This window comes from Paenibacillus sp. MAHUQ-45, from assembly GCF_058133325.1.
Genome location: NZ_JBYUPV010000022.1, coordinates 1 through 57,671, shown reverse-complemented (window position 1 = coordinate 57,671; position 57,671 = coordinate 1). Strand labels below are relative to the sequence as shown.

Genomic DNA, 57,671 nt, shown 5'->3' with positions numbered 1-57,671 from the left:
CCGGCCGTGGGGATTCTGATCTCGGACAACAGCCGGGCGCTGCTACCGACGATACAATCACGAACACAGCGCATTCCATTCAGTCCTGTTCATCCGGATCTAATGCTGCAGTCGCTCGCTTCTGATGGAGTTCCACTTCCCTTGGCCCGCTGCGCCGTCTCTTTGACCTCGGGGCTTGAGGGTTGCAGGGAACTTTTGGCACAGAATTGGTTTGCAGAAATGAGAAATCTAGTGTTACAATTAGCAAAGGAGTCTTTGGGCAAAGGCAGCTCCGCACTTGCAACTGCGGGGGTGAAGCTGTTCAAGACCGGGCTCGGTGAACATTTGGATACTCTATTCAGCATGTTCCATCTATGGTTCAAAGATATGCTCTACTTCCTGTACCGAAAGCACGAAAGTATCGTTTTCATAGATCAGTTAGACTTTATTTCCAGACATGCCCGTCAGCGGACTACGGAACAGTGGGTAGGTTACATGGAGTTTGCTGCAGAGAGTAAAAGAAAGCTACGCTCCAATGCCAATGCCCAGCTTTGTCTGGAGCAGTTCTTAATCCGTCTGGAAAGCTAAAGGATAATTATGAATATCCTCCATATGTCGCTTCAGCCTGGAAGTATTGGTGTAACCGATGAGGAAGGACAAGCATGCATTACCAGGGAGCGGACTTGCCCTTAGGTTCCTTTTACCGGCAAACAAGGGGGTTAATTTTTGTACAGCGTAGTAGGTGTCCGCTTCAAAAAAGCGGGTAAAATATATTACTTCGATCCGCTGGATTTTCCGATAGAACGGGATCAATGCGTGATTGTTGAGACGGCTCGTGGGGTTGAGTATGGCAAGGTCGTCATTGGCAAAAAAGAGGTGCAGGAGTCTGACGTTGTACTACCTCTGAAGAAAGTCATGCGTATTGCCGGTGAAACCGACGCACGCGTGGTAGAGGAGAATAAAGGTGCGGCAAAGGATGCCTTTACCACCTGTTTAAATAAAATTCGTGATCATGGCCTTAAAATGAAGCTAGTGGATGTCGAATTCACGTTTGACCGCAACAAGATCATCTTCTACTTCACGGCTGAGGGACGTGTCGATTTCCGTGAATTGGTCAAGGATCTGGCTAGTATCTTCCGTACCCGGATCGAGCTTCGGCAGATTGGTGTACGCGATGAGGCCAAAATGCTGGGTGGACTGGGTCCCTGCGGGCGGGTTCTCTGCTGTTCATCCTGGCTAGGCGATTTCGAGCCGGTATCCATTAAGATGGCCAAGGATCAAAACCTTTCGCTCAATCCGACCAAAATTTCCGGATTATGCGGACGGCTCATGTGTTGCTTGAAGTTTGAGCATGATAATTATGAAAGCGTGAAGGAAGAAATGCCGGCAGTTGGTAAATTGGTCATTACCTCTTTAGGGGAAGGCAAGGTTGTAGGCATTAATGCTGGAAACCGCACGATTCATGTACAGCTGTTTGAAGTGGGCAAAGTGAAGGAACTTCCAATGGATGATGTTGTCGTCAAGTAAACCATAAAGGTTACTTTCGGGGTGGAAACTTGGAGAAGAAAAATATATTTGCACACATGCAGGATATGGAAGCGCAGATGGAAACGATGCGCTTAAGTATTGGCGATTGGAAACAGACGGTAAAAGAACTGATGGAAACCAATCAAAGGCTCAGTCTCGAAAATGAACAACTTAGAAAAATATTAAAGAGGGAAGCACCCCTTGATCCTAACGTGGATTCGGCGGAAGCGGAAGCGCTTCTGGCCGCAAGCGAAGGAACGGAGGAGGTTGTCGGGGAAGGTTATGATAACCTGGCTCGTCTATACCATGAGGGCTTTCACATCTGCAATGTTTACTTTGGGCATTTGCGTACAGAGGGTGATTGTCTGTTCTGTCTTTCTTTTCTTAATAAATGATATCCAGCCGTAGGAGATTTACGCCTACGGTTTTTTTGTAATATAGAAGAGACATACGTTATTTTAATTTTTTTATGGTAAGGAGAGCTACAAGATGAATTCGTTCAAAAATGCAGCCATTCCTCTGCTTCCATCGGAGCGGGTGGATGATTTATTGACCCATGATCTGCATATTATACAAAGCGACGAGGTATTCAGCTTCTCGATGGATGCTGTGCTGTTGGCCCGATTCGCAGGTATTCCGCCACGTGGTAGAGTGCTTGACCTCTGTACGGGCAATGGCGTTATTCCTATGCTGCTGACTACACGTACCAATGCTTCTATAGAAGGAATTGAAATTCAGCCCCGTCTTGCTGACATGGCTCGCCGGAGTGTAGCGATGAATGGTCTGGAGGATCGGATTGTCATCCATGAAGGCGATTTGCGTGAGCTGCATACAGTGGCTGGATACGGCGTATATGACGCGATCACCGTTAATCCACCATACATGCCGTTGAACGGGAGCGATCTCAAAATGAATACACACCAGGCGATGGCCCGTCATGAACTGGGCTGTACACTAGAGGAAGTCATTCAGGCTTGTGTCCGGCTTGTCCGTACGGGTGGCAAGGTTAGTATGGTACACAAACCGCAGCGTCTGGCCGATATTATCAGCTTGATGCGCCAGTACCGATTGGAGCCGAAAAGTATCCGTTTTGTACACCCGCGAGCACATCTTGAGGCTAACATGGTATTAATCGAAGCAGCGCGTGACGGCAAGCCCGAGGTGCGTTTGCAGCCGCCGCTGATCGTTTACGATGAGAACAATCAATATTGTCCGGAGATTATGGACATCTATTTTGGAGCCGGAGAGGGTAGATCATGACAATATCTTGCCAAAGCAGTTTTCAAAAAAATAACGATGGAGGACGTCCAGAGGGGAGCGGTTCTCTTTATCTTGTGGCTACACCGATCGGTAACCTGGAGGATATGACTTATCGTGCTGTGCGCACCCTCCAGGAGTGCGACATTATCGCCGCTGAGGATACACGAAATACGCGAAAGCTGCTGAGCCATTTTGAGATTACCCCATCCATGCTGTTCAGCTATCACGAGCATAATAAGGCGGCGAGTGGGCCGGAGCTGATCCGCTATATAATAGAAGGTAAAAATTTGGCGCTTGTCAGTGATGCCGGTCTGCCGGCTATTTCTGACCCGGGTTCTGACCTTGTTGCGCTTGCTATTAGCCATGGTATCCCGGTCATTCCAGTGCCGGGCGCGAACGCTGCGTTATCCGCATTGATCGCTTCCGGTTTGCCGACGACAACCTTCACTTTCGCCGGATTCCTTCCTCGGGAACGTAAAGACATTCGTGCTGTCTTAACTCCTCTGCGTTCTGCTCAGGGAACATTATTGTTCTATGAGTCCCCGCATCGGGTACTTAAGACCTTGGAGCATTTGCAGGAGGCGTTCGGTAACCGTCGTGTTGTTCTGGCTCGCGAGCTGACTAAGCGTTATGAGGAGTTCCTGCGCGGAACGATTGAAGAGTGCGGCGCTTGGCTAGCCGAGCATCCTCCCCTTGGGGAATATGTCATCGTCGTTGAGGGCGAGAGTAAAGAAGAGGCAGCTGCTGCCGATTCCGCTTGGTGGCGTGAGCTAAGCATTGAAGAACACGTAGCCCACTACGAGGCCAACGACATCCCCCGCAAAGAAGCTATGAAAAAAGCCGCTTCCGACCGCGGCGTCGCCAAACGAGATATTTATAACGCGCTGCTGGAGCGGGAATAGAAGGTAATCGTTATATAGAACGCATTTAAAACCCAACGTATTTAAAACACAACGTAACTCCAACGTCCAATAATGTCCTTCGCTGTATCCTTAGGCACAAAAGAACTCTTTGCCCTAAGGAATTCACAGATTCAGGTAACACGTATCCTGAAAGATGGCTATATCATCGCGGGAAAAGAGGATTTCTAACAGAATGAGTTCCCTTTATTTAGAATAATTAAGTTGTAATTTAGAAACTAAAAGTATATTTTCCTGTTATATAAAATTTTCTTTAAGTTCAAACGTGGGATCAGTCGAATATTCCAGTAGGTGTGGGCGTGGGGGGAATGCCGCCCCCTATTTAATCGAGGTTAAAGCGCCTCTATTTGCTGAACGTAAGAATGATCGCTTACGAATAGTTACCCAAGCTATCCAGGACACACGAGACATTCAAGGCTCACCAAGTTGTATCCTTTGCACAAGGGTTTCACCCATCCAAGATGTTAGGTTTTTAAGTTCGCACTAAATAATTCATTTATATGGATTAAAATGTATTAATTGGACAAGGTTGATGATGTTTAATAATGTTGAGGCAATATTGAGAAAACACTTAGCGTTTATTTTGGAAAGTAAGGACCACCGCTAACGCCAGCGATTCCCGCAGGGAGAGCCGCCGCAGTCCGCACGCCGTAGCTCACCGGCCCGCCCTAAAAGGACGACTACCGTCGATGCTAGCGATTCCCGTAGGGAGAGCGATCGATCCCCGTTGTTTGTAGCACGCCCGGATCTAAAAGTAGCTCCGCGTGCCGAAGTAAGGCAATTCCCGGAGGGAGAGCCGCCGCAGTCCGCACGCCGTAGCTCACCGGCCCGCCCTAAAAGGACGACTACCGTCGACGCTAGCGATTCCCGAAGGGAGAGCGATCCATTCCCGTAGATTGTAGCAGTCTCGGTGTTAGACGTCACACTGACACAGACGTAAGGCGATTCCCGCAGGGAGAGCCGCCGCAATCCGCACGATGCAGCTCAACCGCCCGCGCCGCATGACGAGGCCAGAAGGGCCGGGCCTACCACTACCACCTGCTTCCGTCCGCGATTGTCGAACGTTCCGCGGGTGTACCCTTCCAGGTGTCCAGAGGGCTGGCAGCCCTTTGGGGCCCTCCCTGCAGGGAGGGTTTGGGAGGGTGCCCCCACAAAAAAAGTACCCCCCGCATACACGGAGGGCCAAGGAGATATAAAAAGGTTAGAATTAACAATTTGATTTATTCTTATTATATACTATTTGTTTTAGTTTGTCACAGGGGTAGGGATAGTAGAAATGCATTCATGACAAACAATTTTTCCTTTGAAATAAGTTACGTTCTCGGCATTGCCACAGAAGATGCAGGCAGGCTCATATTTTTTAAGCATGATCCGCTCACCGTCCACGTAAATTTCGAGCGCATCCTTTTCACCAATGCCGAGCGTACGGCGTAATTCAATTGGAATAACAACCCGTCCCAGTTCGTCTACTTTTCTTACAATTCCTGTTGATTTCATCATAGCCATCGTTGCCCCTTTCAAATATCAAAAGCGTCATTATTCGACATTGTTCACTGTTTTATGATATCCATAATACCAACGATTCCCAAAACAGTCAACCTTTTTTCTAGCGAATTTTAGGGTAATTTTAAGAAAATGTATAGTGTTGTTAGGTTTCAAGCAAAACTACCCAAAAATTACAAGGATAAATATTGTCGATTAAACAACTCAATATGTGTCATAATTCGACAAAGTGCGACATTATTAACCATTATATACCGTCAAGCTCGAAATGACTAATTAAAATTAGATGAAGGAGTTGATCTCATGAAGCAGCCGCTCACAGAAGAGAAGGTTTTCAAGGATCCGGTTCACAATTACATTCACGTGCAGGATTTAATCATCTGGCGTTTGATTAATACTAAGGAGTTCCAGCGCTTGCGCCGGATTCGCCAGCTAGGTACCTCTTATCTGACCTTTCATGGTGCAGAACACAGCCGATTCTCGCATTCTCTTGGTGTCTATGAAATTACACGTCGGATTATTTCCCAGTTCGAACGAAGCGGATATAAAGGGTGGATTCCGGAGGAACGAATGCTCACGCTGTGTGCGGCTCTGCTGCATGATTTGGGGCATGGGCCGTTCTCTCATTCTATAGAAGAAGCTTTTGAGATGAATCATGAAGACTGGACGTGCCGGATCATTCTAGAGAACACAGAAATTACCGATATTCTGCGAGATGTAGAGGAAGACTTTCCTCAGAAAGTCGCCTCAGTTATTGCTAAAACCTATGAACATGAAATTGTTGTGAATTTGGTGTCCAGCCCGCTAGATGCAGATCGGATGGATTATCTGCTGCGCGATGCTTATTACACTGGTGTGAACTATGGCACGATTGACATTGATCGGATTCTAAGGGTGCTTCGTCCCTATAATGGAAGAGTTGTAGTTAAGGAATCAGGAATGCATGCGATAGAGGATTATTTGATGTCGCGGTATCAAATGTACTGGCAGATATACTTTCATCCAGTAACACGCAGCTCCGAAATTATTTTACGGCAGATTTTCCGCCGGGCTAAAGATCTGTATTTAAAGGGGTATGAGTTTAAATTCATGATCAATCCGCTGGGTGACCTGCTTCAGGGAGAAGTGACAGTAGAACAATATTTACTGCTTGATGAGGCGCTGGTCCAAACGGCCTTCATGCAATGGACGCAGGAAGAGGATGGACTGCTGAGCGACTTGTGCAGCCGGTTTATTCATCGTAAACTGTATAAATATGTGGAGATGGAGAGTCTCGATACGGAGACGATTGACGAAATCCGCCGTAGCTTTGCCGAAGCGGGGCTAAACCCCGAATACGATCTGGAAATTGATTTTCCGACAGATCTTCCATATGACGTTTTCCGTCCGGGAGACAGTTTTGACAGCAACCAAATATTACTGCTTGATCGGCAGGATCGGCTGCGAGAGATCTCGGAGGTTTCTGATATTGTACGTTCCATCAGCGGTATTCACCGTGGAAGATATCACCTGTATTTTCCTCAAGACAGGCTGAATAAGGCGCTTTCAAAACTGCCTGATTCCATTGCTGAAATATTCGCCAAATAATGACTGAATAGTTATCGATAGATATAGAAATCAAGACCGGGAGGACAACAGTACATGTACTTATTCGACACACATACCCATCTGGATGCTCCGCAATTCGACGAGGACCGCGAACAGATGATTGCCCGTGCGGTGGAGGCCGGTGTAAGCAAAATGATCAATATCGGATTCAATCGGGAGACGATTCCAACCACAATGCAGCTCGCGGAAGCGTATGATTATATTTATGCAGCAGTGGGATGGCATCCTGTGGATGCCATCGACATGAAAGAGGGAGACCTGGATTGGATCGCCTCGCTGTGCAGTCACAAGAAGGTAGTCGCCATTGGTGAAATCGGCCTTGATTATTACTGGGATACCTCTCCTAAGGACGTGCAACACGAGGTCTTCCGCAAGCAGATTGGACTGGCCCGTGAGCTGAAAATGCCTATCTGTATTCATAATCGGGATGCCCATGAGGATGTAGTGCGAATTCTCCGCGAGGAGAAGGCTAACGAGGTTGGCGGTGTAATGCATTCCTTCTCGGGTAGCTGGGAAACAGCGAAAATGTGCCTGGATTTGGGGTTCCATTTATCCTTCGGAGGACCGATAACGTTCAAGAATGCAAGGGTTCCCAAAGAGGTGCTGGCGCAGACGCCGCTGGACCGTTTATTGATCGAGACGGACTCCCCATATCTGACACCACACCCCTTCCGTGGGAAGCGAAATGAGAGTGCTCATGTCAAGTTGGTGGCAGAAGCTGCAGCAGAAATTAAAGGGATTACTTGGGAGGAATTGGCTGAAATTACGTATGCGAACGCGCTGGAACGATTTGGCATTGAGTGAAATCGGGAGAAAACACGGTGAAAAATAGAGGATAGCCGATGTATTAAACTTTTTTAACAAAAAAACCACCGAATATTACAATATTTTAACCTTATATTTGCGTAAACGTGGTTGAATCGTCCTTTACAACATGCATCAAAACAGGATATCATCTTTTCAGTGCAGTGAGCTGTTGTTATAGTGACAGTTCACGCTATCATGGATCGTCTCGCTGAGTCTTCTGTATGGAGAACGGGGGAACCAATATTGTTTGCCGCATGCAGAGTACATCAAGTACAGCTCAGATTGCCGCAGACACTAGTTGATTTCTTTACGTGGTCTTTGGGGTGAATTTAAGGGCAACCGCCGTGAGCGGGTGACCCAAGATAGGGCGTCTCTCTTTCGTCCGAACCCGACAGCTAACCCCGTAGGCGAAAGTAAGAGAGGAAACCTCGTGCATAAGCCGCGTATTCTGACATCGGAGAAGCCACGAAAGAGTCCTCATAGAACTCTTTTTAGGCTTCTTTTATTTTGAATAATGCGAATGTACCCTGCATACTGTTATATAACAGATGTGGGGGGAGCACTATGCCGGGCAGGCGATCCATGAGCAGGAGACGCAAAGGTATTGCAAATAGCGTGTCCTGTGACAATCTCGAATAGTTTCGTCCGAATGATTACAGACATCTTGGTATACAGCTGACGACGGGGCTATGTAAGGAGGATGGAGAGAGTGGGCGTATTCCAACCAGAAGTATCCCATGATTCGCAATCATCCAGCAGGTCTTACGCTTTACGGTGGGAACAAGTGAATTTTCGCGTACTTTCACTTGCCGGCGTGTTATCGATTTTGATCACGCTGATCATTCTGCTGTACGTACACGGTCAAAGCAGCAAGCAGATCACTTTAGTAATAGACGGGAAAATTCAGTCTCTGGAAACGCGTGAAGCGATTCTCAGTGATGCACTAGCAAAAGAGCAAATTTCGCTGCAGCCGCATGATCAACTATCTATAGGCCTTAGTGATGAAATAAAAGACGGCGACCGTGTCGTGATTAACCGTGCACAGCCATTCAGCCTTACTGCGGATGGTGCAAAAAAGATTTTTTATACGACCGAGAAAACAATCGGTCAGGCCATCAAGAAGCTGGGTATTGCCCTCGAAGGCCATGATAAGATTTTCCCTTCGCTAGATACCACCATCTCTGCCAATATGGATATCAAGATTGTTCGCATCAACAAACAAACTGTACAGCGGACAACGAACTTGCCATATCGAGTTATTAAGACGGCAGACCCCTCCCTTACCAAGGGAACAGTCAGAGTGGCACAGGCGGGCGCACCAGGCGTCATGATCCAGCACATCGAAAAGATCTATCAAGATGGTGAACTGGCTTCCATGCGTATGGTTGGGAAGGAAGTACAGACGGTGACCAAAGACAAGATTATCGCCGTTGGCACAAAGCCTCTCCCAAAACCTGTTACAGTGGCCCAAACAACAACAACTTCCAAAACAGCTAATTCCAAAGCTGCCAATGCTTCTATTTCAACTAAAACCAGTGCCAAGAGCACCAACACCGTCACTAAATCAGGTGTCAATTTTGAATACAAGAAATTAATTAAGAACATGTCGATGACCGCTTACTCTTCGGAAGAACCCGGTATTGGAACCCGTACCGCCTCCGGCACACGCGTAACGGAAGGACGTACGATTGCAGTGGACCCTAGTGTAATTCCGATCGGTTGGTGGGTGTATATCGAAGGCCTGGGCTTCCGCCGTGCAGAAGATACTGGTGGCGCTATCAAAGGCAATAAGGTGGACGTCTACTACGATTCACTGAGCCATGCCCGTAATTTCGGACGTAAGTCGCGTACAGTGTATGTGATTGGACCTGTAAAACCGGAGCTTAACTAAGTTTGAGCTTTTGCAAAATTGCATTGAATCAGCTATAGTGAGGGTAGCAGTTAAGAATAACTTGTGCTCATGAAATGATCGCAGAGCTACCGCTCATCACTTATACATTCTTTAGCCAAAAAGAAGGGGAGCGAATCCTCTTCTTTTTGTGTTTACGAGAAGGAGTAAACATTATGATTAAGGAAGTGATCGTTGTCGAAGGCAAGAGCGACACGATAGCCATCAAGCGGGCGGTACAGGCTGATACCATCGAGACTGGCGGCTCCGCAGTGGACAAGAAGGTGATTGCCAAAATAGCGCTCGCCATGGAACGGAGGGGCGTCATTATCCTAACCGATCCGGACCACGCGGGAGAGCGTATCCGCAAGATCGTCTCAAGCAAGGTGCCGGGCTGCAAGCATGCCTTCATTCCCGAGAAAGATGCGACCCGTAAAGGCGATATTGGCGTGGAAAATGCTACACCGGAGGCAATCCGCCACGCCCTGGCGCATGTACATACGTCCTTTGAGGGCGCACCAGCCCTGATCGGGCTGGATGACCTGATGGCGGCAGGGATGCTTGTGCATCCCCGGGCCGCAGAGCGGCGGATGGCTCTTGGCAATCTGCTCGGTATTGGGTACTGCAATGGTAAGCAGCTCTTCAAGCGGCTTGCAATGTTTGGCATTACGCGGGAGGAGTTTGCCGGAGCCCTCGCCCAAATTGAACAGGGAGGCATATCTTCATGACTGGCAAAGAGAGCGTTTCAACCCCTAAACGGACAAAGGAAATCATTCAGCGGTACGGGTTCTCATTCAAAAAGAGTCTGGGCCAGAACTTTCTGATTGATCAGAATATTCTCGATAAAATTGTAAATGCCGCTGAATTGGATGACACCGCTGGTGCATTGGAGATCGGTCCTGGAATCGGCGCGTTGACAGAGCGCCTGGCACAAACCGCCGGTGCTGTAACAGCGGTGGAAATCGATAGACGGTTAATCCCGATTCTGAAGGATGTACTGTCTCCGTACCCTAATGTGAAGGTTCGCAATGATGATGTGCTAAAGGTGGATCTGCAGCAGCTGTTCAAGGAGGACTTCGCCTCCGTAGATCGAGTGAGCGTAGTTGCTAACTTGCCTTACTATGTTACGACCCCGATCCTTATGAAGCTGCTGGAAGAGAAGCTGCCGCTCGATAACATCGTTGTCATGATCCAGAAGGAGGTTGCCGAACGGATGGCAGCTTCCCCAGGCGGCAAAGAGTATGGCAGTCTTAGTATTGCCGTGCAGTATTACAGTGAGCCAGAACTGGTCTGCATTGTGCCGCACACCGTATTCATTCCGCAGCCGAATGTTGAGTCGGCAGTAATCCGGCTGAAGGTACGGGAGCGTCCGCCGGTAGAGGTTGCCGATGAGAAGCACTTCTTCGACGTGGTACAGGCCTCCTTTACCCAGCGGCGCAAGACGATCGCCAATAACCTCAAGACCCGTTTCTTCCCAGGAGAGGGGCGTGAGCGTCTAGAGGCGCTGCTGAGCGAAGCGGGAATCGAGCCGACCAGACGCGGAGAGACACTGAGCCTGGAGGAATATGCCCGGCTCAGCGGAGTTCTCTTAGCCGCAGGCGTCGTTTGAGCTAAATAGAAACGGTTGCCATCCTTAATTGGGGGCAGATATTTAAAAACACGCCGGAATATGAACCAACCGCGGCCTTTGCCCATACGATGGGGTAAAGGTGGTGTTTTGATGAATTCAGGAGACTTGGTCGTTCGCAAATCTTATGGCGGTGACGTGACTTTTCGAGTAGAGCGCATCGTACAGACCGGAGCCGTTATCAAGGGGACAGAATTCCGTCTGCTGGCGGATTCCCCACTGGACGACTTGGTACAGGTGCCTCCTACCCGGATCACAGAGCTGGGACAGCGAGCGCAGATAAAGGCAAAAGAATCGTTGACGCAGCTGCACAAGGACCGTCAGGACCAAACACAGCACAGTGGAAACGGTACGGGCGGGCTGTGGAATCAATCCTCTACAGAATCGGCTTATTTTGAAGTGCCAGGCAAAGTGCTGCATTTGGACGGGGATGCATCCTATTTGAATAAAAGCCTTAGCTTGTATGAGCAATTGCGGATTCCTGCCGAGGGCCATCATGTACATGAGTCCTCCATGGCCGATACACTCTACCGGCTACTGCCCCGTGTCCGTCCCGATATTGTGGTGATTACCGGGCATGATGGGGTGCTTAAGCAGCAGCATACTTATGATCTCTATAACCTGAACAGCTACAAAAATTCACAGAATTTCGTGGCCGCAGTTCGGGTGGCCCGGGAGTATGAACGGAATTTCGACTCGCTCACTATCATTGCGGGCGCTTGCCAATCACATTTTGAGGCGCTGCTGGGTGCAGGAGCCAACTTCGCTAGCTCGCCGGGACGGATTCTGATTCACGCGCTGGACCCTGTCTATGTGGCAGCCAAAGCGTCATTCACCTCCGTCCGGGACACGGTTAACCTGAACGACGTGCTGAGCAACACCATTAGCGGCTATCAGGGTGTGGGCGGCATTGAGACACGCGGCAGCTTCCGCGTCGGGATGCCACGCTTGCAGAACCTCTCTGCACTGAAGGTCACCCCTTCGGTGGTTTAACACGTGTCACACGCCTCAGAGGAAGAGAGAGCCGTTTTAGCGGCTATATACGTAACAGAGGAGAGCCGGGCGGAAGCCCGGTTCTTTCTTTTTTAGAAAAAAAGGGTCTGCCGCTCATAATCTGCCGGGAACGGGACACACTCCTCATAAGGACAATTCAGGATAATGCTTATTACCGATAACAAGGCATTGATTACAGCCGATCTTTCCCCCGAAAAAAATCCATTGACATCCCTTTTGGCATAATTTATAATTATTTATTTACTTTGACATCGAATGTAAAATGATGTATAATGGACAAGGAAAGAGGTGGTCGTCAGGCAATGGCTAATAACGCGCTGTTGGAAATCAAACGCAGTCTCGAAGCTCACGTCGGTCATAAGATTACGCTACGTGCAAATGGTGGTCGCCGTAAAACCGTCGAACGCACCGGTGTCCTGGAAGAAACGTACCCTTCTGTTTTTATTGTCAAATTGGATCAGGAGCAACAAACGTTCAAACGTGTCTCCTACAGCTATGCCGATATACTTACCGAATCTGTGGAAATCACAGTATGTGAAGATGACGGGCAGATGCGGATCATGTATATTAAATCTTAATGATTCACGAACAGCCTCCTTTTTGGGGGCTGTTTTTTGTTGGATGAATGATCCCTTCCCCTGGCAAGCATACTAATAAGGCAATTTGCTCATTATCAAATATGCATTAAGGGAGGGACCTTAAGTGAGCCGAAGAAGACGTAGCACGATGTCGGAGGAACTGAAGACCGAGCTGGCCAAGGAACTGGGGTTCTACGATACTGTGGAGCGTGAAGGCTGGGGTGGAATCAGAGCGAAGGATGCCGGAAATATGGTCAAGCGGGCCATTCAGCTCGCTGAGCAGGCTGCACGTAGATCGGATTAAGGCTTAGGGTGTGTGGGACTTCGAGAGACGCTGCCAAGATGGGGCGTCTTTTGTGCTGTCTTCAGAGATCCATTACATTTGAAGAATGGACTTCGATACCAGTTTCTCATATAATATGTTAAGTTGTTTTTAGGGGAAAAGCTGAAGGTGGGTGAACGCCTTGAAAATGTACGAAAAAGCGCCGGCCAAAATCAATTTGATGCTGGACGTATTGCATAAGCGCGCTGACGGTTTTCATGAGGTGGAAATGATAATGACGATGGTGGATCTGGCAGACCGTTTGGAGTTGTCGGAGACGCCGAGGGATTCGATTATAATATCCAGCCAGGCGGGGTATATCCCCCTGGATGAGAAGAATTTGGCCTTTCAGGCCGCAAGGCTGATTAAAGACCGCTATAATGTGCGGAGCGGCGTACATATCCATCTGGATAAAAGAATTCCGGTTGCCGCTGGGCTTGCCGGCGGCAGCAGCGATGCCGCAGCTACGCTGCGCGGCCTCAATAGGCTCTGGCGCCTCGGTATCCCGGCGCAAGAGCTGCAGGAACTCGGCGCTGAGCTTGGCTCTGACGTGCCTTTCTGCGTGACGGGCGGCACGGCCCTTGCGACCGGCCGTGGGGAGAAGCTGACGCCGATTGCCAGTCCCCCGCAGTGCTGGGTGGTGCTGGCGAAGCCGCCGATCAATGTATCGACGGCTGAGGTGTATGGCCGCGTGCGTGCCGGGAATATCGCCGTGCATCCGTCCGCTAGTGAGATGCGTGCGGCCATTGAGGCTGGCGATTTTCACGGTGTATGCAACAGGTTAGGCAACGTCCTGGAGGACGTGACGCTGAAGCTGCACCCGGAAGTGCAGCAGCTTAAGGATGCGATGATCAAGCTCGGGGCTGACGGGGTCTTGATGTCTGGTAGCGGACCTACCGTGTTCGGGCTGGTTTCAAAGCAGTCAAAGGTAGCGCGGATCTATAACGGATTGCGCGGATTTTGTAAGGAAGTATATGCAGTACGGTCGCTGACATAGCAGGCTTCTCTTGTATAAACCCGTACAAAAGTGATATATTTTTCTATAATATTCGGTTTTGGCGAGGAGTATTCTGTGAAGAAACTAAAACGAAGTCAGCGTTTGGTTGACATGACCCAATTTTTGCTGGAGAAGCCGCATGACCTGCTGCCGCTGTCCATTTTTGCGGAGCGTTATGGTGCGGCGAAGTCATCCGTAAGTGAAGATCTGGCTATTATAAAAGAGGTATTTGAAGGTGAAGGTATGGGCGAACTTCAGACCCTGGCCGGTGCGGCAGGCGGAGTGCGCTATATTCCGATGATTCCGAAGGAAATGGCGCTGGACTTTGCCAAGCGTCTGTGCGAACAGCTCGAACATAGCGATCGCATTCTTCCCGGCGGGTATTTGTATATGTCTGATCTGCTTGGGCTTCCTTCCTTGATGGAGCAGGCTGGCAAGATCATTGCCACTGCCTACAGCAATCAGGACATCGATGTAGTTATGACCGTAGAGACCAAGGGGATTCCTCTGGCTTATGCCACAGCTGCGCAGCTGGGATTGCCAGTCGTGATTGTGCGTCGTGACCATCAGGTGACGGAAGGCTCGGCAGTGAGTATTAATTATGTATCCGGCTCGCATAAGAGCATCCACACGATGTCGCTGTCCAGACGGGCCCTGAAGGAGAAATCCAGGGTACTGATCGTGGATGACTTCATGAAAGCAGGGGGAACCATTCGTGGAATGGTGGATCTGCTCGGCGAGTTTAATGCTGAAGTGGCGGGTGTTGGTGTTCTGGTGGAATCTGGCGCAGTAGAATCAGAAGAGCGGCTGCTGCACGAATATGTGTCGCTTGTGAAACTAAGCGAAGTAGACGCCAAGGAGCGGAAAATTTCCGCGCATCCGGGAAATTACTTTTTTTAACGGAAATGTGAATAGAGATACGCGGGTTAGCTGAAATGGCAGGTCCGCGTATTTTTTCAAATACGGAGTAATTTGTCGAAATTATGAGGAATAAACAGTAAAACGCCCGAAACATGTCGAAAACAATGGATGCTCAAAAATAATCTTCTTAAACAGTCATTTTTTGGTATGAAAAAGAAGGATTTCGCATTGCTGTGTGGAATTATACACCAAGTCTCTGATGGAAAAAGGTGGTGAACACACACATGCAAATTACGGATGTCAGACTCCGCCGAGTTAACTCTGAGGGGAGAATGAAAGCAATTGCATCCATTACCATCGACAACGAGTTTGTTGTTCATGACATTCGCGTCATCGACGGGAACAATGGGATGTTCGTTGCTATGCCGAGCAAGCGTACACCGGACGGAGAGTTCCGCGATATCGCACACCCGATCTCTTCGGGCACACGCGAGAAGATTCAATCTGCGGTTCTGGCCGAGTACGATCGCGCCGCTACAGAAGAAGAAGAAGTTATCGAAGAGGGAGCTTAGGATGCGCTTTCTACTCGCTAACAGCTGCCCTTCGGGGCGGTGCCAGGCCATGCCGTTATTTATAATATCAGAAAGTATGAGCATCCCTTTGAAGTGACTTCCTGATATTGCAAAAATGTGCTGCCTTTACTGATGGTTTTTACCGCATCAATTAAGGTCCAGCATGAACGGTCTTTATCATTGGGGTTCGGAGAAAAGGGAACCATGCCTACATGGTTCTCTTTTCTTTTTGCCCGGAATGAGATATATTCAGTAGTGAGTTCAAGAGTAGGAGGTTGGCATTCTTGAAAAGAATGGCAGTAGTACTTGCCGCAGGCCAGGGCAAGCGGATGAAATCTAAATTATACAAGGTGCTGCACCCTGTTTGCGGAAAGCCGATGGTTGGGCACGTGCTTGATACAGTAAAAGCGACCGGATGTCAGCGGAGTATTGTCATCGTTGGACACGGCGCGGAAGCGGTTCAGGCTTATTTGGGCGACAAGGCGGAATATGTGCTGCAGGAACAGCAGCTCGGAACCGGCCATGCCGTGAAACAGGCCAAGGATTTGCTGGGCGGCGAAGAAGGAACGACGATTGTGATCTGCGGGGATACCCCTCTGGTTACGACGGAGACGCTTAACGGGCTGATGGCGCTGCATGAAGAGAACAAGGCGGCAGCAACCGTGCTCAGCGCTGTTATGGATGATCCTACAGGATACGGACGTATTATCCGCGGGGAAGACGGCGGAGTACAAAAGATTGTTGAGCAGAAGGATTGCACTGCGGAGGAAGCTGCTGTACAGGAGATTAATACAGGCACTTATTGTTTTGATAATGCTAAATTGTTTGCTGCTCTGGAGAAAGTCACGAACAGCAACAACCAGCAGGAGTATTATTTGACCGATGTAATCGGCATACTGCGGGCTTCGGGCGAGATTGTACTGGGTTACCAGACAAAGGATGCCGCGGAGTCTATTGGTGTGAATGACCGACTGGCGCTGTCAGAGGCTGAAGCCCATATGCGTAACCGCATTAATCGTTACCATATGCTTAACGGAGTAACCATTATTGATCCTGCCTCAACCTATATTGGAGCAGAGGTAGTCATTGGGTCGGACACTGTTCTGTATCCGGGAACAATTCTGAAGGGCTCAACCGATATTGGAGAGAACTGTGTGATCGGTCCGTCAACGGAAATCGAAGATTCCCGTGTGTTAGACGGAGCTGAGATCAAGCAATCCGTATTGAATCAGGCAGAAGTTGGCGCACGGACCACCGTTGGGCCTTTTGCGTATTTACGTCCCGGTGCTGTACTGGGGCAGGAAGTCAAAGTCGGCGATTTCGTAGAAATCAAGAATGCCACGATCGGCGATGGTTCCAAGGTGTCGCATCTAAGTTACATTGGTGACGCATCTGTAGGCTCGAATGTAAATGTCGGCTGTGGTGCAATCACCGTCAACTATGATGGTTATAATAAAGCCAAGACAGAGATTGGCGATGATGCCTTTATCGGCAGCAACGTGAATCTCATCGCTCCCGTTAACGTGGGCAAAGGGGCCTATGTTGTTGCGGGATCAACCATTACCCGTTCCGTTCCGGATCATGATCTTGCCATTGCTAGAGTGCGGCAAGAGAATAAAGAGGGCTATGCGGTGAAGATCCGTGCCCGTGCGAAAGCAAAGAAAGATAATTCCAGTCCATCGTAATGTCCTGCTGTAATCGCCGGACGGACTAAACATTTTTCGCTCCGGCGCCTTTGGAAAGCTAAATTCCGTCACGGAGGGTTTATATTTTATGACTTATTGTGATTCCAAGTTAAAAATTTTCACCTGTAACTCTAATCCCAAGCTGGCCAGTCAAATTGCGGACTATATCGGCATTCCAATGGGTGAGTCGCACACTACCAGTTTCAGCGATGGCGAGATTCAGGTGAAACTGTCGGAAAGCGTACGGGGCTGCCATGTATATGTAGTGCAGTCGACTTGCGGTCCGGTCAATGACAACCTGATGGAGCTTCTCGTCATGGTAGACGCACTCAAGCGTGCATCCGCGAAGAGCATCAATGTGGTTATTCCTTACTACGGGTATGCGCGTCAGGACCGTAAGGCACGTTCACGCGATCCGATTACGGCCAAGCTGGTAGCGAACCTGATTGAGAAGGCAGGCGCGCACCGTGTCATTACGATGGACCTTCACGCGATGCAGATTCAAGGTTTCTTCGATATTCCGGTGGATCACTTACTCGGCGTACCGATTCTGGCCCAGTATTTCCGCTCCAAGCAAATCGAGAACCCTGTTGTTGTGTCTCCTGACCACGGCGGTGTGGTTCGTGCCAGAAAACTGGCCGATTTCCTGAATGCTCCACTGGCTATTATCGATAAACGCCGTCCAGAGCCGAATGTCAGTGAAGTTATGAACATCATCGGTAACATTGAAGGCAAAACTGCGATCCTGATTGACGATATCATTGATACAGCCGGAACAATTGTGCTGGGTGCCAATGCCCTGATGGAAGGCGGCGTGAAGGAAGTGTATGCCTGCTGTACCCACCCGGTTCTGTCTGGACCTGCGCATGAGCGTCTGGAGAACTCGCCAATCAAGGAGATTATCGTGACGGATACCATTCCAATCCGTAGCGAGAACCCAACTTCGAAGCTGAAGGTGCTGTCCGTTGCTCCACTGATGGGCGAAGCTATCATCCGTGTGCACGAGGAGCTGTCGATCAGCAAGCTGTTCGAGATCGAATAAGGCATACAGGCTAGAAACAACTGTATAATAAATAAAGGGTTACACCTCTCCTATTCGGAAGATGTAACCCTTCTCGGCGTGATGCCGGGGAAATCGTGTGGTCTCTAGTACCCGGGACGGGAGATGAAGGTATAGCGGCTACGGTTGTACAGCGTACCCTGCAGTTCTACAAAGCCTTCATCTACTGCCGTCAGTATACCGATGTCTATGTGCACATTGTCCAGGTAAATCTCGACAGGCACAGCATACTGGATGTGATACTGGAAATGGCGGTGAAGTATCAATTTCTCGCCCTGGCGTAACATAGAATAATCACCTGTCTTCGAAAGTGTAATGTCGGTCCAAGAAGCCCTTATGCTTCCATTGTACCAAAAACAGTAATCACTTGCGCAAAGAGCCGAAGGGAAAGGAACGTTCAGCAATGAAATGGATAGTTGGACTCGGGAACCCCGGTCCGCAATATGCGAAGACTAAGCATAATGTCGGATTCATGGCGCTGGATGAACTGGCAGCCAGACACGGAATTTCCTTCAATCAGAACAAATGCAAATCGGTTATCGGTGAAGGAGTGATCGACGGAGTTAAGACCGTACTGATCAAGCCAATGACCTTCATGAATCTCTCTGGTGAAGCCGTACGCGCATATATGGACTACTACAAAGTTCAGCTTGAAGATATGATCGTAGTCTATGATGACCTGGACACGGAGCTAGGCAAGGTACGGCTGCGTTATCAGGGTAGTGCTGGCGGGCATAATGGAATTAAATCCATCATTCAGCACACGGGAACCCAGAACTTTAACCGGATTCGAATGGGCATCTCACGCCCTGAGCCGGGCTATGCGATAGTGGATTATGTACTGTCCACTTTTGCCAAGAAAGATGGAGACAAGCTGCAGGATACGATTACGAGTACCTGTGATGCGCTCGAGTTTAGTCTTAAGCATACGTTTGAACAGACCATGGCTAAATTCAACGGTTAATATGTTGTAACGGTCTTTGTACCGGGCTAAAGACAGTGTCAGCCGGGCATACTGAAGGTATATACTACCTTCAGGAGGCATATAGATGGCAATAAACTATGTATGCAGGCACTGCAGAACCTTTCTGGGCAGCATTCACAGAAGCGATGCGACAGAAGTGCAGCTTGGCCTACATTCCTTGACCCCTGCGGAGCGCAGAGATATAATAGCGTATGATTCAGAAGGCGAGATTACGGTAAAGGTTACTTGCGATTACTGCAAGCAGGCCTTGGATAACAATCCCGAGCTTAGCCTCCTGGCCAGTCCGCTTCAGTAAGTGGAAGCGCCTGTCTCTATCGTCATCCGCAAGCCTTGGCGTTACAGCTGAGGCTTGTTTTTCGATTCCAATCATAACAGGTGAGGCGGCATCAGCCGCCTTCAGCCTGTTTAGTAAGAGAGGTGCGCCTGTTGTTACAAGGTCTTATAGAAGCTTTTTCCCAAGATCCCGATTTTCAATCTATCACCCGCGGTGTTGCAGCAGGTATGAAGGAACAGCTCATATCCGGCTTGTCCGGATCTGCAAGGCAGATCATGCTGGCAGCGCTGCATGAAGAGACAGCACGTCCGCTGCTGGTGGTGACACATAATATGTTCTCGGCGCAGAAAATGGCTGATGACTTGCAGGAAGCGCTTTCTCCAGATCGCGTACTGCTTTACCCTGCCAATGAACTGGTGGCCGCTGAAGCGGCGGTATCCAGTCCAGAGACGCTAGCTCAGCGGATTGATGTGCTGACACGGTGTGCTCAGGGCTTCCGGGGCATTGTAATCGCCCCTTATTCAGGTGTGCGCCGTCTGCTGCCATCCCCTCATGTTATGGCCGAAGCGCAGGTGACAATCACGCAGGAAGGTACACTTAACCTTGAGGAATTCCTGCTGTCCATGATCGAAATGGGCTATGAGCGGGTGGAACGGGTAGAGAACCGCGGCGAGCTAAGCGTGAGAGGAGGTATTGTGGACTTCTATCCAATGACCTCTGCTCTGGCTTACCGGGTGGAGCTGTTCGACGATGAAGTCGATTCTATCAGAACTTTTGATCCGGGAGATCAACGCTCGATTGACAAGGTGCGGAGTGTGAAGATTACCCCGGCCAAAGAGATCATCGCGGACAAGTCCCGTCAGGAAGCGGCAGCTACTGGAGCGGCTGCTCTACTGGAACGTCAGCTTGAGAAGATGACGGACCGCCAGGCGAAGCTGCGTTTGCGGGAGGAAATGGGCCGTGAGCTGGAAATGCTGCGTCAGGGTACTTATTTTCCGGAAATCTATAAATATATCAGTCTGCTGTATCCTGAACGTTCCCATCTGTATGATTACATGGTGGAGGATACACTGCTTGTATTCGACGAGCCGGCACGGCTTTTGGAAACGGCGAAGCAGTTGGAACGGGACGAATCGGAATGGAATCTTCATCTGATGCAGAACGGTAAGACACTGCCGGATCTACAGCTCTCCGTAGAGACTGATACGGTCATGTATCACCGTCCATTCCAAAGTCTGTTCATGTCGATCTTTCTCCGCCAAGTTCCGCATGTTCAGCCCCAGAACATCCTTGGGTTCATTAGCCGTGGGATGCAGGATTTCCACGGGCAGATGAATGTCCTGAAATCAGAGATGGAACGCTGGCACAAGTCCGGCGTTAAAGTCATCATGCTGGCGAACGGCGAGGAACGTATTGAGCGTGTGCGCAGAGTCCTGTATGACTACGGCATTGAGGAGCCAACCATTGTTCAGGGAAACCTGGGTTCTGGTTTTGAGCTCCCGTCTATTCACCTTGCGGTGATCACCGAAGGCGAGATGTTCTCCCAGAAGCAGCGCAAGGCGCGCAAAGCGTCGAAGGGCATGGACAATGCCGAACGAATCAAGAGCTATACGGAATTGAAAATCGGCGATTATGTCGTTCACCAAAATCACGGGATTGGTAAATACATGGGGATCGGTACGCTGGAAGTCAGCGGAATCCACCGTGATTATATGCATGTTATGTATGCCGGTGGCGACAAGTTGTCTGTGCCGATTGAACAGATTGATCTCATACAGAAATATGTTGGTTCCGAAGACAAGGAGCCAAAAGTATACAAGCTGGGCGGTAATGAGTGGACCCGTGTTACCAATAAAGTGCGTTCTTCGGTACAGGATATCGCCGACGATCTGATCAAGCTGTATGCCGAGCGTCAAAGCGCGATGGGATACGGATTTGAGAAGGATACCCAGGAGCAGCAGGAATTCGAAGAGGTATTCCCGTACGAGGAGACCCGTGACCAGCTGCGGGCTATCGAGGAAATTAAAAAGGACATGGAGCAGAATCGCCCGATGGACCGTTTGCTATGCGGCGATGTCGGATATGGCAAGACGGAGGTAGCTATTCGTGCCGCCTTTAAAGCAGCCATTGAAGGCAAGCAGGTGGCTGTACTGGTGCCGACGACGATTCTTGCCCAACAGCACTACGAGACTTTCCGTGAGCGGTTTGCTAATTACCCTTTGAATATTCAGGTGCTAAGCCGATTCCGCAGCCGCAAGGAGCAGAATGATACGATCAAGGGTGTCAAACAGGGAACTGTAGATGTCGTCATCGGGACACATCGACTGCTTTCACAGGATCTGGTCTTTAAAGATCTGGGTCTATTGATTGTGGATGAGGAGCAGCGTTTCGGCGTGACTCATAAAGAAAAGCTGAAGAAGTTAAAGACGAACGTGGATGTATTGACCCTGACGGCAACACCGATTCCCCGCACACTCCACATGTCGATGCTCGGGGTACGGGATTTGTCAGTCATTGAGACGCCACCGGAGAACCGCTTTCCCGTACAGACGTATGTCGTTGAACATAGCCATACTTTGACTCGTGAGGCAGTGGAGCGAGAGCTGGCACGCGGTGGCCAGGTTTACTATCTTTATAATCGTGTCCAAGGTATTCAGGAAATGGCTGCACAAATCTCCATGCTGGTACCGGAAGCTCGTGTTGGCATCGGCCACGGCCAGATGTCAGAGCAGGAATTGGAGAAGACCATTCTGGACTTCCTTGATGGAGAATACGATGTGCTCGTCAGCACAAGTATTATCGAGACCGGGGTAGATATTCCTAATGTTAATACGCTCATTGTACATGATGCTGATAAAATGGGCCTTTCCCAGCTCTATCAGCTAAGGGGACGGGTAGGCCGGTCCAACCGGATCGCTTACGCGTATTTTACGTATCAGCGGGACAAGGTTCTGACCGAAGTGGCCGAGAAGCGGCTACAGTCGATCAAGGAGTTCACAGAGCTTGGCTCCGGGTTCAAAATCGCTATGCGCGACCTCTCCATCCGTGGAGCGGGGAACTTGCTGGGGGCAGAGCAGCACGGTTTTATCGCCTCTGTGGGTTTTGATCTATATTCACAAATGCTGGCCGAGGAGATCCGTAAACGCAAGGTGACTGTACTTGGCGAGGAAGACACTTCGCTGAAGGAAGGCAATACAGTCATTGATTTGTCGATTGACGCCTATCTGCCGTCAGAGTATATTTACGACAGCATCCAAAAAATTGAAATTTACAAAAAGGTAGCAGCTATTTCCGCCTTTGACGATGCTTCCGAGCTTGAAGACGAGCTGCTCGACCGCTTCGGGGAGTTGCCGGAGGCTGTCGTTAACCTCCTGTCTGTAGCCCGGTTGAAGGTCTATGGCAAGATGTACGGCATCGATTCCATGGTTCGGCGAGGAGACGATGTGTCGCTCAATTTCTACGAGGATCGAATCGGGGCTTTCGATACGGCAAAGCTCGCTAAAGTTGGAAATCGTTTCGAAAGACGTGTACAATTTGAAAAGGATGCCAAAGCTGTCATCCGGGTCAAGTCGAAAGGACTCGGGGACAAAGAGCTGCTTGACTTGCTTGAGCAATTCCTGGAGGAAGTCAAACAGGCTTTCAAATCGAAGGGAGAACTTCACAATGTCGTTAAATAACAAAAAAACCTGGAAAGTGCTGCTCGTATCACTCGCAGCGGCTCTTTCCTTCTCTGTACTATCCGCTTGCAGCAGCAAAGGGGGCAATGCTGGCGACAACAGTACGGCAGTTGCTACTTATAAAGGTGGTACAATAACAGAAAAAGCATTTGATTTGGATCAGAAGATCATGAAATTCCTGTCGCCAGAGCAGGCACAGTATTTGCAAATTGATGCCTTCAAGGAGTCCATCCTTAAGCAAGAGGTAGCCTTTGATTATTTGGCTGGTAAAGCTACGGATGAGGCCAAGAAGGAAGCTAAGAAGGAAGCCGATGCTCAAATTGAGGCTATGAAGAAAGGCCTTGGCAAAACGTATAAAGATACTTTGAAACAGCAGGGAATCACGGAAGACGATATCCATGCATATATGTTGCGTGTACTGACTGTGTACAAGGATGAACTGCTCAAAGTCTCGGATGACGATGTGAAGAAGGAATTTGAAGCGACAAAGGGCGACTTTACGGTAGCCAGTTTGCGTCATGTCCTGATTGGCTTTACGGATGCCGACAAGAAGGAACGCAGCAAAGAGGATGCTTTGAAGCTCGCAAAGCAAGTAAAGGCAGAGCTTGATGGCGGAGCCGATTTTGCAGAGGTTGCGAAGAAATACTCCGACGATCCGGGTTCCAAGGAAACGGGTGGCGAGTACAAAGACAAAGAAGTGGGTAGTTATGTAGAATCATTTAAAAAAGCTGCACAGACCCTGCCGCTGAACACGATCAGTGAACCGGTTGAAAGCCAATTCGGATATCACATTATCAAGGTAGAGTCCCGTACAGAGAAGACCTTCGACCAATTGACTGACCAGCAGAAGGACAGCATTAAGGAATCACTGGCTTCCAAGAGCCTGGAGAACTTCATGGAGAAGGAACTCGACGGCATCATTGAGAAGATCAACCTGCCGAAGAGCTCTGCCCCTGCTGATGAAAAAGGCACAGAGCCAAGTGCATCTCCGGAGGCAACAAAGGCCGCTGAATAAGCCGGGACAAGCTCCCTTTAACATTCAATACACACTACAGAAAGCCTCGTTGATTCTGTTTCAAATACCGCCCCTGTGGGCGGTATTTTTTTGTTTTATTCAGGCTATTCACAGCAATCGGCACAGTTTGCCCGAGATTTTTTATACAGGCAATGATATGTATAAGGAACTGGGAAGAGATGAATACTATGGGCAGATATTACGATAAATCACTGGGATTATCCATTCCCATAATGGACAGTAGTTGAACAATACTTCTTAAGAAAGCGGGGCAACATGTGAATGAAAGCTACTGGAATTGTACGACGTATTGACGACCTCGGACGAGTGGTGATTCCAAAAGAAATTAGACGGACGCTTCGTATCCGGGAAGGAGACCCTCTTGAAATTTTCGTTGACCGCGATGGTGAAGTCATCCTCAAGAAATACTCTCCAATCGGCGAGCTTGGCGATTTTGCCAAGGAATATGCCGAGTCACTGTATGAAAGCACGGGTCATATTACAATAATCGCGGACCGAGATACCTTCATTGCGCTTGCTGGCGGTTCCAAGAAAGAGTATTTGGAGAAGCAAGTGGGTCCGCTACTGGAAAAGGTAATGGATGGCCGCAAAACCGTGCTGGAAACGAACGGTGGTAATTACGAGATCGGTAAAGACCACACAGAATTGCTGTCTTCTTATGTAGCATCCCCGATTATTTCCGGAGGCGATCCGATCGGCTGTGTAGTGATGCTCAACAAGGATGATTCGGTGAAAATGTCCCAGATGGAAGTCAAAATGACTGAAACGGCTGCTGCATTTTTGGGCAAGCAGATGGAACAGTAATATCTACGGTACTATGGCTCCTGCTCTCCTTTTGGTATGATGTACAAAGGAAAGCGGGAGTTTTGTCGTTCAGGGCATACATACGTTATAATTAAGCTTGTTTTTGACTGGATGGCAGTCACGTTTCTTTCCAAATTCAGCGTTAGAAGCAGGTAATCTCATGAAATCGACAACACAAGCATCCCGGTTGCTTCAGGGAGCCTTCATTCTTAGTGCAGCGGCGATTATCTCGAAGCTGATTGGCACTTTGCAAAAAATTCCGCTGCAAAATCTGGGCGGTGATGCCGTATTCGGCATCTACAATACGGTTTATCCGCTGTACACCATGCTTATAACCATCGCCATGCTGGGCTTGCCTTCAGCCATATCCAAATTCGTGGCAGAGGCATCCGCCGGAAGACGGGAAGGTGAAGGGCGCAGAATCCTTCTGTTGTCCACGCTGATTACGGGTCTCTTTGGCTTGGTGCTTGGCCTCCTGACTTATGTCGGTGCGCCGCTTATTGCTGTATGGGTGGGCAGTTCCCATGTCATTCCAGCGCTACGTAGCGCATCGTGGGGTCTTGTGTTCGTTCCGGTCATGGCTGCATTACGGGGTTATTTCCAGGGTCTCCACAATATGACCCCCACTGCGGTGTCACAAATTGTGGAGCAGTCGGTCCGCGTAGCGGTAATGATCGTGCTGCTGCTCTATCTGACTTCACACGGGGCGGGAGTGGAGAGTATTGCTGCCGGCGCTCTGCTTGGCTCCGCGGGAGGTGGAGCCGCTGGCTTACTGGTAATGCTGCTGTATTGGCGGAGGCACCGCCGCAGTACCGGGCTTCCCGCCGCGGCAGAAGTAGCGGCTACCGCAGAAGTAACAGGACCCCAGGGTGGGGCTAGGATTCGGCCCGGACAAGCCTCAGGGATCAAGGTCAGCAGTCTGCTGTCCTATGGGGTCCCTGTAATGCTGGGTGCGCTAGCCCTTCCACTGATCGGGCTGGTCGACGTATTCACCGTGCCTCGCCTACTCTCGGAGGGTCTTAGTGAAAGTGCGGCCATGGCGCAGTTTGGGATCTATAACCGCGGCCTGCCGCTTGTGCAGATTGTGACCATGCTTGCCACCTCGCTATCCGTTGTGTTCATTCCCGCACTGGCAGAAGCCAAGTACAACGGCGATCTGAAGCTGGTGGAGACCCGCTGCAGCCTGTCGCTACGCTGGTTCTGGCTCTTGGGTCTGGCTGCAGCGGTGGGGCTTGCAGTATTGGCTGAGCCGATTAACATCGCGCTCTACGGCGATACTGCCGGCAGCAGCACGATGATCTGGCTGGCCTTCACCGCTGCCGGCAGCACAGTCAGCATCATCTCGGCGGCGCTGCTGCAGGGGCTGGGGCATGTGCGCGCCCCAGCCATACATCTCTTGGCCGCCGCGGGGCTCAAGGCGGCCCTCAACCTGCTGCTTGTCCCGCAGCAGGGCATTACCGGCGCGGCCATCGCCAGTGTGGCCGCGCACCTGCTGGCAGCAGCGCTGAACGTGCTGCTGCTGCACCGCCAGGGCTATCTGCGGCTTCGCCTCGCAGATGCCCTGGTGAAGCCCGCGCTGCTGCTCGCGGGCTTGGCTGCCGCCGCTGCGGCTGTCAGCTATGGAGCTGACGCGCTGTTCGCGGCGGCAGGGCTGGCGGGCGGGCGTACCGCCAGCTTGGCCCAAAGCCTGCTCGGCGTGACGGCCGGCTGCGTCGTCTTCGCCGTGGGTGCGATCGTCCTGCGGCTGCTCAGCGAGAGCGAACTGCGCCAGCTTCCGGGCATCGGCCCATCGCTGGCGAAGGGATTTAGAAAGCTACGGCTGTTCCGCTAGCGTATCATAAATGAACCATTCACTGTCTTCTGGCCTCGCGCAGCGAGCCGGAAGAACATTCAAGGATAGAGTGCCCTCTGCCCGTTCTTACGGCTAGAGAGGGCCAACAAGGAGATGAACAGGCATGAGTGCATCATTAACGATTGTCGGACTGGGTTCCGGCAATCCCGACCGGCTGACGCTGGGTATTATCAAGAAGCTGAAGGCAGCTTCCACCGTGTACGTACGCACCAAGGAACACCCGGTGATGTCCGCGCTTGCGGAGCTGGAGATTGAGTGGCAGTCCTTCGACGGATTATACGAGTCACTGTCCTCGTTTCCCGAGGTCTATGAGGCTATCGCTTCCCGTCTGATTCAAGAGGCTTCTGCTGGGGAGCACGGCACAGAAATTGTCTATGCCGTGCCGGGACATCCCATGGTTGCGGAATCGGCGGTTTCTTTACTCCGGCAGCGCTGCCCCGAGTCGGGGATAGAGCTGCAGATTCTGGGTGGCGAGAGCTTCTTAGACGAGGCCTTTGTCCGGCTCGGTTTTGACCCTATCGAAGGGTTCCAGCTGTTGGATGCTTCCGGTATTCGCCGCTCACACCTTCAGCCTGAGCTGCACACCCTGATTGGTCAGGTGTATGATACCTTCACCGCTTCGGAGACCAAGCTGAGCCTGATGGAGCTATATCCGCCTGAATACGAGGTTGTGGTTGGGCATGCGCTGGGTGTGGAGAACGAGGAGCAAATTCTGAAGGTGCCACTCTACGAGTTGGACCGTCTGGACGGGTACGGCAACCTGTCGCTGATTTATGTTCCGGCGAACCGTTCGGAAGACGTGCGTAATCGCACCTTTGCCCGTTTACATGAAATTGTCGATATTCTCCGTAGCCCGGAGGGCTGCCCTTGGGACCAAGAGCAGACTCATGAGTCTCTGCGTAAGAACCTGATCGAAGAAACCTATGAAGTACTGGAAACCATTGATGAAGATGACCCGGACCATATGAAGGAGGAACTGGGCGACCTGCTGCTGCAGATTATGCTGCACGCTCAGATGGAAGAAGAAGTGGGGACGTTCAACGTGTTTGACGTCATTGAGGGACTGAATAACAAGCTGGTGTTCCGTCATCCCCATGTGTTCGGCGACCGTCAGGCTGGCAATGCAGATGAGGCGCTTCAGAACTGGGAAGGTATGAAAGCAGAGGAGAAGCGGCGCAAGGGTGTGAAGCCGGAGGAGCAGTCTGTCCTTGATGGCGTTCCTCGCGATTTGCCAGCCTTGATGAAGGCCTATAAGCTGCAGAAGAAAGCCTCCAAGGTAGGCTTTGACTGGGACAATGCACAAGACTGCCTGGTGAAGGTCCGCGAGGAGGCCGACGAGCTGCAGGAGGCCATTGCTAGTGGAGCCCCTGCGGAGGATCAGATCCTGGAGCTTGGCGATCTGCTCTTTGCGGCCACCAATGTGGCCCGGTTTATCGGTGCCGATCCGGAAGACGCGCTGACTCGCACCAACCGTAAATTTGTCCAGCGGTTCCAATATATCGAACAAAGCCTGCGCAGCAAGGGAAAAAGCGTGCAGGACAGCAGTCTGGATGAGATGGAGGCCCTCTGGCAGGAGGCTAAGGTCCAGGAGCGCAAGTAACGGCGGTCCTGCAGGAAAGGCCTGCAGTAGCTGCTTCACGCTCGGGGATCGATCAAAAGCTCCCTAGCCGTATATATACGCGAAGAAGCGGCTATGCTGTGAATATAGCGGCTATGAATCTTTGATTTGAAGCAGGGATTGCAGTTTATAATGTAATAGTGCTATACTCTGCTAACCCTCTTCTTGCCGGGAAGGAAGAAGCCCGCTTTTCAAAAAAACGGCGAGTCGTGGCAGGATTTTCGGGTGGCATCCAGAATATCATAAAGACGAAATGGCGATTTGCGGCAGATAATGGCAGTAAATCTCGTTTCATTTATTTTTTCGTATCCTAGGAGGAACCTTAAACTATGAACAAGACAGATCTGGTTAACAACATTTCCGAGAAAAACGGATTGGCAAAGAAAGACGTAGAAGCAGTACTGAATGGATTCCTGGGTGAAATCACCGAAGCTCTGGCTAAAGGCGATAAAGTCCAATTGATCGGTTTCGGCACTTTCGAAACCCGCAAACGTTCCGGTCGTACAGGCCGTAACCCGCAAACGGGCACAACCATTGAAATCCCTGAATCGACTGTACCGGCCTTCAAGGCAGGTAACAAGCTTAAAGAAGCTGTCAACTAATGCGTCTCGACAAATTTCTGAAAGTCTCCCGTTTGATTAAGCGCCGTACGGTGGCCAAGGATGTGTCCGAACAAGGTCGGGTGCTGATTAACGGACGGGAATCCAAACCCAGCAGCACAGTAAAGCTCGGCGATGAGATTACAGTGCAGTTCGGTCAGAAGCTGGTAACGGTCAAGGTAGAAAAACTGGTGGAGACGACCCGCAAGGACGAAGCCGCCGGGATGTATACCCTGCTCCGGGAAGAGCCGGTTGCCAAGAGCAACGGGCTGGAGTGGTAAGTGCCGGTAACTTAGCTTATACGGATGCCTGATGAAAGAAAGCGTAACTTTACATTATTGTAGAGTTGCGCTTTTTTTGCGTAGATAAGGTGACTTCAGAGATACTCAGCATGTTTTTTTAAAACAAGCTCCTGTTCTATCTTGAACTTCCCCACCATAGATTAGAGGTAAGAAGGAGGGGTACATGCTATGGTTGAAACAGGAAAAGTCAATAAGCAGCATGATCTGCATATGCACGACCGCAAGCATCTGGAATTGACAGGTGTGCAGAATGTGGAAAGTTTCGACAGCGAGGAGTTTCTGCTGCGTACAGAACTCGGCCATCTCACCATCCGCGGGAGCCATTTACATATCAAAAATCTCAGCCTGGAAAACGGACTCCTGTCGCTGGAAGGCAACGTTCATTCATTGATTTATCTTGATCCCGGTTCGCAGGGCAAAAACAAGGGAATTATCGGCAAGCTCTTTAAATGAACCCCGGGGTCCAATGGGTAACCCTGCTCTACATGATGCTGGCCGGGGCGGCAATGGGACTCGCCTATGACGGCTACCGGGTGCTGTCGTTCAAGTTAAGGTTTCCCAACTGGCTATGCGCCGCTCTGGATTTGCTGTACTGGCTGTGGGCCGCCCTGCTTGTGTTTCGTCTTCTGTATGCAGGTAATCAGGGGCAATTGCGGTTCTATGCGTTCCTTGGTCTATTTCTGGGTGTATGGATCTATTTTTTGATCTTCAGTGTTACGGTGCGGCGTTTTGTGGTAATGTTAATTCAGTTGGTTCATTCTGTGTTCAAATTCCTTTGGAAGCTTGTAACCATCCTGATCGGGATGCCGCTTCTGTGGCTCTGGCGCCTTCTCAAAGGGATACTGACGCTGCTCGGACGTATTGCGCTGTTTATTCTCAAGCTGCTCTTGCGTCTAACGAAGCCGCTTTGGATACTGCCTGTTAGATGGCTTTCTCCCTATTGGGCACGGCTTGTTCATAGCACATGGATGACAACAATTACTACTTGGCTGACCACCCGATGGAAACGCTGACCTTGAAGAGGGGGACGCAGCATGAACAGATTTTCTGCAGAAGAGAAGAATGCGAATAAAGCTTCGGCTGCCGGTGCGAAGCGGAGGAAATTGATCTGGCTGGTCGTTGTAGCGGTTTTTTTCGGCTGGGCGGGTTATATTTTCATTTCTCAACACGCGCTAATCGCGGACAAGAGTGCCGATCTGGCTAAGAAGCAGGAGACCAAGGATAGTATTACCAAAACTCTGAATCAACTGAAATATGATGTATCCAGGCTGAATGATGATGAGTATATCGGCCAATTGGCGCGTAAATGGTATAATATTTACCCTCAGGGGGAGACTCCGATCCGAACAGAGCAATCAGAGAAATAAAGCAGGTCAAAAGGGCTTTTCGCTCTGTTGCCTTGCTCTTCTCTTTACTGTATAATCAAATCACCGCAGACAGGATGACCTTAATATTCGTCTGTATATTTTTAAGGGAGGATCATTTTATTCTATGGCAATTGAAGTGGGCACCAAGTTAGAAGGCAAGGTGACAGGCATCACGCATTTCGGAGCATTTGTGGATCTGTCAGGAGGTGTCACAGGTCTCGTTCACATCTCGGAAATCGCCGATAATTACGTCAAGGATGTTAACGATCATCTGAAGATTAGTGATGTAGTAACAGTCAAGGTGATCAACGTCGACAAGGACGGCAAGATCGGACTTTCCATCAAGCAGGCCGTTGATAAGCCGGCATCGGAAGTACGTCCCCCAAGAGCACCAAGACCTGAACGTCCAAGCGGTGGAGACCGTTTTGGCGGCGGTGGAGGCAACGGTGGTGGAGGCGGTGGATTTAATCGTGAACGGGGAGGGCGTCCATTCAAGCCTGCAGCCGGTAAACCTTCATTCGAGGATAAAATGTCACGCTTCCTGAAAGACAGCGAAGAGCGCATGTCTTCGATTAAGAAGAACACAGAAGGAAAACGTGGAGGCCGTGGAGCCAAGCGCGTATAATCCCAAACTTGAACATCATAAATAACCGCAGGGGCTTTTGGCCCTTTGCGGTTTTTTTGTTTTTTGTGTAGTGTGCGGGCAAGGATTCACGACCCTTAACTTTTTTTGTCGGGGACCGCCAAATCGGCGACAGCATCCTTGCCAATCTCACATTACATTAGGGCAATCGCTGGCGAATGCCTGCCGCCTTTCACTGGTAACAGTCGGACGTTGCGACTAATCAAGCTGAGTAAGTCGCTGTCCCATAAGGAATAAAGGGCTTTTTCCGAGGTTTGTCGGGACAGGCTTTTTTGTCGGAAATTTCTTATCACTTACCTTCCGTTTCTGACAAACTTTCTCAGAACCGCCACTATATAATGAAAACCATAAATTTGGAAACGGGTGGTGTAGAGTAATGAGTAAAAGCAATGTGGTTAATTTGCCGGAGTGGACAAGAACAGGAAACAAGGACAAAGCACAAAAAGAGGACTTGGGATCGCGCCTGAAGACATGGGCTCAGAATCAGCGTACCCTTAAGCTTCTATCTGCGAAGAAATGGATGCTGCTCCTCAGTGTCATGGGATTCCTGCTTGGACGAGCTACCATCCTGAATGAGCTGTCCCCGTTCGCTGCTGCTTATTTTGCCGTCATTATGTTTATACGCAGAGATTCTATGCTTCCCGTGGCCGCAGCGATTATCGCAGGCAGCCTCTTTACGCCTTTCCCTGGGGGTCTGGTAATCACCGCAGAACTGATTATTTTTATGCTGGTCTACAAGGGAATGGAAAGCTTCCAGCGCATTGATCTCTCTTATGCACCGCTTATGGTTTTCGTATCATCTTTTATGGTGGGTCTGTTTCAAATCGTAATTGGCCCTTCATTCACCTGGTATCCAATGATGATGATGACCCTCGACGCAGGGCTCGGATTTGTCCTGACACTGGTATTCGTGCAGGCGCTTCCACTATTGACCTTTCGGCAGAAGAGCCGATCACTGCGCAATGAGGAAATTCTCTGCTTAATTATATTGCTTGCCTCCGTAATGACCGGGCTCGTCGGCTGGTCTATAGGGGGGCTGTCTTTAGAGCATATTCTTTCTCGATATCTAATTCTATTGTTTGCAATGGCTGGCGGTGCCCCGCTAGGGGCCGCTGTCGGGGTAGTTACAGGGCTAATTCTCAGCCTGGCCGATATTGGGGCGATTTATCAGATGAGCCTGCTGGCTTTTTCCGGGATGCTGGCGGGCATGATGCAGGGTGGCCGGAAAGGTGCGGTTTCTATCGGAATGCTACTAGGCTCAAGTATTCTATCCGTTTATTTCACGGGTCCGGGTGATATGATGGCTTCAACATGGGAGACTTGTGTAGCGGTGGTGTTATTTCTTCTGACTCCGCGCAGCATGATTTCGGCAATCGCCAAATATGTGCCGGGAACAGCCGATCATAGTCGATCTCAGCATGAGTATGCCCGCAGGGTTCGGGATATTACGGCAGAAAGGGTGACACAGTTTTCGCAGGTATTCCGCCAGCTGTCCAGCAGCTTCGGGCAAATATCACATGCCGGAGAGTTGGGAACAGCCGAACGTGAGATGGAAGATTTCATGAGTACGGTGACAGACAACGTCTGCGCCGGGTGCGTACGCCGCGGTCATTGCTGGGATGCGAAATTCTATCAGACCTATCGTTATATGACCGATATGATGAGCACTGTAGAGGAATGCCCGGATGTCACAGCCACTCAGCTTCCTCCTGAATGGAGCCGGATTTGCGGTAAGACCGGTGAAGTTCTGGAGTTCATGAAGGGTCAATACGGCCTTTACCAGCATGATATGCGGTGGAAAAGACAAATATACGACAGCCGGCAATTTGTTGCCGAGCAACTGTCTGGCGTCTCCCAGGTGATGGAGGACCTGGCCAAAGAAATTAAGCGGGAGGGACAGGCAATGTATCGCCAGGAAAGCCAGATCCGTGAAGCCTTGGAGAAGCTGGGCTTGTCCATCCATAGCATTGATATATTAAGCCTTGATCCTGGTCGTGTGGAAATCGAGGTGCTTCATGCCTATACACGCGGGTTCGATGAATGCCGCAAAATGATTGCTCCGTTGCTCTCGGATATTCTTAATGAGAACATAGCTGTCATGAGCGAGACGGCAGTACATCCCCGTGAAGGGCTTTCGATGGTTACGTTCGGATCAGCAAAAGCATATGAGGTAAATACCGGGGTGGCCAATGCTGCCAAAGGGGGAGATTTACTGTCAGGTGACAGCTTCAGCACAGTAGAACTGGGTAACGGAACCTTTGCTGTATCCATCAGTGATGGAATGGGCAACGGTGAGCGTGCGCGAATGGAGAGTAGCGCGGCACTGGGAATGCTGGAGAAGCTGCTGCAATCCGGTATGGACGAGAAACTGGCAGTCAAATCCGTTAATTCGGTGCTGATGCTTCGTTCCCCTGACGAGTTCTATGCCACCGTAGATATGGCGCTAATTGATCAATATTCCGCACAGACCACTTTTATGAAAATCGCCTCTGCGCCGAGCTTTATCCGGCGGGGCAGCGAGGTGATTCCAGTGACAGCCAGCAATCTACCTATTGGTATTATTCAAGATATGGAGGTGGATCTGGTCACCTTGCAGCTTCATCCGGGTGATATTCTCATTATGATGACCGACGGTATTTATGATGCACCAGGATATGCCGTTAATAAAGAGATATGGATGAAACGGATGATACAGGAGCTTGAGGGCGATGATCCGCAGGACATGGCTGACATCCTTCTGGAGAAGGTCATCCGTTACCAAGGGAATGAAATCCATGATGATATGACCATTGTCGTCAGTCGGATTGACCATTATCATCCGGAATGGTCCAGCCTGCAGCTGCCTGGAATCGGGCGTATGGAGCGCCCGCGTACGGTGAGCTAGAGTACAACTGCTCTGTTCTATTGTTATCTAGACTTCTATAGCATCAGCCTTCTAATGTTGCACAAGCTTAGGCAGTGTTTTGCTTCCGCACTTGTTGCACTTCAAGCACTTGCCCTTGCTTTTGCCTGCCGAGTCGAATGAAATGATGACTCGCCACCACTTGTTCCCCCCACCCAAACACCGCAATTTGTGGTAGGGTTAGGCTTTTGAAAAAGTGAAAGGTATGGAACGGAGAGAAATTTTGGAGCTGTAGAAGCGAAGCGTTCGCCTTTGTCACCGGATTTTCACTTATAAATCACTATTGAATAAATCCGGGGACAACAGCGATCGAAAGCCCAACATTTCTCGCAGTTCCCCTTTATTCACATTCTTTCTAAAAGCCTTTCACCTCACAAAATGCGAGTTTGAAATCTCTCATTTCTGGACATGCTAGAAACAGAGGTTTCAAACAAAGGGGAGTGAATGGTTATGAAGCAGATTCTGCTCATTACAGACGGATGTTCGAACGTGGGGGAAAGTCCGGTGATGGCAGCGGCGCATGCCCTGCAGGAGGGAATCACCGTTAACGTGGTCGGTGTGATTGATCATGGAACCATTGGCGAGCTGGGTAGCCGGGAGATTGCCGATATTGCGAAGGCCGGAGGGGGGCTGAGTCGTATAGTCGGAACACCGCAATTGGCTCAAACGATACAGATGATGACGCGCAAAACCGTAGTTCAGACCATTCAGCGGGCGGTTAATAAAGAGGTGAAAAAAATACTGGGTGATGGCTCGCTGGAAGAGTTGCCGCCGCTACAGCGTTCTCAAGTTGTCAATGTCGTAGACGAGTTGACGGAGACTTCCCCGCTGCGCATTGCTCTGCTCATTGATGCTAGCGCGAGCATGAAGCCCAAGCTTGCTGCAGTAGAGGATGCTATCCGAGATCTGGCGCTTAGTTTGGAAGCACGAGAAGGCAAAAGCGAGATTGCTGTTTTTCATTTTCCCGGACGCTCCAGCAGTGAGGATGCAGAGCTTGATATGGACTGGACCAGCAACGTGTCTGGTGTCCGCTCTTTGTTCTCCAAGCTGCGGATGAAAGGCGCTACTCCTACAGGGCCAGCGATTTTCAAGGTGCTTGAGCATTACCGTTATGATACACTGGATGGACATCAAGGACGCCGGATGCTTGAAGATCCAGATGAAAGAGAAGGGATGATTGGTGGGTATGTCGTCTAATCCGCCTTATCCTCTCGGCACCGTTATCACCGGGAAATGGCGGGGAAACCGTTATGTGATACAGCGATTGCTGGGCAGGGGCGCGAATGGAACCGTTTATCTTGTGCAGCGACAAGGGAGACGGGAATACTATGCACTGAAGATGGGATACGATGCGCTTGATTTGCAATCCGAGATCAACGTGCTCACTTCCTTGCAGTCCCGCCGGAAGCGCAATGAATTCCGCGCCCAGCGGGAATCACCTTTGTCTTCCTATCTGCTAGAAGCAGATGATTACATGGAAGACGATAATAAGCCGTTCTATGTAATGAGATATGTGCAGGGCAGACCGCTGCATCATTTTCTCTCCAGGAACGGACCGGATTGGCTTGGGCTTGTGGGCCTGAAGCTGCTTGATAAGTTGCGCAGGCTTCATGAATGCGGATTTGTCTTTGGTGATCTAAAGCCGGAGAATGTTATGGTTTCTGACGTTGGAGAAGCCGAGCTGATAGACTTTGGCGGCGCAAGTCCAATGGGGCGCAGTGTGAAGCAATTCACCGAATGGCATGACCGCGGCTTCTGGAATGCCGGCAGCCGGACCGGGGATGAGGCGTATGATCTGTTTGCCTTTGCCGTTCTCTGTCTTCGCTTGCTCAATGAACAAGGTCTGAAGAGTGCGGCTCAGCAGCTTCCGCAGACGAGAAGTGTGGATGAGCTGTTGAAGCTGGCTCGCAGCCTGCCAGACAAGAAGTTGTCTTCCTGGATTTGTCATGCGCTAAAAGGTGGATTCAGCGGCTCAGCCGAGGCTATGGAGATTTGGAAGAATCATATATACGGCTCGCGTAAGGCTAGACCGGAGAATATGGCCACTCCCCGTTGGTTGAAGAATGCGTTTGGCTTGTCTTTATTCATGCTGGCCTTTACAATTTATTGGCTACTGCGATTTTAAAATTATACATACTGCCGGCTATGGATCAAGGATTGCCGGTATATGAACCTGTGCAAACGGCCGGGCGGGAAGGGAGCCGCATATGGAGCAAATGAACGGACTGGTGGATGCTGTACTGGAGTCTGCAGCTGAGCATGAGCTGTGGTCGCCTCATGACACCATAGTAGTCGCAGTATCCGGTGGCTCGGATTCTGTGGCTCTTTTGCATGTGCTGCATGAAATCGCGGCAAATCGGACACCTTTAAAATTAATATGTGCCCACGTAAACCATGGATTCAGGGTGGAGTCGGAAGAAGAGGCAGAGCTTGTTCGCCAGTTGGCGGTAGGGCTGGGCATTCCTTTCGAAATGGCGGAGTTTGATATTCCCTCTCTGACAAAGGACAGTGGCCTAGGCCCAGAAGGCACAGCCCGGGAGAAGCGTTATCAGTTTCTTATTGATACTGCTCACCGGTATGGAGCTCAAGCTGTCGCACTGGCCCACCATGCTGATGATCAGGCTGAGACTGTACTGATGCGGCTGTTGCGTGGAAGCGGGCTCTCGGGGCTGGCCGGCATGAGATGGAAGCGGACGGAAAAAAAGGTGCAACTCATTCGACCATTCCTCCGTATTAACAAAACGGCCCTTGTGGGCCTGTGCCAGGAGAATGGATATCCCTATGCGGAAGATGCCAGCAATCTGCTGACGCAATATACGAGGAATGCCGTGAGGCTGGAGGTGCTGCCTTTCCTGGAAAGTTACAGTGGACACTTGGGACAGTCTTTGCTTCAACTGGCAGATATTGCCGGATCTGAGGACGATTATATGGAAGAAGCTGCTGCCAGATGCTTTGATGAACTGGTTTCCGTAAATAACGGAAATTATACATTTGAAAGGGTATCCTTTGCGGCTGTACCCTTGGCTTTACAACGGCGTTTGATTAAACTAATATTAAATTATCTGTCGGCGGATTCTTCCATTACGGATTTCTCAAAAATTGAATCTGTGCGGCGGCGGACATTACAGGAATATCCTACGACTTGGAGTCTCGATCTGGGTGGGGGACTTACCTGTGTCCGGCAATATGACTTGATGTTGTTCTCGTCCAAGCCCTTGAAGCGGCAGGCAAGCTATACATATCGGATTTCTTTGCCCCAGACCCGGCTTTTGCTCGGTGAGATTGGGAAAGTGATGACGATGACGGTGCTGGAGAGAGAAAGCTTTTTTTTACGTGGGGAGCAGTCTGAAGTGATGTCGGCATGGTTTGACCTTGATGAATTGGTCTTCCCGCTGACCGTCCGATCCAGATTACCTGGAGATATCATTAAGATTATGGGATTAAACGGAAGCAAAAAGGTAAAAGATATTTACATTGATGATAAAATACCTTCTTCCGAGCGATCTGTAATTCCCCTCGTGTGCGATGGTTTGGGCAATATCGTCTGGATTCCGGGCGTAAGACGCTCGATGCATGCCGCAGTAGGGCGGCATACGGCCGCGGTCCTTCTCCTGTCGCTGGAAGACAGTGACGGGATCGAAGAAACGTAATGGTCGAAGTAAGTCTTTCATAGTATAACTTAGGAGGTCTCGCAAGTTGCAAAACGATATTAAAGAGGTTTTAATCAGCGAAGAGGAAATTCAACAGAGAATCAAGGAGCTTGGCACTGTGCTAAGCAAGGAATATGCAGGACGCAATCCTTTAGTAATCTGTGTTCTAAAAGGTGCGTTTATATTTATGGCAGATTTGGTTAAAGTCATTACAGTACCTCTGGAAATGGACTTTATGGCGGTATCAAGCTATGGAGCATCTACAAAGTCTTCCGGCGTTGTCAAAATCATCAAGGATCTTGATGTGTCGGTAGAGGGCCGTGATGTGCTGATCGTTGAGGATATCATCGATAGCGGTCTTACGCTCAGCTATCTGATCGAGCTGCTGCGTAATCGCAATGCCAAATCAGTCGCAGTAGTTACCCTGTTCGACAAACCTGCGGGACGTACAGTCAACCTTGAAGCAGAGTACACGGGGTTTGTATTGCCCGATGAATTTATTGTGGGCTACGGATTGGATTATGCCGAGCGGTATCGGAACCTCCCTTACGTCGGCGTACTGAAGCCTGAGATTTATTCGAATTAAACTATTGGCAGCCATACAGCTGGCGATCAGATTCCCAGGACTTCCCTTATTTGAGGTGTCCCGACAGGCTATGGTACAATAACTTGAGTGTTGTGAGAGGAGGTAGGGGATGAATCGGTTCATCCGGAATTCTGGTTTTTATTTGATTTTATTTTTAGTCGTGGTGGGTATTGTCCAGTTTGTAAGCAATGGAAATGAATCCGCCGATTTCCCTAGATATGACCAGTTAAGACAGGAAATCAAGAGCGATAATGTGAAGAGTGTGACGGTTCAGTTTGAAGGCAACGCGTTCCTGGTTACAGGTGAGTATAAAGAGCTGCCAGCAGACAAAAAGTCCAAAAGCTTCTCCACATATATCCCTCCTACAGATTCTGCTCTTAACGAATTGGTTAAGGCCAGTGATGAGCACGGCGTACAATATGAGCAGAAGAAGATGCAAGGCGACAGCATTTGGCTGACATTCCTCTCCTCCATTATCCCGCTGGTTATTATGTTCATCCTGTTCTTCTTCCTGTTCAATCAGGCGCAGGGTGGCGGCGGCAAGGTTATGAATTTCGGCAAGAGCAAAGCCCGGTTATATAATGAAGAGAAGAAGCGTGTTACTTTCGAGGATGTAGCTGGTGCCGATGAGGAGAAACAAGAGCTCGTCGAAGTCGTGGAATTCCTCAAAGATCCGCGCAAATTCGCGGCTGTTGGCGCTCGGATTCCTAAAGGCGTACTGCTTGTAGGTCCTCCGGGAACAGGTAAAACACTACTTGCTCGTGCCGTAGCCGGTGAAGCTGGCGTACCGTTCTTCAGTATCTCCGGTTCCGACTTCGTAGAAATGTTCGTCGGTGTCGGTGCTTCCCGTGTTCGTGACTTGTTCGAAAATGCTAAGAAGAATGCTCCATGTATCATCTTTATCGATGAGATCGACGCAGTCGGACGTCAGCGTGGCGCTGGACTTGGCGGCGGACATGATGAGCGTGAACAAACACTCAACCAGTTGCTCGTTGAAATGGACGGTTTCGGCGGCAACGAAGGTATTATCATTGTAGCGGCAACTAACCGCGCAGACATTCTTGACCCAGCCTTGCTTCGTCCGGGACGTTTTGACCGTCAAATTACGGTTGACCGCCCTGATGTGAAAGGCCGTGAAGCGGTACTGAAAGTTCACTCCCGCAACAAGCCGTTGACGAAGGATGTTAAGCTGGATGTAATCGCCAAGCGTACAACTGGATTCACCGGTGCAGATCTGGAGAACCTTCTGAACGAAGCAGCCTTGCTCGCTGCTCGCCGCAACCGTAAGGACATCTCCATGCGCGAGGTGGATGAAGCGATTGACCGCGTGATCGTGGGTACGGAGAAGCGCAGCCGTGTCATCAGCGACCGCGAGAAACGCATTGTGGCTTACCACGAAGCAGGTCATACCATTGCTGGTTACTTCTTGGAGCATGCCGACATGGTGCATAAGGTAACGATTATCCCGCGCGGACGCGCTGGTGGATATGTCATTATGCTTCCTAAGGAAGACCGGATGCTTGCAACCAAGCAGGAATTGCTTGATAGAGTTACGGGACTCCTTGGTGGCCGTGTTGCCGAAGAAATGTTCATCGGCGAAATCGGTACGGGCGCATACAGTGACTTCCAGCAAGCTACGTCTATTGTTCGCAGCATGATTATGGAGTACGGTATGTCTGATAAGCTGGGACCTCTGCAGTTCGGAACCTCCCAAGGTCAAGTATTCCTGGGTCGTGATATCGGACATGAGCAGAATTATAGTGATTCCATCGCTTATGAGATTGATCAAGAAATGCAGAACTTTATCCGCACGTGCTACGAGCGTTGTAGAGAACTGTTGACCAAGTATTCCAAGGAAATGCACCTTATTGCCAACACTTTGCTTGAGAAGGAAACACTGGAGCTCGATCAGATCAAAGAACTGATCGAGCAGGGTTACCTGTCTGAAGATGGCAAGCCGGAGGAATCTGAAGGGGTTGTCCATGAAGGTGGAGAGCCAGTGATCGATTCTATCGGAGATGTGCGTGTGCGTATTCAAGGCAAGCCTGAGGATACTCAGTCCACAACACCGGATCTGGCCAAGGATATCCCGAACAATCCGGGATCCGAAGGAAACAATGGCTCGGACGACAGTAATAATGGCGGCGGCGGAACACCTTCCTAAGTCGTGATTGGATAACATTCGCAGGGCCTAATCCGGAGAACATTCGTGTTCTCCGGATTTTTTGTGTTAGGATTGTATAAAATCCAATCTCTGTTTCGTATAACGGTTACATTGACAGGGGCTGGAACGTTGTGTACATTAGTGATTAATATTACTTACTTTTTATAGGGTCCAATTTGACATGAACGCGCCGGCCTCAAGCCGCGAAGACATAAGGGGGAGAACAGACCGTGGAAGCTCTGGCGCTGGAGCGCAAGCAGGAACAGAATCGTGAACTTCGTATACGTCTCGAACAGCTTAAGAAAGAACGAAACGCAATCATTTTGGCTCATTACTATCAACGGGATGAAATTCAGGAGGTTGCTGATTTCCGGGGTGACTCGTTTTTGCTAGCTCAAAAGGCAGCGGAGACTGATGCAGAAGTGATCGTGTTCTGTGGTGTGCATTTCATGGGGGAAAGTGCCAAAATTTTGGCGCCTAACAAGACAGTAATCATTCCTGACGAACGCGCCGGTTGCCCCATGGCTGATATGGTCAATGTGGAAGGCCTTCGCAAGCTAAAGGCACAACACCCGAATGCTAAAGTCGTTACTTATATCAATTCGTCGGCTGAAATTAAGGCAGAGACGGATATTTGCTGTACCTCCGCGAATGCGGTGAAGGTTATTGAATCGCTGGACGCCGAAGAAATTATTTGGGTACCGGATAAGAACCTCGGACAATATGTTCAAGACCAAACCGGCAAGAAGCTGATCATTTGGGAAGGCTACTGCAACACCCACGACATGTTGACCGTCAAGGATGTAGTGGAGATGAAAGCCAAGTACCCTGATGCGGAGTTCGTGGTCCACCCGGAATGTCGCCCTGAAGTTGTAGCCATGGGGGATTATGTCGGTAGCACCACCTCGATTCTGGAATACTGCCGCAAGTCGGATCGCAAGCAGTTTATTGTCGGCACTGAAGATGGTACCGGATATCAGCTTCGCAAGGATAGCCCGGATAAAGAGTTCCATTTTGCCACAAAATTTCTCGTGTGCCCTAATATGAAGGTGAATAATCTCAAAAAATTGGTGAAGGCCCTGGAAACGATGAAACCGCAAATTTACGTTCCACCCGCTATCGCCGACAAAGCCAGAACTTCCTTAGAGCGCATGCTACTAGTCAAGTAGCATGCGCTACTCTTTCGTTGAAACAGGTGAGCGGTCATGATTCCACAATATTTGGTTGATTTTGATCTCCGGGATATTCCGACTGTAAAAACGGATTGCATCGTCATAGGCTCCGGGATTGCCGGATTATTCACAGCAATTAAAGCCGGTGAAGACCGGCGTGTCATTGTGATTACTAAGAAATCGCTGATGGAGAGTAATACCCGCTATGCACAGGGGGGGATTGCTGCAGTTATTTCAGAAGATGATTCCCCGGCCTACCATCGCCAAGACACGCTAATGGCGGGAGTAGGCCTCTGCTCTTCTGCTGCTGTGGATGCCCTCGTCAATGAGGGGCCAGAGGGTGTGCATGAGTTGATTCGACTGGGTACATTATTCGATAAGGAAGATGGTGTTCTGGCGCTGACCCAGGAAGGGGCGCACAGCCACCGTCGCATTCTTCATGCCAACGGCGATGCTACTGGTTATGAGATTGTAAGGGCTTTGGGCCAGCAAGTGGCGGAGCATAACAATATTGAGGTATGGGATGATCATTATGTCATAGATCTCATTACTGAGGGCGGAGAATGTGTTGGCGTACTGTTGCAGCAGCCAGATGGCGGAAAGTTATTTCTGCAGGGAGACGCAACAATACTGTGTTCCGGCGGGGGCGGCCAGTTATTCCGTTATACGACCAACCCTGAGGTTGCTACCGGTGACGGTGTAGCGATTGCATATCGGGCAGGCGCGCACATTCGAGATATGGAATTCATCCAGTTTCATCCTACAGCGCTTAGTTATCCAGGTGCTCCTCGCTTCCTGATCTCTGAAGCGGTGCGTGGGGAAGGTGCGGTACTGCGTAATATCAACGGTGAGCGTTTCATGGAACGGTATCATGAATTGCTAGAGCTGGCACCACGCGATATTGTTGCCCGGGCGATTGTAAGTGAGATGGAGTTAACTAAATCGACTTTTGTCTATTTGGATATTACCCATGAATCGCCAGAGAAGGTGAAGCATCGTTTTCCGACCATATATGAGACTTGCATGAGCTACGGACTGGATATTACCTCAGATTGGATTCCGGTGGCTCCGGCTGCGCATTATATGATGGGGGGCATTAAGACCGATCTGAACGGGGAAAGTAATATTTCCCGCCTGTTTGCCTGTGGTGAAGTGTCCTCTACAGGTGTGCATGGAGCGAATCGCCTGGCGAGCAATTCTTTGTCCGAAGCAGTTGTATTCGGCCAGCGGATTATTGACAGGATTCACGAGCTGCCACCTTTGGGGCGTGATGTGAATGCCGTTAGTATCCAGGAAGGGCGTACAGAAGCATCTACTCAGGCTATCGTGGAACGTCGTTTGAAGCTGCAGAAGGTGATGGTTCGCTATGTCGGGCTGCGGCGTAATGAGGAGATGCTATCTAAGGGGTTGGAAGAGCTGAAGCGGCAGGTGCCGATCTTTGGGGCATCACTATCTAAGCGTGAGGAATACGAGTTCGCCAACATGCTGACCTGCTGCTTGCTGATCACGGAGTCGGCGCTTGCCCGGCAGGAAAGCCGCGGAGCGCATTACCGTGAGGATTATCCGCAGCGTAATGATGAGGAGTGGCGCAAACACCTGCTCCAGACTCGTGAGCTGGGAATAGTGGAGGAATTAAGCGATGATGTTTAACGGATATAATGAAGAACTGGTACAGTCCATCAAGTCATGGCTGCGTGAAGATGTGGGTTCGGGTGATATTACTACTCAGACTACAATTCCTGTCGGTCATGAATCGAAGGGTATAATACATGCCAAGGAGAGCGGCATCATTTGTGGCTTGCCTGTGGCGGAACTGGTATTCGAGGTCGTAGACCCGTCACTGACGTTTACTACCCATGTTCAGGAGGGTCAAAGGCTAGAGAAGGGCGCTGTAATCGCCGAGGTAGAGGGTAGCACACACGCTATCCTGACCGGTGAACGACTCGCGCTTAACTTGATGCAGCGGTTATCGGGAGTGGCTACACGCACGTCTTCTTTTGTACAGGAGCTTGAAGGCCTGCCAACCCGCCTTGTCGATACTCGTAAGACCACTCCGGGCCACCGGATGCTGGAGAAATACGCAGTCCGTGTAGGCGGAGGAGCGAACCACCGTTTTGGGTTGTATGATGCGGTGATGATTAAAGACAACCATATTAAAGGTGCTGGCGGAATCCGGCAGGCAGTCAGTCGTGCAAGAAATAATATTCCGCATACGATGACCATCGAGGTCGAGACAGAGAACCTGGAGCAGGTGGAAGAAGCACTGGCGGCTGGCGCCGATATCATTATGCTGGATAACATGTCTACAGACATGATGAAGGAAGCCGTAGCCAGAATTAAAGCGAAAGCACCGCATGTGAGAACTGAAGCCTCCGGCAATGTGTCACTAGAGACAGTACGGGCAATGGCCGAGACGGGTGTTGACGTAATTTCGGTTGGTCGCTTAACGTACTCTTTTTCCTCGCTGGATATCAGCCTGGACCTTAACGCCAAGAAGGAGGGTCCTGTCTCATGATGCTGGCAGTTGATATCGGTAATACTAATATTGTTCTCGGTATATATAAAAAGCGCGAGCTACTGCATCACTTTCGGCTGAGCACTGCTCGTCAATCAACGGTGGACGAATATGGTGTACTGATACACAATTTGTTTCAAATGTCGAATATCTCGGTCAAGGATGTAGAGGGCGTCATTATATCCTCTGTAGTGCCTCCGCTGGTTCAGACAATCGTTGATATGTGTGTAAAATATATCGGTAAAGACCCCCTGCTGGTGGGACCGGGAATTAAGACAGGACTTAATCTACGGTATGAGAACCCCCGTGAAGTAGGCGCAGACCGGATTGTGAATGCTGTTGCAGCTATTGAACAATACAAATGTCCGCTCGTGGTTGTCGATTTCGGGACTGCGACCACATTTGATTGCATCGATGGAGATGCCAATTATCTTGGCGGAGCCATTGTCCCTGGCCTTGGCATCTCTACTGAAGCGCTGTATCAGCGAGCTTCCAAGCTGCCGCGCATCGAACTGGAGAAGCCGAAAAAAGTGATTGGACGCAATACGGTTCATGCCATGCAGGCCGGAATCATTTTTGGTTATGCGGGTCAGGTTGAAGGGATTGTAAAACGTATCAAAATCGAAATGAATGCGCCGGAATTAAAGGTCATTGCAACGGGTGGGCTGGCCCCGCTTATCGCTGGAGAGACGGAGTGCATCGACGAGATTAATCCGTTGCTCACGCTTGAAGGCCTGCGTATTGTTTACGAACGTAATAAATAAGATTGCCCAGAGAGGCTATATAGACGAACAAAAGAAAGCAACAAAAGCGAGAAGGAACGAAGGGGAAGTTTGGAACTGTAGGAGCGTAGCGCTCGCCTTTGTCGCCAGATTTCAACCGCTAGAAGCGGTTTAATCGAGGAAATCTGGGGACAACAGCGACCGGAAGTCCAAACATTCACCGTAGTGACGACTGAGCCTTACGTTCGAATCTAAAGTTTGTTTATATAGTCAGAATAAATGATAGGAGGAGTATGCACCCAATGGAAAATAAAAAGGATCGGCTTGTCCGGGGAACGGCTTTTAACGGGAAAGTAAGAGCATTTGCGGTCCGTACGACAGAATTGGTCGAAGAGCTGCGACGTAGACATGATACATTTCCGGTGGCTACAGCCGCTCTGGGGCGCACCGTTACTGCTGCGGCCATGATGGGAGCCATGCTCAAGGGCCAGGAGAGACTTAATATCAATGTTAAAGGTAATGGGCCAATCGGTCGGGTATTGGCAGAGTCCAACGCACTGGGAGAAGTTCGAGGATATGTGCACAATCCTCACGTCCATCTGCCGAGCAACAGTTTAGGCAAACTCGATGTGGCGGGTGCTGTCGGCACTGAAGGATTCATTGAGGTCATCAAAGATTTGGGATTGAAAGAGCCATACGTTGGCAGTGTGCCGATTATCTCCGGAGAACTTGGTGATGACTTTACTTATTACTTCGCGGTTTCCGAGCAAACACCAGCGGCTGTAGGCTTGGGCGTATTAGTAGATACGGATAACTCAGTCATTGTGGCCGGAGGTTTCATCATTCAACTGCTTCCAGGTCTTACGGATGCCGAAATCACGGAGATTGAGCAAAAGCTAGGGGCTACACCTTCCGTTACCTCCCTGCTGGAACAGGGTTTGGAACCAGAGGAAATGATGCGTTGGCTTTTGCCTGATGCTGTGGTGCTGGATGAACTGGATATTCATTTTGCCTGCCAGTGTTCACGTGAACGGGTGGAGCAGACCCTGATCAGTCTGGGACAGCATGAACTGGAGCGTCTGATTGAAGAGGATGAGCAGGCTGAAGTAGTATGCCATTTCTGTAACGAAGCTTATCAATTTAACAAAGAAGAAATGCAGGCGATCCTGGATCAAGCGACATCGTAGGGCCGGCAGATAATGACAAGACAGGAACGCGCTTTGCGCAATGCCGTTGTTCTATTAGCTGCTGCGACCTTGGTATGCGGAGGGCTGCTAATCTGGAGTCTGCGTGCCATGGCCGTTCTTGAGGGAAACGAAGCGGATTCGGAATCGCCAGATGTTGCTGCGGCGGGTGGACAAGAGATCACCGAACAGCAATGGATTGCTGAGTTAAAAAAGAAACACGGCGACGAAGTGTTATTGGAAATGATTAATCACATCGTTGTCGGCAAAGAAGCGCAGACCCTGGGAATCCGGGTGACCGATACGGAAGTTAAGCGGGAACTGGAGCGCATCATAGCCGGTTATCCATCTGAAGAACAGTACTATGCTCAAATGCAATCTGAGCTGGGACTATCTCGGAATGAGGTGCTTGAAGAGACAGTGTACCGGCTGACGCTTCAGGCCGTAGCCACCGTTGGAATATCCATTAAGGATTCCGACGTTGACAGTTATCTGGAACAGAACGAAGATCGCTATCGTCCCAAGAAGGAAATGCAACTCTCTATGATTGAAGTGTCGACCTATAAGAAGGCACAGCGGGTCATGGACCGTTTGGAGAAGGGTGATGACTTCGCCGTTTTGGCGAAGGATTTGTCTATTAACGAAGAGAGCCGCTCGCGAGGCGGAAATCTGGGAACCGTAGAGGAAGATGATCCTTTCTGGCCGAAGGAACTGCTGAGTACAGCGGCAGGACTGGATATCGGGGACATTGCCGGTCCGCTTCAGACGGATGCGGGGTATGCTGTAATCCGGTTGGAACATAAAATTGAACGCCCGGTACCCGATACAGAAGAGATACGGTCACAAGTTCGTCAGGAACTGGCTTTAGAGCAGGCGCCACCCCTACAGCAGGTGGAAAGCGATCTGCGCATCAAATATGAAACTTTAATAAATATTGACAATAGTCTGGAACATTGATAATATGAGATTATTGAAAACCTACTGATTTAGTCGGAAATAATTCATTGTACTAATATTCATTTACATTCCAAGGAGGTTTTTGCTCATGGCTAAAGTCGTCAACAATGTTACAGAACTTATCGGAGGAACTCCACTAGTTCGTCTGAACCGCATTGTACCAGAAGGAGCAGCTGAGATCTATGTGAAGCTGGAATATCAGAACCCGGGCTCTAGTGTAAAGGACCGCATTGCAATCAGCATTGTGGAAGAGGCTGAGAAGGAAGGCCGTCTGAAACCGGGTGACACCATTGTGGAGGCGACCAGCGGTAACACTGGTATCGGTCTGGCTCTTGTGGCTGCTGCCAAAGGGTACAAGGTTGTTATTGTGATGCCTGAAACCATGAGCTTGGAGCGTCGGAACCTGCTGCGTGCTTACGGAGCGGAACTGGTGCTGACTCCGGGAGCAGAAGGTATGAATGGTGCGGTTAAGAAGGCAGAAGAGATTCTGGCTGAGAACCCAAGCTATTTTATTGCTGAGCAATTCAAGAACAAAGCAAATGTGAAGATTCACCGTGAAACTACAGGACCTGAGATCGTGGAAGCGATCGAGTCTATCGGTGGACCGCTGGATGCATTTGTTGCAGGGATTGGAACTGGCGGTACCATCACTGGTGCTGGCGAAGTTCTGAAGAGCCAATATCCAGGTGTGAAAGTTTACGCGGTAGAACCTGCAGCTTCCCCTATTCTGGCTGGCGGCAAACCAGGTCCACACAAGATCCAAGGGATCGGTGCGAACTTCATTCCTGAAATCCTCAACCAGGATGTATATGATGAAATCATTCATGTTGAGAATGAAGAAGCCTTCGAAACTGCACGTCGTGTAGCGAAGGAAGAAGGCATTCTGTCCGGTATTTCTTCCGGTGCAGCGGTATTTGCTGCGATCAAGGTCGCTAAAGAACTGGGTCCTGGTAAAAAAGTAGTTGCTGTGATCCCAAGTAACGGCGAACGTTACCTGAGCACACCGCTCTATAACTTCGAAGTTTAATTAGCTGCGTCTGTGCGGACGCTTCAGAGCCTTCGTCCCACCATTTGGTGGTGGCGAAGGCTTTTTAACGTTTTAATACGATTATTATCTGGTCATTTATGCCACGCACTAATTAATTTCTCGTATATAGCATGCATTTGGTAGAGTTATTTTGCTGTGTGGTCTTTTCAAAAGGGCCGAATGTACAGTATACTGACAGGCAATATACCGATAATTAATAATGATTATAAGAAGTAATGCTCACAAAACTTAAGTAGATGCTTACGAAGTAAGTTTTGTTACGTAGAAAGTTCAATGGAGTAATGCTCACAAAACTTAAGTAGATGCTTACGAAGCGAGTTTTGTTACGTAGTGAAATCAAAGAAGCGAAGCTTCACAAAACTAAGAGGATGCTTACGAAGTAAGTTTTGTTACGTAGAAATTTCAGTAAAGTAAAGCTTCACAAAACTTAAGTAGATGCTTACGAAGCAAGTTTTGTTGCGTAGTGAAATCAAAGAAGCGAAGCTTCACAAAACTTTTAGGAGGATGGCTTTGGAGATCTTAACGACACGGCAGTGGTGGGAGCAGTGGGCGAATGAAGGCTGGAGCACCCTGCCATTACTTATACAATCACAACAACAGTCCGGTGGTTTGCCTGCCTCTTGGAAGGCTGCATGGGAATTGGCATCTCCATATTCTGTCCTGCTGGAAAGCGGTAAAGGTGGCAGGTACACCTATCTCGGTCTCAAGCCTGCTTCCGTACTGAAAGGAAAAGGCGATTCCGCCGAAGTGATCGACCCTTTGGCTGGGAATGCCGATTCCGGATCGGATGGCTCGGCGCGACCAGCGGCAGGCTCTCTGGAAGGTCAGCCACTGGAGGTGCTGCAGTCCTGGATGTCAGGCTACACCTCCCCGCGCCTGCCTCTTGAGGAGATTCCACCGTTTTTAGGCGGCTGCCTCGGGTTTCTGGGCTATGATGTCGTTCGTTCGCTGGAACGTCTGCCGTCCTTGGCAGAAGACGATCCCGGGTTCCCCGATTACCTCTTCATGAGAATGGAAGAAGTATGGATTTATGACCATGAAACGGACATGCTCTATTGTGCAGTGCATGTGCCGCTGGCAAAGAAGGATTCGGCCCCGTCAGAAGAATTGGAGCGGCTATATAATGCTGCGCTAGGCCGTGTGGAGGTAATGCTGGCTCAGTGGGCAATGATCACATCGGCAGTGGGATTAATCGATAACAGCGCCGAAGTAGCCAAAATCTATGCCGGTGCCACCGGAGAATGGCCGGGCATGTCTTCGGCCTTTACCAATGAGCAGTTTCAGCAGGCTGTGCTGGACGTTCAGGAATACATCCGCAAGGGCGATGTATTCCAGGTGAACCTGTCGCTGCGTCAGGAAGCAGCGCTGAAATCGCAGCCAGAGGATGTCTACGAGTGGCTGCGCAGACTTAACCCGTCCCCATACATGGGGCTGCTGCGCTCGCCTGGCTTCGCGCTATCCAGCGCTTCGCCGGAGTTGCTTGTCAAGCTGCATGGGGACAACGTTAGCGCACGCCCCATCGCCGGCACCCGGCGGCGTGGGCTGACTCCCGCTGAAGATACCGCCATGGAGGCGGAGCTGCGCGGGAGCGAGAAAGAACGCGCCGAGCACATCATGCTCGTCGATCTGGAACGCAACGACATCGGGCGTGTCGCTGCCTACGGCTCGGTCCATGTGCCCGAGCTGATGACTGTGGAGCGTTACTCCCATGTCATGCACCTGGTCTCGCAGGTGGAAGGTACGATCGCTCCAGGCAAGGATGCCTATGATGTCATCGCCGCCCTCTTCCCGGGTGGTACGATCACTGGCGCCCCCAAGGTGCGCACCATGGAGATCATCGAGGAGTTAGAGCCGGTCCGGCGTGGCCCATATACTGGGTCTATGGGCTGGATTGACTATAACGGCAATATGGAATTAAATATTATTATACGTACACTAGCTGTGCAGAATGGTATCGGATACATTCAGACGGGCGCGGGAATTGTGATCGACTCTGATCCGTACCGTGAATACCGGGAATGTCACAATAAAGCCAAAGCGATAGTCACGGCGGTTCTTTGCAGTGAACACACGCAAGAATTGCAGGCTTCCGGCGGCGCCGAAGGGGGAGCAATATTATGATCTTGGTCATCGACAATTATGATTCCTTTACGTATAACCTGGTACAGTATTTAGGAGAACTGGGCGAAGAGGTGAAGGTATCCCGCAACGACGAGATTAGCATTGAGGAGATTGAAAAGCTGGCTCCAGACCATATTCTGATTTCCCCGGGACCTTGTACTCCAAATGAGGCAGGGATCAGCCTGGAGGTGTTGCAGCATTTCAAGGGGATCATTCCGATTTTCGGAGTGTGTCTGGGTCATCAGGCGATCGGGCAAGCCTTCGGAGGCAATGTCATCCGTGCTGAACGTCTAATGCATGGCAAGACCTCCCCGATTCACCATCACGGGACCTCGGTGTTTGAAGGATTGGAATCGCCCTTCACAGCAACACGTTATCACTCGTTGATCGTAGAGCGGGAGACTCTGCCGGATTGTCTGGAGATTACTGCTGAGACTGAAGAAGGCGAGATCATGGCCCTGCGTCATAAAGAGTATCCAATTGAAGGTGTCCAATTCCATCCAGAATCCATTATTACGGATCATGGTCACACCATGCTGCGCAATTTCCTGAAACGGAGAGCCGGACAATCGGCATGAAATATATAGGGATCAATGACGGCGTATTCGACGCCAAGGAAGCCGTGGTTTCTGTTCTGGATCACGGCTTTTTGTACGGCATAGGGTTGTTCGAGACCTTTCGTACCTATGACGGAGTCCCTTTCCTGCTGGATCGTCACTTAAAGCGGTTGGCGGCGGGGTGCAAGGAGCTTGGCATTCCTTTTGAACAGGAAGAAGGGCGCCTATTGCATTGGATTAAGCGAGTAATGGACAAGAACGGTTTGCAGGAGGCCTATATTCGCTATACAGTAACTGCTGGTGAGGATATTCTGGGGTTGCCCGCGGGAGACTACAGCCAGCCTAATCACCTGCTGTATATCAAGGAATTGCCTAAACGGTCAAATAAGCTCTATACCGCAGGCAAGCCACTGCAATTATTGTCTCACCGCCGGAATACACCGGAGGGGACGCAGCGCTTCAAGTCTTTGCACTATATGAATAATATATTGGCCAAGCGTGAGCTTTCGAAATATGCCTCTTCCACTGAAGGGGCCGAAGGCCTGATGCTTACGGCTGATGGGCACCTGTCTGAGGGGATAGTCAGCAATGTGTTTTTTGTTCATCATAATGTGCTATATACGCCTTCACTCTCTACAGGCATTCTTCCAGGCATTACCCGGGAAATGGTATTGGAACTGGCTTCGAGTGCTGGATTGAGAATTGAGGAAGGACAATATGAATGGGAGCGCCTAAGGACTGCGGACGAGGTCTTTCTGACCAACTCCGTGCAGGAGCTTGTCCCAGTCACTACATTGTGGGAACAAGATGAGCGTTACATCGTTGGCGACGGAAGCTGTGGCGAGATTACTGGACAATTGATCCATTTATACAGGGAAAGAACGGGGGCGAGACAATGAAACCTGTAATTTACAAGCGAACCTACCGTTGTGGCGATACGGAACTGACTTTGGGGCAGCGGACACTGGTCATGGGGATTCTCAATATCACCCCGGATTCTTTCTCCGATGGCGGACTGTGGAATGAGCCGGAGAAGGCGGTTGAGCATGCGTTACGGATGGCTGCTGACGGCGCAGACATTATCGATATTGGTGGAGAGTCAACACGCCCCGGCCATCAGCCGGTTAGTCTGGAAGAAGAGTTGGAGCGGGTCCTCCCGGTTATTGAGAGCATCCATCGTGCGGCGCCCCATCTGCCTTTATCGATAGATACCTATAAGGCTGAAGTGGCCCGTCAGGCACTCCTGGCAGGTGCGCACATCATTAATGATGTATGGGGAGGCAAAGCTGATCCAGCGATGGTGAGTGTAGCCGCAGAGGCAGACTGCCCGATAATTTTGATGCATAACCGTCATGATCGTAATTACACTAACTTCATCACGGATATGTCTGAGGATTTAAAAGAGGTTGTACAGCTCGCTATTCATGCAGGGGTGAAACCGGAACGAATCATTCTCGATCCCGGAATCGGTTTTGCAAAGGATCATGATGAGAACCTGAAAGCAATGATGTCACTAGATACACTGGCCGGACTAGGGTACCCGTTGCTGCTGGGTACTTCGCGCAAAAAATTCATCCGCACCGTGTTAGATCTGCCACCTGATGATGTTTTGGAGGGAACTGCTGCTACGGTAGCTTTTGGAATAGCTCAAGGTTGTCAGTTTGTACGGGTGCATGATGTGTCTCTTATCAAACGTACAGTGAAGATGTGCGATGCCATGCTATATGCTGCACCACCCGTGGTGCAGGAATAATTGATATTTGGAAAGGCGGCTCTCAGATGGATAAAATGAAATTACATCGAATGGAGTACTATGGGTACCACGGAGTTTTCGAGGAAGAACGTAAGTTAGGTCAACGATATTACATTGATCTGGAGTTCGATATTGACCTACAAAATGCAGGTCTAAATGACGATCTCACACAAACAGTGAATTATGCCGAAGTGCATGATTTAGTTAAAAATATTGTCGAAACCAAGTCCTTCAAGCTGATTGAGGCTTTGGGTGAATGTATTGCATCGCATGTACTGGACACTTATACTATTATCAATGCGGTAACGGTCAAAGTTACCAAGCCGCATCCGCCGTTCGACATTCATTTTCAGGGAGTGACCGTAGAGCTGCGCAGAACTAGAAAGTGAGAGTCGAACCAATGAATAACCATTCCACCTCTGAGGAATCAGAGGCTTATATTGCTTTAGGGGCTAATTTGGGTGACCGCGAGGGAACCTTGAAAGAAGCCTTACATCGGCTGGACAGTCATGATGGAATTGAAGTCATTCGTTGTTCAGGCGTGTATGAGACAGAGCCTGTCGGTTATCTCGATCAGCCGCAGTTTTTGAATATGGCAGCTACGCTGCGCACTACCCTTGCTCCGGAGATGTTACTAGACGTCATGTTGGAGATTGAGAATCAACTTGGACGTATCCGCGATATCCTTAATGGTCCGAGAACGGTAGATCTCGATTTGTTGTGGGTAGAAGGACAGACCCTCGATACTCCGAAGCTAACGCTACCCCATCCTCGTATGCTGGAGCGCGCGTTTGTGCTATTTCCATTGAATGACATCGTTCCAGAGCAAGAAGCCTCCGGACTCCGTGCCAGGGTCACAGAAGCGCTCCAAGATGTAGACGGAAAGGAAGGAATTCGGCTGTGGACAACAAGCGTATGGGAAGGCGGGTCAGGGCATTCCGTAAGCTGAAGGGTTATACTCAACAGGAATTAGCCGATAGTACGGGAATATCCTTGGCTGTGCTTGGCGCAGTCGAGCGTGGGAATAGACGATTAGAAGATCAAATTTTAAATAAAATTGCTGATGTTTTAGAGGTCACAGTTCAAGAATTGTCTGACCCTTCGTAACTCCATAGAAGGAAGGAGTGAAAGAAATGTTGAAGATTGGCGGCATCGAGATGAAGAACCAAGTTGTTCTGGCACCGATGGCCGGCGTATGTAACCCTGCTTTTCGTCTGATTGCCAAGGAATTTGGTACGGGACTGGTGTGTGCGGAGATGGTTAGTGATAAGGCGATCATCCACGGCAATAAGCGGACGCGTGAAATGCTGTTCGTAGACGAGCGCGAGAAACCGCTGAGTCTGCAGATTGTTGGTGGTGACCGTACTTCACTGGTGGAAGCGGCTAAAGTGGTGGACAAGGAAACCAATGCCGATATTATCGACATTAACATGGGCTGTCCTGTTCCGAAAGTAACCAAGTGTGATGCAGGTGCTCGTTGGCTGCTGAACCCGGATAAAATCTACGAGATGGTATCCGCGGTTGTAGAGGTCGTGGAGAAGCCGGTTACAGTTAAAATGCGGATCGGCTGGGATAGCGAGCATATTTTTGTCGAAGAAAATGCGCGTGCCGTGGAACGGGCTGGAGGTCAAGCAGTTAGCGTGCATGGTCGCACTCGGGAACAGCTCTATACTGGACGTGCAGACTGGAACTATATCAAAATGGCCAAAGAAGCTGTGTCAATTCCCGTAATCGGTAACGGTGACGTAAACACGCCGGAGGATGCCCGGGCTATGCTGGATCAAACCGGATGTGATGGTGTTATGATCGGCCGCGGAGCGCTAGGTAATCCATGGATGCTCTATCGTACTATTCAGTATTTGAGTACCGGTGAGCTGATGTCTGAGCCAGGACCAGAAGAGAAGATCAAAGTAGCTATTCTGCATATGGACCGTCTGATCGCTCTCAAAGGTGAGGCTGTAGCTGTACGTGAAATGCGTAAGCATCTTGCCTGGTACTTGAAGGGTTTGAAGGCTGCTGCACGGGTGAAGGATGTCATTATGGAAGAGACGAAACGCGATGAAATGGTGAAGATTTTGAATGATTTTGTCGATCGGTTGCAATATGAGGGAGATAACAGCGGCCCGGGCACGGAAGTGACTCTTTCCGCAGTGTAACCGCTCTTCCGCGAGCATGATTTGAATACCCACAACATTATATGTGCCATCATTGACATTTTGTAGCGGTTCCAATATAATTTCTCAGTATAAAATCGCCGTTACAGTTAGATCAATGCAGCAAGGAGGGTTCTTAACCCTTCAGATTCGCATATAGTTATGGTGTTTTCAATAAATGTATACGACAGGAGAATCGGTTGAGATGAGCGATAAAGAAGTCATCCTTACCCCGGACGGACTGAAGCGTCTGGAAGAAGAGCTAGAGAACCTCAAATCCGTGAAACGCCGCGAAGTGGCCGAACGGATCAAAGTGGCCATTGGCTACGGAGATATCAGCGAGAACTCGGAGTACGAAGACGCGAAGAACGAGCAGGCCTTTATCGAAGGACGTATCATCACTTTGGAGAAAATGCTTCGCAACGCGCGTATTATCAATAGCGACGAGATCGTTACAGATGTTGTAAGCATTGGCGTTACCGTAAGTGTAGAGGATATGGAGTATGGTGATGTAATGGAATATACAATCGTCGGCACGGCTGAATCCGATCCGCTCAATAACAAGATTTCTAACGAAAGCCCTGTGGGCAAAGCCATCATCGGCAAGAAGCAAGGCACTATTGTGGATGTAAGTGTACCTGCAGGCGTTATTCAATATAAAATTCTTGATATCCGAATGAAGTAAGCACGGACGCTTGCCGTCTGACATAGCATTGCTGTGGCACACACTGGTTTGGCTGAACCGGGCTGCAGACGCGGGGACATGTTTGGGAAAGCTTCCTTAGGGAAGCTTTTTTCAACATTAACCGGCAATATAGAACCACATATGGTTTCCTAAGCTGGAACGGGACTGTCCTCACAAGGCTGAAGGGCGGCGCCGTTTCTTCTTGCGTATATGACATTAATGAGTTTAGAGGGGATGAAAGGCATGACTGAAGAATTGCACAACGATGAGATTCAGGAGAATGAGCTTAGCGAGCTGTTGCAGATCCGCCGGGCCAAATTGGACGAGCTACGGGGACTGGGAATCGATCCTTTCGGTAAAAAGTACGAGCGTAACGCCAATGCAGGTGATCTGCTGAAAGAGTACGATAGCTTTACACAGGAAGAGCTTGAGGAGAAGGATGTCCAAGTCAGTGTAGCTGGTCGTATTATGGGTAAACGCAAGATGGGGAAAGCTAGCTTTGCTCATATTCAGGATCTTTCCGGCAAAATCCAGATCTATGTTCGTCAGGATAGTATTCCTGAGGCTCAATATGCAGCATTCAATATTCTGGATCTCGGCGACATTATTGGTATAAAAGGTACCGTGTTCAAGACTAAAACAGGCGAGACCTCTATTAAGGTGAAGGACCTTGAAGTCTTATCGAAGTCCCTGTTGCCATTACCTGAGAAATATCATGGTCTGAAAGATGTAGAACTGCGCTACCGCCAGCGTTATGTCGACCTGATCATTAACCCGGAAGTTCAACAGACTTTCATTGCCCGTTCTAAAATCATTCAATCTATGCGTCGTTATCTCGATTCGCTCGGATATCTTGAAGTCGAAACGCCGACACTTCATGCTATTGCTGGTGGTGCCGCTGCTCGTCCTTTCATTACTCACCATAATACGCTCGACATGCAGCTTTACATGCGGATCGCTATTGAACTGCATCTGAAGCGCCTAATTGTCGGTGGTTTGGAAAAAGTATATGAGATTGGCCGTGTATACCGTAACGAAGGTATCTCTACGCGTCACAACCCGGAATTCACGATGATTGAGCTGTACGAAGCATATGCGGACTACAAGGATATTATGAACCTGACGGAGAACCTGATTGCTCATATCGCACAAGAGGTACTTGGTACTCAGAAGGTTAACTACCAAGGGCAAGAAGTAGATCTGTCCCCTGGCTGGCGCCGTGTCTCCATGGTGGACGCTGTTAAAGAAGTTACTGGTGTTGACTTTGGTGTGCAAATGACTGACGAGGAAGCTCAACAATTGGCCAAGGAGCACCGTGTGCCTGTTGAGAAGCATATGACCTTCGGACATATCCTTAATGCGTTCTTTGAGCAATTTGTAGAAGAAACGCTAATTCAGCCTACTTTTGTTATGGGGCATCCAGTAGAGATTTCTCCTCTGGCGAAGAAAAATGATGTCGATCCGCGCTTTACGGATCGGTTTGAGTTGTTCATCGTTGCTCGTGAGCATGCCAATGCTTTCAGCGAGCTGAATGATCCGATTGATCAGCGCCAGCGGTTTGAAGCGCAGCTTCAAGAGAAGGAGCAAGGCAATGACGAGGCGCATGAGATGGATGATGACTTCATCCGTGCGTTGGAGCACGGAATGCCGCCTACCGGTGGACTGGGCATTGGTGTAGACCGTCTGATTATGCTTCTGACCGATTCTGCATCCATTCGTGATGTGTTGTTGTTCCCACATATGCGTAACCGTACTGCGGAGTAAGTGCAGTTTTAGTAATAGGTATAGCAACAAGAGCCAAGAGGACCTCTAAAGAGGGTTCTTCTTGGCTTTTGTTCTAATGAATCAATTTAATTTAAAAAAAGACTTGCAATGAGTTGCTATACATGGTATATTCTAATTCCGGCCAAGAAATAACAATGCCGAGCTCGAAAATGAAGTTCGAAAAAAGAAATTCAAAAAAGAGCTTGACATTAAAACGCCGGACATGATATAGTATAAGAGTTGCTGCTGAGACATTGGGCGGACAACGAGAACAGCTTGATCTTTGAAAACTGAACAACGAGTGAGTATCGAATTCACGCAAGTGAGTTCACAAATGAGAATTTAATTCTCGTCAGATGTTTCAAAATGAGCA

Annotated in this window: 57 protein-coding genes and 1 riboswitch (1 of these 58 running past the window's edge); of the genes, 54 read left to right on the top strand and 3 right to left on the bottom strand. The window is 49.7% G+C overall.

What is annotated here, in order from left to right:
* From holB to rsmI, 5 genes are all read left to right on the top strand, one after another.
* Positions 1–567 carry the 3' portion of a DNA polymerase III subunit delta' gene (gene holB / locus AC3Y23_RS28290; protein WP_379205425.1) on the top strand. The gene continues 408 nt to the left of window position 1, outside the view, so 567 of the gene's 975 nt are visible here — the last part of the coding sequence; its start codon lies beyond the left edge, outside the window; the stop codon is at positions 565–567.
* Between the two features lie 138 nt (positions 568–705).
* The gene (locus AC3Y23_RS28285) at positions 706–1,506 is read left to right on the top strand and encodes a PSP1 domain-containing protein (RefSeq protein ID WP_379205424.1); all 801 of its coding nucleotides are present in this window, start codon (positions 706–708) and stop codon (positions 1,504–1,506) included.
* A gap of 29 nt (positions 1,507–1,535) precedes the next feature.
* A complete protein-coding gene (gene yabA / locus AC3Y23_RS28280; RefSeq protein ID WP_379205423.1) occupies positions 1,536–1,901 on the top strand; it encodes a DNA replication initiation control protein YabA in 366 nt (121 codons plus the stop codon).
* A gap of 94 nt (positions 1,902–1,995) precedes the next feature.
* A complete protein-coding gene (locus tag AC3Y23_RS28275) occupies positions 1,996–2,766 on the top strand; it encodes a tRNA1(Val) (adenine(37)-N6)-methyltransferase (protein ID WP_379205422.1) in 771 nt (256 codons plus the stop codon).
* Complete coding sequence (gene rsmI / locus AC3Y23_RS28270; RefSeq protein WP_379205421.1) at positions 2,763–3,668, top strand: 16S rRNA (cytidine(1402)-2'-O)-methyltransferase; 906 nt, start codon at positions 2,763–2,765, stop codon at positions 3,666–3,668. The genes AC3Y23_RS28275 and rsmI overlap by 4 nt, the downstream gene beginning before the upstream one ends.
* A 621-nt stretch (positions 3,669–4,289) precedes the next feature.
* On the opposite strand, the gene AC3Y23_RS28265 is transcribed toward rsmI, so the two are convergent.
* Positions 4,290–4,610 (bottom strand): hypothetical protein, encoded by a 321-nt coding sequence (locus AC3Y23_RS28265; RefSeq protein ID WP_379205420.1) that lies wholly within the window; start codon positions 4,608–4,610, stop codon positions 4,290–4,292.
* A gap of 321 nt (positions 4,611–4,931) precedes the next feature.
* Positions 4,932–5,186 carry an AbrB/MazE/SpoVT family DNA-binding domain-containing protein gene (locus tag AC3Y23_RS28260; RefSeq protein ID WP_042123095.1) on the bottom strand — a complete coding sequence of 85 codons (255 nt, stop codon included), beginning with the start codon at positions 5,184–5,186 and terminating at the stop codon, positions 4,932–4,934.
* A gap of 306 nt (positions 5,187–5,492) precedes the next feature.
* Here AC3Y23_RS28260 and AC3Y23_RS28255 point away from each other — a divergent pair, with 306 nt between their 5' ends.
* The 13 genes from AC3Y23_RS28255 to AC3Y23_RS28195 all read left to right on the top strand — a co-directional run bounded on the left by AC3Y23_RS28255 (position 5,493) and on the right by AC3Y23_RS28195 (position 18,190).
* Positions 5,493–6,776 carry an HD domain-containing protein gene (locus AC3Y23_RS28255; RefSeq protein ID WP_379205419.1) on the top strand — a complete coding sequence of 428 codons (1,284 nt, stop codon included), beginning with the start codon at positions 5,493–5,495 and terminating at the stop codon, positions 6,774–6,776.
* 54 nt (positions 6,777–6,830) lie between these two features.
* Positions 6,831–7,601, top strand: coding sequence for a TatD family hydrolase (locus tag AC3Y23_RS28250; RefSeq protein WP_379205418.1), 771 nt, complete (start codon positions 6,831–6,833; stop codon positions 7,599–7,601).
* Positions 7,602–7,800: 199 nt separating this feature from the next.
* Positions 7,801–8,029: riboswitch (cyclic di-AMP (ydaO/yuaA leader) on the top strand.
* Between the two features lie 284 nt (positions 8,030–8,313).
* A complete protein-coding gene (locus AC3Y23_RS28245; protein ID WP_379205417.1) occupies positions 8,314–9,495 on the top strand; it encodes a resuscitation-promoting factor in 1,182 nt (393 codons plus the stop codon).
* 173 nt (positions 9,496–9,668) lie between these two features.
* Positions 9,669–10,220, top strand: a complete 552-nt coding sequence (gene rnmV, locus AC3Y23_RS28240) for a ribonuclease M5 (protein ID WP_379205416.1) — start codon at positions 9,669–9,671, stop codon at positions 10,218–10,220.
* Entirely contained in the window at positions 10,217–11,101 is an 885-nt protein-coding gene (gene rsmA / locus AC3Y23_RS28235; RefSeq protein ID WP_379205415.1) for a 16S rRNA (adenine(1518)-N(6)/adenine(1519)-N(6))-dimethyltransferase RsmA, read from the top strand. The genes rnmV and rsmA overlap by 4 nt, the downstream gene beginning before the upstream one ends.
* A 111-nt stretch (positions 11,102–11,212) precedes the next feature.
* Positions 11,213–12,112, top strand: coding sequence for a sporulation peptidase YabG (yabG, locus tag AC3Y23_RS28230; RefSeq protein ID WP_379205414.1), 900 nt, complete (start codon positions 11,213–11,215; stop codon positions 12,110–12,112).
* A 323-nt stretch (positions 12,113–12,435) separates the two neighbouring features.
* Positions 12,436–12,711, top strand: a complete 276-nt coding sequence (gene veg, locus AC3Y23_RS28225) for a biofilm formation stimulator Veg (RefSeq protein ID WP_066367960.1) — start codon at positions 12,436–12,438, stop codon at positions 12,709–12,711.
* A 124-nt stretch (positions 12,712–12,835) separates the two neighbouring features.
* On the top strand, positions 12,836–13,015 hold the full coding sequence (locus AC3Y23_RS28220) for a small, acid-soluble spore protein, alpha/beta type (protein WP_066367955.1): 180 nt from the start codon (positions 12,836–12,838) through the stop codon (positions 13,013–13,015).
* 160 nt (positions 13,016–13,175) lie between these two features.
* On the top strand, positions 13,176–14,030 hold the full coding sequence (ispE, locus tag AC3Y23_RS28215; protein WP_379205413.1) for a 4-(cytidine 5'-diphospho)-2-C-methyl-D-erythritol kinase: 855 nt from the start codon (positions 13,176–13,178) through the stop codon (positions 14,028–14,030).
* A gap of 75 nt (positions 14,031–14,105) precedes the next feature.
* Entirely contained in the window at positions 14,106–14,930 is an 825-nt protein-coding gene (gene purR / locus AC3Y23_RS28210) for a pur operon repressor (RefSeq protein ID WP_379205412.1), read from the top strand.
* Between the two features lie 245 nt (positions 14,931–15,175).
* Positions 15,176–15,463 carry a septation regulator SpoVG gene (gene spoVG, locus AC3Y23_RS28205; protein WP_020425826.1) on the top strand — a complete coding sequence of 96 codons (288 nt, stop codon included), beginning with the start codon at positions 15,176–15,178 and terminating at the stop codon, positions 15,461–15,463.
* Between the two features lie 284 nt (positions 15,464–15,747).
* Positions 15,748–17,148 carry a bifunctional UDP-N-acetylglucosamine diphosphorylase/glucosamine-1-phosphate N-acetyltransferase GlmU gene (glmU, locus tag AC3Y23_RS28200; protein WP_379205411.1) on the top strand — a complete coding sequence of 467 codons (1,401 nt, stop codon included), beginning with the start codon at positions 15,748–15,750 and terminating at the stop codon, positions 17,146–17,148.
* A gap of 88 nt (positions 17,149–17,236) precedes the next feature.
* Complete coding sequence (locus tag AC3Y23_RS28195; RefSeq protein ID WP_066367931.1) at positions 17,237–18,190, top strand: ribose-phosphate diphosphokinase; 954 nt, start codon at positions 17,237–17,239, stop codon at positions 18,188–18,190.
* Positions 18,191–18,294: 104 nt separating this feature from the next.
* On the opposite strand, the gene AC3Y23_RS28190 is transcribed toward AC3Y23_RS28195, so the two are convergent.
* On the bottom strand, positions 18,295–18,495 hold the full coding sequence (locus AC3Y23_RS28190; RefSeq protein WP_066367928.1) for a hypothetical protein: 201 nt from the start codon (positions 18,493–18,495) through the stop codon (positions 18,295–18,297).
* Positions 18,496–18,611: 116 nt separating this feature from the next.
* Here AC3Y23_RS28190 and pth point away from each other — a divergent pair, with 116 nt between their 5' ends.
* The 36 genes from pth to lysS all read left to right on the top strand — a co-directional run bounded on the left by pth (position 18,612) and on the right by lysS (position 57,298).
* Positions 18,612–19,172 (top strand): aminoacyl-tRNA hydrolase, encoded by a 561-nt coding sequence (pth, locus tag AC3Y23_RS28185; RefSeq protein ID WP_379205410.1) that lies wholly within the window; start codon positions 18,612–18,614, stop codon positions 19,170–19,172.
* 85 nt (positions 19,173–19,257) lie between these two features.
* A complete protein-coding gene (locus AC3Y23_RS28180) occupies positions 19,258–19,488 on the top strand; it encodes an anti-sigma-F factor Fin family protein (RefSeq protein WP_066367922.1) in 231 nt (76 codons plus the stop codon).
* 131 nt (positions 19,489–19,619) lie between these two features.
* Positions 19,620–23,144, top strand: a complete 3,525-nt coding sequence (gene mfd, locus AC3Y23_RS28175; RefSeq protein ID WP_379205409.1) for a transcription-repair coupling factor — start codon at positions 19,620–19,622, stop codon at positions 23,142–23,144.
* Positions 23,131–24,159: a peptidylprolyl isomerase gene (locus AC3Y23_RS28170; RefSeq protein WP_379205408.1), complete on the top strand. Its 1,029-nt coding sequence runs from the start codon at positions 23,131–23,133 to the stop codon at positions 24,157–24,159. Before mfd ends, AC3Y23_RS28170 begins: the two co-directional genes overlap by 14 nt.
* 282 nt (positions 24,160–24,441) lie before the next feature.
* On the top strand, positions 24,442–24,984 hold the full coding sequence (gene spoVT / locus AC3Y23_RS28165) for a stage V sporulation protein T (RefSeq protein ID WP_379205407.1): 543 nt from the start codon (positions 24,442–24,444) through the stop codon (positions 24,982–24,984).
* Positions 24,985–25,144: 160 nt separating this feature from the next.
* Complete coding sequence (locus tag AC3Y23_RS28160) at positions 25,145–26,815, top strand: putative polysaccharide biosynthesis protein (RefSeq protein ID WP_379205406.1); 1,671 nt, start codon at positions 25,145–25,147, stop codon at positions 26,813–26,815.
* Between the two features lie 124 nt (positions 26,816–26,939).
* A complete protein-coding gene (gene yabN, locus AC3Y23_RS28155; protein WP_379205405.1) occupies positions 26,940–28,436 on the top strand; it encodes a bifunctional methyltransferase/pyrophosphohydrolase YabN in 1,497 nt (498 codons plus the stop codon).
* 347 nt (positions 28,437–28,783) lie between these two features.
* Entirely contained in the window at positions 28,784–29,056 is a 273-nt protein-coding gene (locus AC3Y23_RS28150; protein ID WP_066367909.1) for an HU family DNA-binding protein, read from the top strand.
* Positions 29,056–29,334, top strand: a complete 279-nt coding sequence (locus AC3Y23_RS28145) for an RNA-binding S4 domain-containing protein (RefSeq protein WP_066367906.1) — start codon at positions 29,056–29,058, stop codon at positions 29,332–29,334. The genes AC3Y23_RS28150 and AC3Y23_RS28145 overlap by 1 nt, the downstream gene beginning before the upstream one ends.
* 189 nt (positions 29,335–29,523) lie before the next feature.
* Entirely contained in the window at positions 29,524–29,808 is a 285-nt protein-coding gene (gene yabP, locus AC3Y23_RS28140; RefSeq protein ID WP_379205404.1) for a sporulation protein YabP, read from the top strand.
* Complete coding sequence (gene yabQ, locus AC3Y23_RS28135; RefSeq protein WP_379205403.1) at positions 29,805–30,368, top strand: spore cortex biosynthesis protein YabQ; 564 nt, start codon at positions 29,805–29,807, stop codon at positions 30,366–30,368. Before yabP ends, yabQ begins: the two co-directional genes overlap by 4 nt.
* A 21-nt stretch (positions 30,369–30,389) precedes the next feature.
* Entirely contained in the window at positions 30,390–30,722 is a 333-nt protein-coding gene (locus AC3Y23_RS28130; RefSeq protein WP_379205402.1) for an FtsB family cell division protein, read from the top strand.
* Positions 30,723–30,846: 124 nt separating this feature from the next.
* Positions 30,847–31,347: a S1 domain-containing RNA-binding protein gene (locus tag AC3Y23_RS28125; protein WP_175370212.1), complete on the top strand. Its 501-nt coding sequence runs from the start codon at positions 30,847–30,849 to the stop codon at positions 31,345–31,347.
* 394 nt (positions 31,348–31,741) lie between these two features.
* A complete protein-coding gene (spoIIE, locus tag AC3Y23_RS28120) occupies positions 31,742–34,249 on the top strand; it encodes a stage II sporulation protein E (RefSeq protein WP_379205401.1) in 2,508 nt (835 codons plus the stop codon).
* Positions 34,250–34,717: 468 nt separating this feature from the next.
* A complete protein-coding gene (locus AC3Y23_RS28115) occupies positions 34,718–35,464 on the top strand; it encodes a vWA domain-containing protein (RefSeq protein WP_379205400.1) in 747 nt (248 codons plus the stop codon).
* On the top strand, positions 35,454–36,392 hold the full coding sequence (locus tag AC3Y23_RS28110) for a serine/threonine protein kinase (RefSeq protein ID WP_379205399.1): 939 nt from the start codon (positions 35,454–35,456) through the stop codon (positions 36,390–36,392). Before AC3Y23_RS28115 ends, AC3Y23_RS28110 begins: the two co-directional genes overlap by 11 nt.
* Before the next feature lie 82 nt (positions 36,393–36,474).
* Entirely contained in the window at positions 36,475–37,917 is a 1,443-nt protein-coding gene (gene tilS, locus AC3Y23_RS28105; RefSeq protein ID WP_379205398.1) for a tRNA lysidine(34) synthetase TilS, read from the top strand.
* Positions 37,918–37,963: 46 nt separating this feature from the next.
* Positions 37,964–38,503 carry a hypoxanthine phosphoribosyltransferase gene (gene hpt / locus AC3Y23_RS28100; RefSeq protein WP_379205397.1) on the top strand — a complete coding sequence of 180 codons (540 nt, stop codon included), beginning with the start codon at positions 37,964–37,966 and terminating at the stop codon, positions 38,501–38,503.
* 109 nt (positions 38,504–38,612) lie between these two features.
* The gene (gene ftsH / locus AC3Y23_RS28095) at positions 38,613–40,667 is read left to right on the top strand and encodes an ATP-dependent zinc metalloprotease FtsH (RefSeq protein ID WP_379205396.1); all 2,055 of its coding nucleotides are present in this window, start codon (positions 38,613–38,615) and stop codon (positions 40,665–40,667) included.
* A gap of 230 nt (positions 40,668–40,897) precedes the next feature.
* Positions 40,898–41,836: a quinolinate synthase NadA gene (gene nadA, locus AC3Y23_RS28090; RefSeq protein WP_379205395.1), complete on the top strand. Its 939-nt coding sequence runs from the start codon at positions 40,898–40,900 to the stop codon at positions 41,834–41,836.
* Positions 41,837–41,872: 36 nt separating this feature from the next.
* Positions 41,873–43,489, top strand: coding sequence for an L-aspartate oxidase (nadB, locus tag AC3Y23_RS28085; RefSeq protein WP_379205394.1), 1,617 nt, complete (start codon positions 41,873–41,875; stop codon positions 43,487–43,489).
* Entirely contained in the window at positions 43,479–44,354 is an 876-nt protein-coding gene (nadC, locus tag AC3Y23_RS28080) for a carboxylating nicotinate-nucleotide diphosphorylase (protein WP_379205393.1), read from the top strand. Before nadB ends, nadC begins: the two co-directional genes overlap by 11 nt.
* Positions 44,351–45,118, top strand: a complete 768-nt coding sequence (locus tag AC3Y23_RS28075; RefSeq protein ID WP_379205392.1) for a type III pantothenate kinase — start codon at positions 44,351–44,353, stop codon at positions 45,116–45,118. Before nadC ends, AC3Y23_RS28075 begins: the two co-directional genes overlap by 4 nt.
* Before the next feature lie 260 nt (positions 45,119–45,378).
* On the top strand, positions 45,379–46,263 hold the full coding sequence (gene hslO, locus AC3Y23_RS28070; RefSeq protein WP_379205391.1) for an Hsp33 family molecular chaperone HslO: 885 nt from the start codon (positions 45,379–45,381) through the stop codon (positions 46,261–46,263).
* A gap of 12 nt (positions 46,264–46,275) precedes the next feature.
* Positions 46,276–47,217: a peptidylprolyl isomerase gene (locus tag AC3Y23_RS28065; protein ID WP_379205390.1), complete on the top strand. Its 942-nt coding sequence runs from the start codon at positions 46,276–46,278 to the stop codon at positions 47,215–47,217.
* A gap of 88 nt (positions 47,218–47,305) precedes the next feature.
* Complete coding sequence (gene cysK / locus AC3Y23_RS28060) at positions 47,306–48,244, top strand: cysteine synthase A (protein ID WP_379205389.1); 939 nt, start codon at positions 47,306–47,308, stop codon at positions 48,242–48,244.
* Between the two features lie 525 nt (positions 48,245–48,769).
* Positions 48,770–50,386: an anthranilate synthase component I family protein gene (locus tag AC3Y23_RS28055; protein WP_379205388.1), complete on the top strand. Its 1,617-nt coding sequence runs from the start codon at positions 48,770–48,772 to the stop codon at positions 50,384–50,386.
* Positions 50,383–50,964, top strand: coding sequence for an aminodeoxychorismate/anthranilate synthase component II (gene pabA, locus AC3Y23_RS28050; RefSeq protein WP_379205386.1), 582 nt, complete (start codon positions 50,383–50,385; stop codon positions 50,962–50,964). Before AC3Y23_RS28055 ends, pabA begins: the two co-directional genes overlap by 4 nt.
* On the top strand, positions 50,961–51,842 hold the full coding sequence (gene pabC / locus AC3Y23_RS28045; protein WP_379205384.1) for an aminodeoxychorismate lyase: 882 nt from the start codon (positions 50,961–50,963) through the stop codon (positions 51,840–51,842). Before pabA ends, pabC begins: the two co-directional genes overlap by 4 nt.
* The gene (gene folP / locus AC3Y23_RS28040) at positions 51,839–52,696 is read left to right on the top strand and encodes a dihydropteroate synthase (RefSeq protein ID WP_379205382.1); all 858 of its coding nucleotides are present in this window, start codon (positions 51,839–51,841) and stop codon (positions 52,694–52,696) included. The genes pabC and folP overlap by 4 nt, the downstream gene beginning before the upstream one ends.
* A gap of 26 nt (positions 52,697–52,722) precedes the next feature.
* On the top strand, positions 52,723–53,085 hold the full coding sequence (gene folB / locus AC3Y23_RS28035; protein WP_379205380.1) for a dihydroneopterin aldolase: 363 nt from the start codon (positions 52,723–52,725) through the stop codon (positions 53,083–53,085).
* An 11-nt stretch (positions 53,086–53,096) separates the two neighbouring features.
* Positions 53,097–53,645, top strand: a complete 549-nt coding sequence (gene folK / locus AC3Y23_RS28030; RefSeq protein ID WP_379205431.1) for a 2-amino-4-hydroxy-6-hydroxymethyldihydropteridine diphosphokinase — start codon at positions 53,097–53,099, stop codon at positions 53,643–53,645.
* Positions 53,597–53,803, top strand: a complete 207-nt coding sequence (locus AC3Y23_RS28025; RefSeq protein ID WP_379205377.1) for a helix-turn-helix domain-containing protein — start codon at positions 53,597–53,599, stop codon at positions 53,801–53,803. The genes folK and AC3Y23_RS28025 overlap by 49 nt, the downstream gene beginning before the upstream one ends.
* 26 nt (positions 53,804–53,829) lie before the next feature.
* Positions 53,830–54,852, top strand: coding sequence for a tRNA dihydrouridine synthase DusB (dusB, locus tag AC3Y23_RS28020; protein ID WP_379205375.1), 1,023 nt, complete (start codon positions 53,830–53,832; stop codon positions 54,850–54,852).
* A 202-nt stretch (positions 54,853–55,054) separates the two neighbouring features.
* Entirely contained in the window at positions 55,055–55,534 is a 480-nt protein-coding gene (greA, locus tag AC3Y23_RS28015) for a transcription elongation factor GreA (RefSeq protein ID WP_175370191.1), read from the top strand.
* 243 nt (positions 55,535–55,777) lie between these two features.
* On the top strand, positions 55,778–57,298 hold the full coding sequence (gene lysS, locus AC3Y23_RS28010; RefSeq protein WP_379205372.1) for a lysine--tRNA ligase: 1,521 nt from the start codon (positions 55,778–55,780) through the stop codon (positions 57,296–57,298).
* Positions 57,299–57,671: the final 373 nt, after the last annotated feature.

Excerpts from the sequence above, each read along its gene's own strand:
- ftsH (WP_379205396.1), top strand. The coding sequence starts at position 38,613 with ATGAATCGGTTCATCCGGAATTCTGGTTTTTATTTGATTTTATTTTTA.
- AC3Y23_RS28055 (WP_379205388.1), top strand. The coding sequence starts at position 48,770 with ATGGCTTTGGAGATCTTAACGACACGGCAGTGGTGGGAGCAGTGGGCG.
- yabN (WP_379205405.1), top strand. The coding sequence starts at position 26,940 with ATGAGTGCATCATTAACGATTGTCGGACTGGGTTCCGGCAATCCCGAC.
- folB (WP_379205380.1), top strand. The coding sequence starts at position 52,723 with ATGGATAAAATGAAATTACATCGAATGGAGTACTATGGGTACCACGGA.
- tilS (WP_379205398.1), top strand. The coding sequence starts at position 36,475 with ATGGAGCAAATGAACGGACTGGTGGATGCTGTACTGGAGTCTGCAGCT.
- yabG (WP_379205414.1), top strand. The coding sequence starts at position 11,213 with ATGAATTCAGGAGACTTGGTCGTTCGCAAATCTTATGGCGGTGACGTG.
- folP (WP_379205382.1), top strand. The coding sequence starts at position 51,839 with ATGAAACCTGTAATTTACAAGCGAACCTACCGTTGTGGCGATACGGAA.
- AC3Y23_RS28150 (WP_066367909.1), top strand. The coding sequence starts at position 28,784 with ATGAACAAGACAGATCTGGTTAACAACATTTCCGAGAAAAACGGATTG.
- AC3Y23_RS28250 (WP_379205418.1), top strand. The coding sequence starts at position 6,831 with ATGTACTTATTCGACACACATACCCATCTGGATGCTCCGCAATTCGAC.
- AC3Y23_RS28160 (WP_379205406.1), top strand. The coding sequence starts at position 25,145 with ATGAAATCGACAACACAAGCATCCCGGTTGCTTCAGGGAGCCTTCATT.
- pabA (WP_379205386.1), top strand. The coding sequence starts at position 50,383 with ATGATCTTGGTCATCGACAATTATGATTCCTTTACGTATAACCTGGTA.
- AC3Y23_RS28115 (WP_379205400.1), top strand. The coding sequence starts at position 34,718 with ATGAAGCAGATTCTGCTCATTACAGACGGATGTTCGAACGTGGGGGAA.
- pth (WP_379205410.1), top strand. The coding sequence starts at position 18,612 with ATGAAATGGATAGTTGGACTCGGGAACCCCGGTCCGCAATATGCGAAG.
- nadC (WP_379205393.1), top strand. The coding sequence starts at position 43,479 with ATGATGTTTAACGGATATAATGAAGAACTGGTACAGTCCATCAAGTCA.
- AC3Y23_RS28075 (WP_379205392.1), top strand. The coding sequence starts at position 44,351 with ATGATGCTGGCAGTTGATATCGGTAATACTAATATTGTTCTCGGTATA.
- AC3Y23_RS28275 (WP_379205422.1), top strand. The coding sequence starts at position 1,996 with ATGAATTCGTTCAAAAATGCAGCCATTCCTCTGCTTCCATCGGAGCGG.
- AC3Y23_RS28190 (WP_066367928.1), bottom strand. The coding sequence starts at position 18,495 with ATGTTACGCCAGGGCGAGAAATTGATACTTCACCGCCATTTCCAGTAT.
- cysK (WP_379205389.1), top strand. The coding sequence starts at position 47,306 with ATGGCTAAAGTCGTCAACAATGTTACAGAACTTATCGGAGGAACTCCA.
- AC3Y23_RS28125 (WP_175370212.1), top strand. The coding sequence starts at position 30,847 with ATGGCAATTGAAGTGGGCACCAAGTTAGAAGGCAAGGTGACAGGCATC.
- AC3Y23_RS28260 (WP_042123095.1), bottom strand. The coding sequence starts at position 5,186 with ATGATGAAATCAACAGGAATTGTAAGAAAAGTAGACGAACTGGGACGG.
- AC3Y23_RS28145 (WP_066367906.1), top strand. The coding sequence starts at position 29,056 with ATGCGTCTCGACAAATTTCTGAAAGTCTCCCGTTTGATTAAGCGCCGT.
- AC3Y23_RS28110 (WP_379205399.1), top strand. The coding sequence starts at position 35,454 with ATGTCGTCTAATCCGCCTTATCCTCTCGGCACCGTTATCACCGGGAAA.
- AC3Y23_RS28255 (WP_379205419.1), top strand. The coding sequence starts at position 5,493 with ATGAAGCAGCCGCTCACAGAAGAGAAGGTTTTCAAGGATCCGGTTCAC.
- AC3Y23_RS28180 (WP_066367922.1), top strand. The coding sequence starts at position 19,258 with ATGGCAATAAACTATGTATGCAGGCACTGCAGAACCTTTCTGGGCAGC.
- spoVG (WP_020425826.1), top strand. The coding sequence starts at position 15,176 with ATGCAAATTACGGATGTCAGACTCCGCCGAGTTAACTCTGAGGGGAGA.
- lysS (WP_379205372.1), top strand. The coding sequence starts at position 55,778 with ATGACTGAAGAATTGCACAACGATGAGATTCAGGAGAATGAGCTTAGC.
- folK (WP_379205431.1), top strand. The coding sequence starts at position 53,097 with ATGAATAACCATTCCACCTCTGAGGAATCAGAGGCTTATATTGCTTTA.
- yabP (WP_379205404.1), top strand. The coding sequence starts at position 29,524 with ATGGTTGAAACAGGAAAAGTCAATAAGCAGCATGATCTGCATATGCAC.
- greA (WP_175370191.1), top strand. The coding sequence starts at position 55,055 with ATGAGCGATAAAGAAGTCATCCTTACCCCGGACGGACTGAAGCGTCTG.
- pabC (WP_379205384.1), top strand. The coding sequence starts at position 50,961 with ATGAAATATATAGGGATCAATGACGGCGTATTCGACGCCAAGGAAGCC.
- nadB (WP_379205394.1), top strand. The coding sequence starts at position 41,873 with ATGATTCCACAATATTTGGTTGATTTTGATCTCCGGGATATTCCGACT.
- spoVT (WP_379205407.1), top strand. The coding sequence starts at position 24,442 with ATGAAAGCTACTGGAATTGTACGACGTATTGACGACCTCGGACGAGTG.
- AC3Y23_RS28170 (WP_379205408.1), top strand. The coding sequence starts at position 23,131 with ATGTCGTTAAATAACAAAAAAACCTGGAAAGTGCTGCTCGTATCACTC.
- spoIIE (WP_379205401.1), top strand. The coding sequence starts at position 31,742 with ATGAGTAAAAGCAATGTGGTTAATTTGCCGGAGTGGACAAGAACAGGA.
- AC3Y23_RS28130 (WP_379205402.1), top strand. The coding sequence starts at position 30,390 with ATGAACAGATTTTCTGCAGAAGAGAAGAATGCGAATAAAGCTTCGGCT.
- AC3Y23_RS28065 (WP_379205390.1), top strand. The coding sequence starts at position 46,276 with ATGACAAGACAGGAACGCGCTTTGCGCAATGCCGTTGTTCTATTAGCT.
- rsmI (WP_379205421.1), top strand. The coding sequence starts at position 2,763 with ATGACAATATCTTGCCAAAGCAGTTTTCAAAAAAATAACGATGGAGGA.
- dusB (WP_379205375.1), top strand. The coding sequence starts at position 53,830 with ATGTTGAAGATTGGCGGCATCGAGATGAAGAACCAAGTTGTTCTGGCA.
- hslO (WP_379205391.1), top strand. The coding sequence starts at position 45,379 with ATGGAAAATAAAAAGGATCGGCTTGTCCGGGGAACGGCTTTTAACGGG.
- AC3Y23_RS28195 (WP_066367931.1), top strand. The coding sequence starts at position 17,237 with ATGACTTATTGTGATTCCAAGTTAAAAATTTTCACCTGTAACTCTAAT.
- veg (WP_066367960.1), top strand. The coding sequence starts at position 12,436 with ATGGCTAATAACGCGCTGTTGGAAATCAAACGCAGTCTCGAAGCTCAC.
- rsmA (WP_379205415.1), top strand. The coding sequence starts at position 10,217 with ATGACTGGCAAAGAGAGCGTTTCAACCCCTAAACGGACAAAGGAAATC.
- yabQ (WP_379205403.1), top strand. The coding sequence starts at position 29,805 with ATGAACCCCGGGGTCCAATGGGTAACCCTGCTCTACATGATGCTGGCC.
- rnmV (WP_379205416.1), top strand. The coding sequence starts at position 9,669 with ATGATTAAGGAAGTGATCGTTGTCGAAGGCAAGAGCGACACGATAGCC.